Genomic DNA, 57,671 nt, shown 5'->3' on the forward strand with positions numbered 1-57,671 from the left:
CGTAGTGGTTAAGGCAGGCTGATTCGTCGAAGCATTCCACGTGCCCTTGAACTCCGTGGTTAAGGGACTCGAAAGCGAAGAGAAAAACCGCTTCCACCGTACTCCACCGACGCCGACCAGGGTAGTATTGTTATTATCAGGGGTAGCGTAATCAGAAAAGTCAGGTTTCCAAAATTCGATACGGTTACTTAACCAGGCTTGATAAAACATACCGGGCGTAGGCCCAGTAAACGCCCGTAGTTCGGCATAGGACTGAAACTTGCGGGTTTCCAGCACAAATGGATTACCATCATTGCCAAAAAATGTACCATTGCTGGCGGCAATGGTAGTGTAAGCAGGATTGCTGGGTGCCGCGTTCTTATCAGGAGTAAGTTCAGTGGGCTGAGCCAGCAGACTCAAACTAGAAAGAAAGGCAGCTAAGAAGAGCAGCTTTTTCATTAAATAGAAATTTTAAGGGTAAAAACGAGCGAAGATTTTTCCGGTGAATTGTACGCCAGGAGCTATGTAAAGTTTGAACTGGTATCGTCCGTCCGGTATGGCATAAATTGAACGATCTGGACGCTTATCTGAAGAAACGGCATCGATGACTACGTTTTCGGTTCCCATTCCATGCACGTAGCTTTTACCATTGCTGATATTATTGGCTTCAAAGGTTAGGAACTTTACCCCGCCACCCACTAGCGACGAAGTAAATAGGGTTTTCCAAGCCGCATCGGATTCATATGCGTACTTCCATTCGACTTTACCAGGGGATTCACGAGTCTCAAAAGGGAGAAACAAGCCCGTACTTTGTTTGACAAAATAGACCAGAATCGCATCCCCTTCATTAATGTCAAAACCCAGGTTTTTAAGCGTTAAGAGACCGTTTTCGTAGTCGTACTGGGTTTTCACTAAGGGTTTAGGGAGTTGCCCTTCCGGGAAGTAATTGTAGTAGGTGACAAAGAGGATCTTCCCCCCCTGTAAGTCAACATTGTATTCCATCTGGCCCGGCTCTTCTGCCATGATTACTTCATGATCAGGATCGAGTGATTGGATGGCCGCCTGTCCGGTTTTGGTCCGTTGCTGAATAACTTCCAAAGAATAATCAAGCGTGATTTTATCCTGATCAGTAAGGGGGAAGCCTGCTTTGGTGGGATTAAAGAAGAGTTCGGCTCCGGCCGGAACGTTACTATTTGGTAGAGCTGTAAGCCCACCATCGAAGGAAAAATATGCGTCCGCATCTTTCGTAGCATTGCCAACGTCAAGCCATATACGTTTTGAATTCAGGAATACCCGAACGGGACCAGTAGATGTTCCTGCTAGACCATTTTCAAGGGCGGGTTGTCCGTCCGAGACTACCGGCAAAGCCGTTTCTCTCTGGTTATCTGGCGAAGGAATGATCTTTCCGGTACTATCTAGGAGTTCCTGAATCTCACTGCGACGTGGATATTGTTCAGCCAGGTTTAGCTGAAGCGTGCTACCGTCCTGTGTATGCAGAATAACCTTGCCCTCTTGATCGAGAACAAGGTCTACGATGGCTTTTTTGATCAGCTCATTGACTTTGCGACGAAAGCCAGTCTTGAGCGTATCAAGTTCCTCAATAAGCGATATAATGAACCCCATGTGAGCGTTAGCTGAAGTCGTCGAATCGACATTCTTCCAGTTTTCTTACGTCGTCCGTGGCATTCTCGAAATCTTCGAAAGTCCAGTCGGCGTAATCGCTACACTCGGGCAAAAGAATTGGCGGTTGTGAAGGTACAAACTTTTTCAACAGTTTAAAATCAACCTGCTCAGAAAGAGGTTTGTACTTCATTTCCATCACATACCCCGAAACCCGCTCACCCAGATCATTCGTTACGGTCACATACCCGTAATTCGTTTCCGGAGTCGCCTTACCCCGTAGGGCCTGACGGATGAGCATAAACGTTTTACGCGACAGTCGTTTGCTGAAGTAGACAAATTCGGGAGAGTATTTGGCAATTTGCCCCCGAACCTGCTCTACTGTTACATCGGCCTTTTCGGTAACGGGTTCATATTCGGTCGCACACGCATCCGAAGCGGATAAAGCCGCTACCAAGTCCCCGTTTTGTTTGGCGTATCCGTTTTTCAGAATCTGATCAGGCTTTTTGTACGCAAGACCAATACTCACCAACGGACCATTCGCCAGCAGCATCCGTTTCGGAGTCAGTCGCAGATTGTAGGCCGTTTCAGGTGAAATAATACCTGCTACCGAAGTAAAGCTTTCGTTTCGCTCACTGGAAGCCGGGCTACTGGCAATCGTAATCATCATTTGCGTCTGACCCTCCGGGTTTGGAGTTCCATCGATCCAGTATACGTACTTATTTTCCCAGTTGAGATAGGTACCCACGGGAGCTGAGCGAACCGCCCCGTCGTTTAATACCTTGAACGTACCGCTATTCAAGGGGCTTTGCACTTTCACCAATGCACCGAGCCGAACGTTAGGAAGCTTAGTGACCGTTTTCAGGTAAAATCCGCCGAGGCTTCCGCCCGTGATTTCTGCGAGTACGGACATGGTAGCACCCGTGGGCGGGGTCGTACAAACCACGAACAGTTCATCATCTTCCGAGGTGGAATCCGTGGGGGTTTTCTCGAATTGTACCCGACGAACGGATTCGATGCCGTAACCATCCGCCCGGATGGGTGATAGCAGCTCCAGTTTATTAGGGTTGGCTTGGTAGGGATCGCCTCCGGCCAGCGTGGGCAACGTGTATTCGTGGTCGGTGTTGAACTCATCTAAACCGTTCAGACCTTCGTCAAAATACTTTTGGTACCCGACCTGTACCCGGTTATACAGCAACTCAGCTGCTGTTTCCTCGGAGTAATTTGAACATTCGCCCAGGTCGATGATTTCGACGTCGGCGTAGAACTGTTCACGGGGCAGTAAGCGTATAATCTGATTACCCTCTTCGTCATTTGTGTATTCGAATCCAATCCCGTCCCAGGCTTTACAGGCCGTAAGTAAGGTTTTTAGCGTAACTTCCACGCCGTGCTTATCCGGTTCGAATTGCCGAATCTGGAAACCGTTCGTGATCATCCGGTTGGCCCCGCAGCCGGCAACGGGTTGTTCAGATGAGGCAAAGGAGTAGTAAGGAGCCTCCAGTACCTTCGTTTGCCCGGTGATTTGGGTTAGGGTCCGCTCAATCGCATCTTTTAGCCAAACGGCCCGGCAAAGGCTTCCATCTGAATACGTTGAAGCAATTACCTCTACAGCTGATTTATCGCAACGAACCTTTACGGTCGTAGAGGCCAGCTCGTTCGCATTGTGCTCGAAATGCAGGATACCGTACAGGTAAGCCCGCCACCCGGCCTTCATGTGAACAATTTCGTCAATAGCTCCCTGCAGGCGAATACCCGTGACGCTGGTGCCGCCGCCGCCGCCACTTTGCCGGGTACCGATCCGGAGGAACTTCGTGGGTGAAGCCCCCCGCGGCGATTCCGTATCGAGTACTAGAAAAGCGTCCAAAAACCACGAAGTAATTTTCTTAGCACCAATCGATACTGCCCGTTTTTTGATTGAAAAATCAACCGTAAAGTCCAGGCTGATTTTGAACCGGTAGTCACCCTCGCTTTCGAACTTGAAAAGATACTCGTCAAAGTGCACCGGGCCTTCGGAATCGGATATGCCGAAGGGCTTACCCCCTACAGCCTCCTTGATTTCCGAAACGGAAGGCTCGGAGGTATCGAAAGAAATCCAGACATGCCCGTTGGTATCGCCCTGAAAGGTTTGCTCAGTCAGTTTTTGCGAGGTCACGACCGCTGAGAACTTTTGCTGTATGACTTTCCCGTGCAATGGCAAGTCATACACGGGCATCGGATCGATCGCCACCCCATCCAAGGTTTTCGCCTCGAAGAGATTGACCGTATTTTCCCAGCGGGCTTTAATTTTCTCGTGCAAGGTATCCCGTTCTATTTCACAAGTTACTATATAGTCCTTCCGAGCACGGGTAGCCAGGTTGAGGCGGTACCGGTATTCAACGACGTGAACGGTTTCACCGGGCGGTACCGTCGTTACTTCCAAAAAAATCTGACCGTCTGGACCATCGACCTTGTACACGTCTTCGATCAATCCCCGTCCAGCTGAACAGGTGAAAGCGAGTTCTGTTTCACCGTCCGTGTAATCGAAGTTGAAGCCGTGCCAATCTGTGTCGCGTTTCGCAGTCAGCTCTAACTCTTGCCAGTGAGCGGGTTCGTCGATATACACAATGTCATCGTTGTGTAACAAACGGAAGTATACCGGCAATTCCTCCCGAAGTGCCGGTATTTCAACGGTAGTGCCGTTATCAGCGTAGATTGAATCGGTCATTCAAATATCTGGTTCGGGTGTTTTTGCGGCGGATAAAGCGTTGTACCCCTCGCTCATCGAAGTGCGTTTCATGAATCGGCAGGTCTGCGATTTGCTCACCCACGGCCGCACCAATCGCACGTTCATCAATACGCGTAGAACTCTGCTGCTGGACGTAGATCGCTTCTCCAAGGCGGGCCTGATGAAGTCTACCCGCCATCGACCCGTTGACCTGGGCATCGTGTAGGATTCGTTGGGTTTCCGCTGCGGTGTAGATCGTATCCCCCCGGTTTAGGTGGGCAACGGTTGGACGGTCGTAGTAGAAGTACTTGCCCTGGGACTTGCGAAGCTCCGGACCTTTTTCGCCGACGAGGGCCGGACCTTCCGGAGCATTTTTCGTACCTACTGCGTACGCGGGTAGCGGTTTTGCCAGTACCAACGCCGCTTGGATGGCTCCCTGAGCAATCGCGTACCCGGCGAAAGGTTGACCGCCCGTAATCGGAAACTGGGCGATGGCCTTTGATACGGCGATGGCGGTATTGGCTACAATCTGGAGCAACGCAGCGGCCCGGTCCGCTCGGGCCTGTTTCATCCGAATTTCAGATTGTTGCTTAGAAAACTCCTCCTCAATACGCTTCTGAGCGTCTTTGTTGTCACCTGCCAGTTCCAACTCCCGCGATTTCTGTTTGTCCAGGTTAGCCAGATCCCGATCGCGATACGCATTATTGATTTCGAAAATGGCACTACCGAACTCCGCGGCGAGTTGAATCCCCTGCTCCAAAGATTCCTGACGTCTACGGGCCTCCTCTTCGATCAGATGTTTCTTGTACTCGTACTCATCTCGTGCCAGTTTTGCCCGATCGTTTTTGCCAGCTAATTCCCACTGATAAACTTGCTTGAGGTGGCTTTGAAGTTCATTCCGCTCCGCTTCTTTTAGGAAAATGTAGGAATCGAGCTCCCGGTTAAGTTGGCCTGATTCCTGCTGATATTCCATGTAGGTCGTCGCCTGTTGCTCCGACCGTTTGGAAAGCCGATTCGACAAACCGCCCCCGGGCAGAATCGTCGTTTTCGCGTTTTCTTCAAACGTCTTGTAATCGCCGAGAAGATCCTTCTGAATTTTCCGCACGGCGGCCAGAAACCCGCCGCTTTGGATGAATTTGCGAAACTTCTCCCCGTCCTTCAGAGCCTGCCCCAGTACGGTATCAGTATCGTACTGCATGGGTTTTAACCAGGGTATTTTGTTACGAAACGTCTCCTCGATTTTCTTCAGTAGGGATTTGGCCTTCTGATTTCCTTTCGTTAGCTCCGCTTCAATACCCGGAATGCTTTTCTTCAGGCGTTCCCGGAGCGATTCCAGCAGGTCGTCATTGTCCGCACCGAGAATGTTCTTCTGTAGCTCCTCCTGAGCATCTTTTACGTACCCTTCGATGAGTTTGAACTGATCCCGGATTTCCTTCTGACGGGCGGCGGCGGCTTTCTTACCGGAGTTGTCCGTTTTTTTACCGTACAGTAACTCATTAAGCTCCGTTTTTAACGACGAAAGGTTGAGCCGGGCCACGTCGCCTTTGGAAAGGGTATTATACAGTTGTAATACCTCTTCCCGTGCTCCCCTTAAGGCTTTAGCTTGGTCTTTGGTGAGTTCAGCCTTGCCGTTTTTGCCAATAAGAGCATTAGGAATGGCGTCGATCTGGTCACGAATGGAGGATACCAGTTTATCCGGTGTCGTTTTATCCAGGGGCTTGCCAAGGGCCGGAATCTTGCTGAGCATTTCCTTATGTATCCGGTTGGCTTTAATCAGACCATTCGAGTATGAATCCAAGGTAGACTTTGCCTCAGCCAAATCCTTTCGAGCCTTATTGATATTCTCGCTCCAAATCCGGTACGACTTCCCACCATCATTCCAGGTATCCTTATACCCCTTCTGGAGCTTGTCAACCGTTTTCTGCAAATCCGCAACTCTGGTTCGTTGAACCTCAATCGCACGGGTTTGGGTTTTGATAAACTTTTCCTGATCCTGGGCTGAGGAGCCGGCAAAGTCCGTAACGCGTTGCTCCCGGGCTTCCCTACTGGCCAGTTGCTGATAGGAAGTGTTAGCCAGACCAAACGTATTGAAGGTCATCATATCGACCGTAGCCCGCCCAGCCATTTCAAGAATGCCCTTGGTTCCCCCGTATTTGTTAGCCAGCCGGAAAACCTCGAAAGTTTTAGCGATGTTACCATTCAGCACGGCGAAGAAATTACTGACAGCCCCGGTTTTGTTGAACTCCGCTAGAAAGAGTTGAAAATTAGTCTTCACTACCTGCCAGGATCCGGAGATAGTTTTCAAGTTCTCCTGAGCCTTGTTTCCGGTGATCTTCTCCAGCTCGGCCGCAACCTTGGGTAGTACGTCCTCAGCCAGCAGCTCCCCGTTCTCCATCATCTTCATCAGTTCCCGCTGAGAAACACCCATAGCATCCGCGAAAGTCTTCATGGCCCCAGGCATGGCATCACCTAACTGACCTTTCAGCTCTTCGGCCTGGATGGTACCCTTACTCATCATGTCTCCCAAAGCCTTCATGGCCCGGGAGAGCTCCTCGGCACTGGCTCCGTTGGCAGCAAAGTTGGCAGTGAAGGCCGTGAACACGCGTCGAGCCTTATCACCTTCGATGGCTGTTCCCCGCGTGGCTCCGGTGAATTTGCGAATCGCATCGGTCGTTTCGTTCAGGTTTACCCCGTACGACTTAGCTAATTGACGGGCCGTAGAAAGGTTTTTATTCAGCTCAACCGTGGATGATGAAGCATTTTTAAGGGCAACTTCCTGCCGGTGCATGGTATCGATTATCTCGATACCGCCCGCAATACCTCTGATAACTGCATCGACAGAAAGATATCCAGCCGCTGCCCCAACGAGCTGACTGCGAATACCTTCCAGGGCGGATTTGTAATTCCCTACGTTACGCGTATGAACGCCCATTGTGGCGTCCATTGCTTTCAGAGCTTTATCGTTCTTCTGAATTTGCTCCTGAAGTAGTACCGCCTGTCGGTTATTGAGATTAATCGCACCGGTAGCGGCATTGAACGCGTCGGGAAGGTTCCGAAGGTTCTTGCGGAGTTCGTTGGTTTGTTGGGAAAGCTTGGTGTAACTGCGATCAGCAGAATCGAGCTGCGTTTTCGCCGCTTTGAGAACCGTGCTTTGCAGGGTGATGGCTCCGGCCGTAGCTTTAACTTGGTCAGCTATACGTTTCTGATCACTGGCAAAGTTTTCACTCTTCGGGTCGAGTTGGTTATACTGCTTTTCCAACTCCTTCATCACGCCTTTGAGCTGGTCGATACTATGCTTATTGGCATTGTACGTACTGGTCAGCAATTCGGCGTACTGGGAGTTTTGCTTGATTCTCGTACCAGTACGATCCAGTTCACTACCTAGCTCTTTTAGCTTTGTGACGGAATCACCGGGCATGACGTCGAGACCACGAAGGGCGTTCGTGGTCTGAATGGCGTTCTTTCGTAGCTGATCGTTTGAATTCTTAAGACGATCGAGCCACTTTTCTTGCGACTGACCAAAACGGTCTAACAGTCGCTCCAGACTATTGAGCTGTTTTTCGTAACCAGGGAAATCAAAGAAATCCCCGTGGTTCAAAATGGACATATTCGCCTAAAGGATTTTAGGCGGGCAAGTGTTGGCAGACGTGAAGTTAAGGATTATTTCTTATCGGAACTCAGGGCGATTCCTTCGGGTAAGTCATTCAGGGAGATAGCGGCCAGTAGCGGCTCGGAAAGTTCTCTGTAATCTTCGGGGCTAATCTCCCCGGCATTGTACATTTCTTCGATCTGACGCAAATGATCGGCCATTTGTGTCTTGATAATCTCACGCTTTGCCATGGCATTGAGTTCAATGCTACGGTTGATAATTTCCTGATTGCTCCGAACGATTTCCTCGTTGGAAGGAGCCTTTTTCTTCAGGTAAATGGCAAAGAGAACAAAGGCGACGAATACTCCTAATGCAAAGGCTGTGAACATGCCCCGAAGATACAAAAAATTAGCAGTAATTCAGAGCCGTAAAGTCATCATCGTACACTTCACATTCAGAATTTACATAAGTGGTAGTCAGGCTGGTATTCAGTTTCAAACCGGACTTGAAACTAACCCGTTTGCCAGCGATGTAAAGTTCATCACATTCCAGCATAACAGCCAACGCCCGACAGTTATCGGGTTCGGTTTCCAGAAAATTAATCTTGTAAAACCAACGGGGAAAACTCTTGAAATTACGCGTACGGCCCGTAGTAGCTTCCCGGTACACCTCCTTGTCGTGTTCGGGTTGCTGATCGGTCAGGTTACACTTCAACCGAAAGGCCTGCCGATAATCGACAGGCAAGTATGGCCAGTAGAAATCAAGCAATTTGTTTGGGCTCTTGAAGGAAAATACCCGACTGTAGCGTTCGGCGTCGGCCGTAGCCATAACCTCGACTACATTACTGTACAAATTCCCGGATTTGATACGGTAAACGCCCGGCTTAACATTGCCCGAAAGGGAAAAAGAGCCATACCCGTGCTTACCCGCCAAAAACGTTATTTCTGAAAGTGTGTGATTAACTCCGCTTACTTCCACCCCTGCCCCATTGAGAAGTTTCCAATCACCTGTAGGCATGGTTGCCGCGTTTACATAGTAGGAGTACGTTTCGCCCGGGATAAGTACGACTAACGCGGGTCCTTCCTTGGACTTACCATCCCCAATGAACGGGCGAGGCAAAAGACCGCTTTCGGTACCTGGTTGATTGAACCAGCGGAGAAAATTATTCTGATTTAGCATGAGGCTTGCGTTGTTCGAATTGTTGGATTCGGGCGTAAAACTCGAAAATGCTCAGTTCCTTGGGTTCTTTACACCCGGACTCTTCCAAGGCGGCACAGGTACGAGCAAATGACTTTTCCAGATCAATGATGAAGTTATCCGGATTGCGAGGGTCGAAGCTTGGCGGTTCGGTCAGTTCAGAATAAGCCAGCATAGCCGCTTTGTGCCGCTTTTCGTTATCGGGCGAAGGGTCGGCATAAAACTCGCCCTGACAAATCAGCGAATACCGCAGGGCATCACGGCTGACGGCATCCCCTATTCCGAACCATCCGGGGAAGGCTCGGTCCAGCTCAGTTTGAAGTTTTTTTTTAAATCCGTCGCCAGTTTATCAGCGTCGGCGGCGGTAAACCCCCACTCTGACATCTTATCCCGGAGCTTCATAAGTGTTTCTTCATCCCGCTTGCGAAAGGGCATCCCGTCTACCTCAGCGACTAAGCACAAAAGGGCCATACTGCTCATATCCATTCCTCCCAGGAACTGATATAAGCCGAAATACATATTCCGTAGCTCGGTTTCAACCGCCTCCGGATTGTTTGATGCGAGGTGATTCAAAGCCGAAGCAATGCGATCACCGTAATTGCCCAGATTGTCAACCGTGAAGGCCGCCGCCGCTGCGTACCGTTCGTGAAGCTTGTAGATGGCGATCGGCGTTTCAAAGATCGAGTCGTAGAATGCTACGCTGTGACCGCCCATAGGAATCGTTTTCATAAGCCGCGTTTTAGAATCATGAGAAAAGGGGTTCCGAAAGCGGCTCCGGCCAGAGCTCCAGGCAGGATAAGAAGCGGCGGGATCACAAAAAGCAAAATCAAGCAATTAAGCCAGAAACTCTGACAGTACAGACAGCGAAACACCTGCCAGCCTGTTTGATGATAGGCCCATTCGCTAATCTCCCACTTTCCGGAAACGAATAAAACCCCGACGACTACGAGGCTTACAAAGATGACGTCGTTTAACATGGTTTTTGGTAGTAAACGGTGAGTGATATCCGAAAGCCGCAGTACGGAAACTTCAGCCGTTCGGGTTTGATTGTTTCCAGATCGTACCCGCGAAAGATATCCGCGGCATGATCATCGTAGTATTCATCAATTTTCATGACGAACTCGCAGGCCCGAAGTTGCTCTTCTACCTCATACTTGAGTGTTTCGAGGTAGATATCATCACGCCGGCTCGGGTGATCGAGTTCGTGAAAGTTGACCCAAACGATCAGGCTCAGGTCGCGATTAGCTAGGTATCCACCTGTCGAAAGCAACGCATCGCCGTACCGCTCCGGTCCTTCCGTTCGAAAGAAGGACTGAGCCGCAACAAAGTCGTTCGGAAGAACGCTTCTGTATTCGTTTTGTCCTGCGTATACAGCGGGTTCGGCCTCCGTTTCTTTCAACTTCGAGACGGTAAACGCCCGGCCATAGATGACTTTCAGCCAGGAAAGCATAGATAACCTCAGCTGGAGCTGTAAAATCACGTGTTCCAGGCCAGCCGCCCCGGACGTGTCATTGAGGGTATGAATAATAGCAGGATTCATAAGTGCCGTAACAGGGATTTGAATTGTTTCTGGGCATCAGGCTTCATTCGGTTACAGAGAATGCCTTTGTTGCGATCATTCAGACCAAAGATGTCTACGCTGTATTTGCGGGAAAGCGAAAGCGTTTTCCAGTCAAAGGCCGTGATTTCATTGCCGCCCCTTACCCGCTTCATGTACATGCTATCCTGAAAGTCACCCGTATCCTTAAGCGTAACACGGTCGTAAGGTTGCCCCTTGGCTTTCTTGATAGCAACCGTCACCTGAGTATACGGGGGATTAATGGCTTTTCCCGTATCGAGCTGCCCTACCTTCAGCTGGCGTTTGTTGAGTTCTAGAGCGTACGCAGAATGGCGGTTAACGGCCCAGTCAATCAAACCCTTCATATCGATGGCTTTGAGCGGCCCCATAAAGAACTCTTTGATTTGATCGGCTTTCGTTCCCATGTTACCAGGCTCCTATCTCGATTCCCGTGTTCGCGTCTTTGCAGGGCAGGCAGGTTTCGTTCAAATCTGAAAGATCCAGATTCAAGCTTTTCATGGCCTGTTTAAGAAGCGTATGCGGGTTTTGGGGGTTTTGAAACTCGTACAGATAGTTATAGGCTTTCACCTCAGCTACGTTCCCGGCCTGATTCACTCGGGTAGATGCGGCCATGATTTCGAGCAGGCCTATTGCCCACTGGAGCTGAATAGCTCTGGCGAATACGTTTCTCTGCTGGATTACCCGCTCGGTAACATCGCACACCACGTCGAAAACCAGATTCAGGCCGAAATTGGTATCAGTGTGGTACGTATAACTCTCCTCATCACCCAAAGCATTGGCCGGAGCGGAGATGGCCTTTATTTCCACGTAGGGACTCCACTTGCCGACGATCGTAGCGTAAGCCGGGTTACACCCCCAGCAATTACCCTTACCAATTGTGCGAGCCACGCGAACAGCTCGGGCCTCTTCGGGCAAGTCGTTTTCATCATACCCCACCAGGTACGTTTCACCCATTACATTCTCCGACCAATACGGTAGAGATACCGGCGACGAAAGCGAGTCATAAAAGAACTTGCCTTGATGTTGATAATTGACAGGGATCGATTGCAAAGGTTCATCAGACGTGATTCGGTAAATTTTTATGGGGATAGCACCGTTACCAGAAAACTGTACACCTACGCGGCGAAGGACTACAGCCAGATCCGTTTCTTTAGGCCGAATAAGAAAACCGACAAATCGGCCTTTCTTTTCGATCTGATCAGGCAGGCGGCCATTCTCGTTCAAAAGCATTCCGCTGCTGAGTAGCTCCTTGCCGGCTCCCGCTTCTTTCTTCGTATCGAGGAATGAATTCAGTACCGTTGTAACCGCGTCCCGGTACGTACGGCGAAGAACCTGAGATAGCAGGCTGGTAGGTTTCCACCATGTAACATCGCTAACCGGGTGATCCTGATTGTTGTCCTGCAGGCTGGTGTAAAGCTTATCGCCCGACTTGACAATGGTACCCTTTGCAAAGGTCGTTTGAAGGTCATAGGCCGTGAATGCGATAAAATTCTGCGGGCCATCTGCTAGCGTAGCAAGGAGATTGCCGGAATTAATCAACGCGTGAACCCCATTAACCAGTAATCCAGACTCGGAAGCCTGGATATCGGTGTCGATGAAATCCTCCTTATCAAAGCTGGATCGGTATCCCACCAGCCCGGCCAATTCTGAAAATATACGTTCGCTTAAAATCATTGCCGTTTGAAAGAAATAGCCCCGCCCGTTTGCTGGGCGGGGCTACGATGTTCAGGGGTGAGAGTAACCTATGCCGCCTGTGAAGCCGTCGATGGGGCTTTCACGTTTACCTTAATCGTTTCGGACTTTCCAGCCTCAGACGAGTAAGATTTTACGAATGCCGTGTCTTTGAAAAAGTCCATCTGCATGGCGTACGAACGTTCAAGGCCAGGGATGGTAGACTCATTCGGGCCCATCGTCACCAATACCCCCCATAGTGCTCCATACGGATCTTCCCAAGTGGTGTATTTGTAGGTACCATCCCAGCTACCTTTTCCGTCATATCCACCGTTCGAGCGGCAGTCGTATTCGATCCAATCCAGCACACCGTAACTACCTTTACCGAACATGTAATGCGATTCTAAGGTATTGGCCGGAACGGTGATATGCGGAGAATAACCGAAATCGTACTGACTTGAAAGCAGTTTTTCAAGGTTCTGCTGGTTAGCTGAACCCATCGTGCTCATGTACGTACGCATGGCCATAGCGTCGTAATTGGCTACATCGTGGAATGGCCCTTGAAGTTCATTTTTCATGAACAGTGTAGGCATGTAGATGTACAGCTTATCTTGAGGGATTTCGTAAGCTCCACCCGCAATCGTTACACCCGCCAAAGTCGTAGTGGCCAGAGCCGTAGTCTTTGAAGCGTTCAGGTAATCCGTAGCCATCTTGTCAAAAGACTCTTTACCAGCTACCAAATTGTTTTGGTACACGGCACGCAAACCATTTTGGATTTGGTGAGCAATGTATTCCGCTTCGCTGATGTAGTTGCCCTGGTGAACCGCTTCGCGAGTTTTTACCGTGAAACCACGCGTAAACCAGTTCAGTGTCACCAGGTCAGATTCGGGTTCATCCCCTGGTAAATTAAGCCCCCGCTGGTTATGAACCGTTGCGTTATAGCGTTTCAATACGGGAATAGTAACCTGACGTTCTTGGGAGGTACGTGCCTTCTCCAATGCAGTCTTGGTTACTAACTGGTTTGTTCCTTCCCGTAACGCCATATACGAACCCATAAGCGAGTTCCGATTTTCAAACTCGGTGAATTTGTCTTTGGCCATGATGACGGCCTTGTCAAAAACGGTTGCAGCTATACCTGCCATTTTCTGAAGAATTTAGCGTGAAACAATGTTACACCGCTCGGGACAAAGGTTTGTTAGCTGCTGAAAGCCCGGTTCTGGCTGAGGGAACCGGGCCTAGTGTTTACTGCTGTTCGGTCGTATCGTAGGTCTTCATAACCTCCACGTACTTGTCAGAACCGCGGGCATGACCATCTTTATTCAGCTGGTCACGGGCCTGATCTTGCGTCAAACCCGCGTACTTATTCGCTTCTCCACTGTTGCCGTTGTTACCACCCGTTCCAGTACCCTGCTGCTGTTGCTTTTCAGGAGCCAGGAAGGTTTTGTAACGCTCCTTGATGATATCGGTAGGATTGAGAGCCTTACCGTCCTTCAAAAGAGCGGTTTCACCTTCGAAGAATACGGTACCACGTTCGGCATCGGGTTTTGCCTCCAACTCACTCGTGAATACTGCTCGGAGAGCCTTACGTTGGTGATTTACGTAAGCGTTCTTTTCCTCGTCCGTTTTCAGATGGGGAGGAATGAAAATATTCACGTTTTGAACGGCCCCGTCGATAAGGCCGTTCACCTCTTTTTTGTAGGCTTCGGCGTCCTTCGTCTTCAGCTCACTTTTCAACGTATTGAGTTCGGTACGAAGCTGAGTGAGTTCTGACTTATCAGTTGCTGATGATGACGCACTGGTTTTTAATGCAGTGAATTCCTCCGCCGCCCAGTCAAGCCCTTTTTTGCCTTCGGGTTTCTGCTTTCCAGTCAGTTCGACCATTTTAGTTTCCCAGGCATTGTGGGCATCGCGAGTCGCTTCGCTTTTGGCGGCGGTAATTGCCTGATCAATATCCGATTGTTTTTTAACGACACTACCGGCACTGGTCAGAGCGGCAATTACTTCGGGTTCGATTCCTTTGAGGAGTTCGGATTTCAATGCGGCATCGCTGTCGATAGCGGTCCGGATTTCTGCAAAAGTTAAACTCATTGTGTTGGCTGATAATTGGTTTTAAGGGGAAATCAGCCGAGTTGCCCCGGCTGATTTAATTAATTAGGCTTTAGGACCTGCTAAGGTTTGAGCCTCTTTCTGGGCTCGCTTAACAGCTTCTTTTGCGGCCTCCTCAGTCTTTTTCGCGTCTTCGTTGACGATAGCTTCTTTGGATTTCAAATCCGCCTGAGACTGTTTAAGTTGTTCCTTCGTGTCGGCCAGTTGCTGACGAAGGTCTTCCAGCTCCTGTTCCTTTTTCTCCGCGATTTCCTGTTTTTTCAGGTCTAGTTCAGAAGGAACGTCGGCCCCCTTGCTAGGCTCATGGAGGACCGTTACCTGAAAATTCAAGGAGCGGTGGGAAATAACCCCATCCTTTTCGACAAAGGTGTCTTCAAACTCTTCCGGCGTGTAGCACTGCACTTCCGCAATACCTTTGGCCGCTACGGTAACGTTCTGACCCTCCATCTTACGGGTTACGGTCTGCCGTACCCAGAAACACTTCTTATCGAAGTTATTAGGCAGTTTGTGGAGTTTCTCGCTGTCTTTGTTCCCAAAGTTTTCTTCTTGCTTCGACATAATTGTAAAGTTCAGTTTCGATGGTTTCGAGCTTCTTTGCTATGTTTCCGTTTGACCCGAAGCTCACTAGGTCACCGTTGTCGCGTTCGAATTGCCCCACGTAACGCGGAAAATTGGCTTTCAACTCATAATCCACGGTGCCTTGCGGAACGCTTTGCAAAGGCACGTCAGGGTAAGGTTCAAGCAGCTCAAGGAAGGTGAGACGCTGTAATTCGTGATCATTGTTCCGGGCTAGCAGATGTACGACGCGTCTGCGAAGTACTTCCAGCAGGAACATAGGCAGGCCTTTTGAACGGGCATCCTGATACGCCGTTAACGCGTCCTGAAGGGTTTCAAGGTAGAATTCACGGCCATAGTTTACGGTGACCTTAACAAACTCAACCCCGTAGCGTAAGCGGCCAATTGTTTCCAGAATCCAGCGGTGCGTACGCTCCAGGTGTTCGGCCCAATAGATCAGTTTGTTGATACGGGCTTCGAACTGGCTTTGCACCTGGTCTTCGTTCAGGGCCTTGGTTTTATCCGGCTCCTGATCGTACCCCGTCAAAAAGTGAAACAACTCCTTTTTCAAAGAGTCGACCTTTTCGGTAATGTAGTCCAGCGTATCTCTCGGAAGCGTTACAAACCCGGCTGGAGTAGGAAGGGGATGCTCACCGGCACCGGGTTGGTTGATCTTAAACGCGGTACCAGGCCCAGCAAAACTATTCTGACAATCATTCGGGCACTTTTTAGACTTCGGCTGATTGTTGTCATCGATCCAAGCAATGGTACCGCCCATACAAGCCCCATCATTGTCTCTGTAAGTACATTTTTCCTTCAGGTACCACAGATAAGGATATGCGGCGTGCAGGTCTACGTCTTCCTTGAAAACATCGGCCATCACCAACCGATCCATGTCCGCTAGGGCATCGTAAAGTGGGGAGAGGCGGCGGATTCCTGCATCCCCGAATTGATCGTGCCAAATGAAGCTTACCGGGCAGTAACCCAGTGAATGTTCTACCTCACGTAATAGCGTATACGTTTCCTTACCTTCGCCGTTCTTCTCTTTCGAGAATATACGGAAGTACCCTTCATCAAAAGCCGCGAACCTGTCCTTAGCAATGCTGAAAATGCAGTACTCGATGCTTTTGTCAGCATTTAAACCAAGGTCAAAAACGTTGGCAATGGGCAGTAAGTAAGCGTACGGTTCCGGATACTCACCAAACATCTGTGTTTCGGGTAAGTCAACGACTACCAGCGAATTGCAACGTTCAAAAATCGCGTTGAAGACATCTTCCCTTACGAACGTTTCGATCTTCTTACTTCGAACGTATTCCCGGAAGTCTTCGTCGGTTTCGGGCGTAGTAAACTCCCAGCCAATAAATCGGTCCTGAGCCTCAAAAACCCGGTTCAAATCATCCGAGGCACGGCTGATCTGACGACGGGTAGGAAGGGGAAACTGTAAAAGCTTGAAGAAAGCGGCTCGTTTACGCTTTTGGGTTAGAATACCTTCAACGAGGCTTTTGAACTTAGGAGCATAAGACCCAGCCTCTTCAATGTTAGAGGCTGGGCGTGCATGAAATACGGTTCGCTCGTCATCACTCCCCGCTAGAAGAATCGCCGTTCTGTTCCTCGGCTTCTCCAGATACGTTTGCAGTTCTTGTGCTGAGCGTCTCACCGTCAAAATGAAGTTTCGATTTCTTGGGTAGCGACCAACCGCTTAGCCCAGTAATTGTTTGATACCGTAGGATAGCCTGTGCGTGATCGTGGCTAAACTCCTGCTCCTCCCCCTCGGGGTCTAAAGCAAGCTTTACCCCGCCCTTTGCCATTACGCATTGATGAGAGCGTTCAGGGAAAAGTTAGCCTTATGGAAGGTTAAGCCCTTTGACCACAACGCAGGAAAGTTGAACCGCAGCGGATAGTTAACGGCCTTCCCACGACCACCTAAGGTTGGATCACTGATAGTGACATTGTACACGGGAATAGGCTTACCGCCGATAGATCCAATTTTATCCCCTTCACAGAAGAGATAAGTTCCCAGGCGAGTAGGTCCGGAAAGGGCAATTGATGCTCCTGTTAGCGAACGGAGAGCATCAATCTGAGCGGATGAAGCTCCCATGATCTGGAACAGGCCCGAGCTGAATCCGTAGGACTCAACCACTGGAAGGCCCATTGCCGTTGTTCCGTCATTACCACCCGTTTGGTTAGGCTCACCTGGAGTGATCGGGTCGCCCGCGTCCGACAGGAAAGGGGTTAGTACGATCTTCTTGGCATCCGCAGCAGTTAGAGCCGCCGTCCAAGCCGCTTCGGTAATGATGTTTGCTTCGGTAAAATCACTACCCGAAAGCAACTGGTAACCCATTCGCATAACCTTACCAGGAATGACTTCGCAAGCGTTGGCTGGTACAGATTTGAGGGCAGCTAATCCGGGGCAATCGATTAAAGATGACATGCCAGCTATGGTTAGAAAAGTGAAAATGCGACGTTGGTAGGCTGGCTGCTGAAAAGAAGCGTTGACAGAACAATTTTCCCGGAGTTTCGGGCAGACGTCGCTACCCGCCCTATGCCCCAGTGTTCAGCCAACCTTTTGCCCGCGTGAGCGTGCAGAGGACAAAAGTAAAAAATTGGACATTATTTCCAATATCCACCCAAAAAAATTTATGCTTGCGTTGCTCCACCCTGTAAAACCCGTTTCCGGTACATGCTGGTGTAGCGAATTGCGTCCAAAAGGTGATTGTATTTATCGACCGGGGTTTTCGTTACGTATTCGCCCTGAGTTACGTAAACGTACTTATCCAGTTCATAACCAATGTGGAGGGATTCTTCCGTGTAGTAGTTATCCAAATCGTTCACGTCCGAAATCCCGGTTTCGATACTGCCCTGAAACTTAGGCACCCCCACGATGTTAAAGCCGTAATCATCTCGCAATTCTTTGATCTTATCCGGACGGGCCGAATCAGCAACAATCAACTCGCTGGTGATTCCAATAGCTCGCATACGTTCGGCCAATTGAGGCGTAGTCAGCTCAGGATCGTAAATGTGCTCTTTATGATGAGCCCGGTTCCCCCAGAAACGGGATTGAACTAATGCCATCGGGTTATCTGTATTCCACCCAAAGTCAAGCCCGTAGATTTCGACCTGGTACATATCCATGAGCCGGGGAACAGTAGGCCATTTCGGGTAGATTGCCGTTTGTTCGTTACGCCCAGGGTTCTGTTGGTATACGGCTAGGAAAGACGTCTTAGAATTGCTTTCGGTTTCTTTGAGCTTTTCTAGCGAGTGCTTTTTCGGGTAAAGCGGCTCCCCTACTTCACGCTTATCATACTCCCGGATGTCCTCAGTCTTAACAGCTGGGAAAATAATCCACTCCCAGTTCTTCTCTTTTTTCATTAGCATACCGGGCAAGTCGTTCTCGGCCCAGCGGGTATTCACGAGTAGTACCTGGGAGTCGTTATGCAGACGGGCTTTGGCTACTTCGTTCCACCATTCCCAATTTCCGGAAAGGACTGCATCCGAACGGGCCTCGTCTGAGCCCTTAATTAAGTCGTCAATGATCAGGATATCCACCGGGTTCCCGGTAATGCCCCCACCGCGGGGAATGGTGCGAATAACGCCTTTGTGGCCGACGATTGATAGAGTCTTCGTGTTCTTCTCCTCTGCTGAGTCCATCCGTCGCCCGGTTGCCAGCAAATTACCGTACACGGCCCGGTAAGGCTTGGAGAGCATTACATTTTGTATGTAGCGGTTGAATTGGGTTACCAGGTCTTTTCCGTACGCGGTAAGCAGAATATTCAAATTAGGATTTAGCCCAACCAAGTGAGGAGGAAAATGGCGGGTGGATAATTCAGACTTCCCATGCTGGGGGGGCATTAACACACCCAATCGCTTGATCTTACCTTCAGCAAACAACTGCAAGCGGCTGGCGATGTAAACGTGAAAATCCTCAGGTACGTACCGAGGATTCATGTCCATTACGAAACGTAGGTAGTCTTTCGACCACTGACGTCGCTTCAATTCCGCTAAAACCCTATTCGGGTCAATTCCCTTCAACGCCTCCAACTGCCGAGGCGAGAGCTTCGAGCTGCTCATCTGTCAATTTGCTTAGATCAATATTCAGGCCCACTTTCCCGCCCGACTCGTCAATGATTCGTTTCGGGGCATCCACACCCAGCAGGTTCGCTTCCCGCTCCATCAGCTTGGTATACACCATCAAGAACCTAGGATCGCCGTTTGTTTCTTCGATGGTCAGTGACTGCTCACTGTCGGAAGGCAAAACCATGTTCTCACCCGTAGCTTTTCCTTTCGCATCCGTTAGCGGCACTTTCTTACCCTTGGTTTTGGAATGTTTCTTGGTTTTGGCTTCCAAGGACTTTTCCCACCCCTTCATGGACTTTCTCTTCAAGTCCACTATTTCGGCAGCCTGACGAGCCTGCAATTCGGTTACATCGCGGTTTATCTGCTCTTTCCAATCATCCCTGAGTTTGATAATGATCTTACGAATCATCGAACCTGAAAGTCCCAACTCCTTCCCGATTTCTTCCGAGGTCATCCCCATTCGGGCCATCTTTGCGATCTCTGCTTCCCGGGCCAATTTCGTTGTCGCATTCAGTTTATTCGCCATTGCCAGTGTGAATTTTCATGAGGTGTGAGAATCAAACGTCTTTGGCCAGTTGACTGCTGTCTACCTTACCTGCCGCCCGATTGCGTTCCCGCTGCGTATGAATCTTGCGAATGCGGGCGATCTCATCACCAATCGGAAGACACTGCCACATCTGTAAAAGCGTGTAGTAGACCACGCTATACCGGAAAGCGTTCGGTGAGGTTTTGTGAATGGGCGTAACGCCGTGGAGGATCTGTTGCCCGTCGAAAAGCATAACTGTGTTATTGGCACACTCGAAGAAAAGATCAAATTCAGGGCAAGCCAGACCGCCGCCCTGAACATCTTTTTTCAATACCACCATGTTTGAAAGCACATTCTTGACGTTTCCCGCGTCGAAATGATACTTCAAGGGGTTATTTCGATTCACAATCCCGCTAGTAAACGGAGTGTCTTTGATCTTCCAATCCGGACTGATCTTCTCATCAACGAAACCGGCATGCGTATTGAAGATATCGGGGAAGTACTCCTGATAGAGGCGAGAGAGCTCCCTTCCAAAGTCCGCAATGAGTGCATGTTCGGAGGGATGATTATAGGCCATACTCGTAGCTGAGCAGAAGTCCTTCCGGATAACGTTACGGGGATTGTACCCAAAGATGGCTGACTCTGTAACCAGTCCCGTTGTGCGGGTATTCTTCTCATACTTGATTTTCCGTACAGCATGCAGTAAGGCCGCCGTATCAATATCCAGTTTTTTGTAGAGAATGCGAGGGACTCCGTTTTCGGTAACGAGTAGGTCGTGATTGATAAAAGTCGAACAATCCGATTCCAGTGCGGAACGCTTCTTGAACTGGGATAGCTCCAGTGGCTTTCTAAGTAGTTCCAGGGTTTTCATTTCCAAGCGAATTGAGGTACTGCCAGAACTCAGCCCTTACAACGTCCAAAGGCCGGTCATTATCCATAACCAGCCGGGTGATACGCTTACGGGTGCATAAGTCGAAAAGCTTTAAAAGTGAATTGTGATTTTCCGCCCAGGTCTGTTCGTTCCACTTCCCGCCCCGACTCTTGATGCGAAGGCGATTGTTTGCTTTAGAGGTGCGGAGGAAAACCACGTGCAAGTGATGGTACTTCGAGTAAATATCCAGATCCTTGAAGCTTTGAAAATAAACCCCGGTAATGATGAGATTACCAGGGTAGTTTCTTAACCCACTCAGCAGGTCGGCTTTCGAGATGTTCTTTAACGCAACATCGGCCCCATTCCTATCGCCCAACACCTGCCAGCCATTGTTTTGTACGTAAAACCTTCCTTCCTGCCTTCCCTCACCCTGAATGATGCTACTCTTGCCAATACCAAAATTGCCAGTCAGCAAAATGATATTACCTATCTTCATTTCCCTTCTCCCGGTAAAGCTCGATGAGTTTTAAAACGGTTGCACTGTTGTCCTCTTCAATCCCGTACCGCTCGCCTATCTCCGCTAAATCAGCTAAGACTTGCTTATGTTGCTCCACGTCGAAGTACAGGACAATCTGGCGAATAGCACCATTGAGGTAAGAATCGGCCGACTGGCTTAAATCCCCTTTGTCGGTTTCTTTAGCTTCCGGGTGCGGAACCGTTGGTAATTCGATGGCCGCCCAATCAAAAAGCAGGTCCGCTTCCCATCCATCCGTCCGTAACGCTTCAAAATCCCACTCTCCAGCTGAGGCATTGTCCTTAACGATGAACTCCTTTTGCTGGGCCTCGGATAATCCTTCGGCGATAATGATTGGAATTTCCTTCCATCCTGCCTCAATAGCGGCTTTAAAACGCTGATTCCCACCAATAATCATCATTTTTTTGTTCACAACGATAGGGCGAAGGTTCATCATTTCAGGAAACTGGTTCAGTGATTTCACCAGGTGATGAAACGCTACGTCCTTAATAATTCTTGGATTTTCAGGATTTGGATGAACCGTACCGATAGGGACACAAGAAATATTTATGTTTGAAATCATACTCATGAGTGAAACTTTGACAAAATTCTAACGTACATAAATATACGTACAAATTATTTATATGCCAACTTTTACATATTTTCACAAGCCTTGTTTTAGGTTTGCAAAATTGTAGTCTCGAATTCTGATTGACAGAATAGGTGTAGGTACATAAATCTGGCACTTGAAAAAAGAACTTATGGAAAATTTAATTGAAAAAGGTATATATTTTGATAAGCTTCTAATTAGGAACATAGCTCCTTTTAAAGGTGAAAAAGTATTTTCATTTAAGAACGAAAACAATACTTCCTCAAGATGGACTGTAATACTAGGGAATAATAATACTGGAAAAACTACTTTATTAAAAATTTTAGGTGACTGCCAAACAACTTCGAATGAACCTGATGATATTCATACTAAGCCTCGTTTGTCTATAACTAGAATGTTTATTGAAAAAAAATTCAGTACTGAATTTGATAGGTTTATAGATTATACACAAAAAAATAACATCAAAGAATTAAGTTCTACATTTGGCAAGACTATGTATTTACAAGGTTTTAATAATATAGAATTCTCATATAATCTTAATAATCAAAATATAAGTTATGATGAATATATGAATCATGATGATTTACCTTCAATCTATTTAGCAGATGGGTGGGGAGGATTAAGTTACGAGACCGGAATCACTTATGAAGATATTGGAGAATTATTTGTGATAGGATATGGAATAAACCGCAGAATGTCGGAAACCACCATCTCTAATTCAGTGGAAGAAAAGAATAATTTTTATTGTGAATCATTAGGAAATCTATACAATAACAAAAAAAATTTATTAAATGTAGAAGAGTGGCTTATTCAAATTGATTATGCAACAAAATACGATAATGAGAAAGCTAAAAAGCGTTTAGAATTAATTAAAAAGATATTCATTGGAAGTAAGATATTACCTAACATCTCTGACATTAATTTCAAAACTAATGACAAGCTTACTCCATATGTAGAAGTAAAATTAGATTCAGGCTGGGCAGCTTTAAAAGACATTGGCTATGGTTATCAGGCAACTATTGGATGGCTTTTTGATCTTGTAAAAAGGATGCTTGAAAAATATGAAGATTTAGAAAATCCTCTAACAGGCCCAGCTATTGTTCTCATTGATGAAATAGATTTACACTTACATCCAGAGTGGCAAAGAAAACTAATTAAATATCTTTCAGATCTATTTCCTAACACTCAATTTATTGCTACTGCACATAGCCCATTAATAGTTCAATCGGCTGACAAAATTAATCTCATAATTTTAGAGAAAGATGAAGTTGAAAGTAGCATTAATGTTCGCCAAAAATTCGGTAATTTTCAAGGGTGGACTGTTGAAGAAATTTTGAGTGAGATAATGGATCTCGGAGATAAAACCAGGTCTGATGTATTTCTAAAACTTATTGAGGACTTTGAAAAAGCTCTTGATAATGAGTCATACGAAGATGCTAAAATAGCATTTGATAAACTTGACACTATACTCCATCCCACAAGTACTCAAAGGAAACTTTTAAGCATTCAATTATCTTCTATAACACCTTATGATTCGCTTAAAAAATGACCCACCACCCGCTCAACTAGATCTTTCTAAACAAACAGAATTAACAGATCGTTTCCTAACAACAAATACTGATGTTTGGAAAGCTAAGTTTATTACCGAAGCTGTTTATAAGCTATCTTATAACAAATGTTGTTTTACTGAATGTAAATTATTAGAAGAAGGAAAATATCCTGAAGTTGAACATTTTTACCCTAAAAGTTTATATCCCCTTAAAGTCGTAGAATGGGATAACCTATTACCAATTAATGGTGCAGTAAATAAAAAAAGGGTGATCATGATATAGAAATTGAGCCGTTAATTAATCCAAGATTTGATGACCCTAAAGACCACATATATCTTCGCAATTTTCGTCTTTATGGCAAAACGGATAAAGGTAAATCAACAATAGATATTCTTGACTTGAACAATAGAACTCAATGGCAAGAAAAACGATTAGATATAGGCACTAAAATCTGCGATGAACTTTCAAGCATTTTGCAATCATCTAAAGATTATATTGAAATGTCTGTGAAAAATCCACGAAGTAAGACTAAATTAGTTAATAGGATGCTTGCTTTAATGAACACAGGAACTAAGACCCAAGAGTACAGTGCACTTTGCTCTACTGTAATTTTGTACGACTGTCACTATTTAGACATAAAAACAATATTTAATCAAGAAAATTTATGGGATGCTGATTTTCAACAAATGGAACAGGATCTTATTGAATGTTGCCTAGACATAAAAGCTTGATTAGTGAGCCACAACTACTATTATGTGGCTCACTAATATAGTGAAATTATCTCTCAATAAGATTTCCGATTTTGGTAAGGTTTTGTGTGATAAGCTTAACAACCTGCTCATGATAGGCTGAAGGAAGATTATCCCAACCCCGCGCTTGGATCACTTTCAGTGTCTTAAGGTTAATTTCGATGGTTTCGACGGGTTCATCTCCCACACGTGCAGACAGCACTAACGATTCGGGCCTGAGATAATATTCTCTCTCGAAAACACAGTGATTAAGTAATTCCCCTTCGGCCTTAAACTCGTCTATTGATTCCAAAACCTTAATGCTCAAGTCGCCTTCCGAGAAAACCAGACCAAAAAACTGCCCCTTTTCTTCTTGGTATGACTCCTGATTAAAATTCAGTCTTCTTGCATCGTTGAACTCTTCATTCCGGACCTCTACTTGTGCGTACCGGGCTGCACGGGCTCGTTTTCTACGCAAGAGTATATTATGAGACTCTCTGAGGTTCACTGGACACACAAAATGGCTGTTAGTAAGATCCTTGTTGAACTCCTTCAGGAGATTCACGTAATCGATCCACATCGAAGCATCCTTGACAATGTAGCGGTTACGGATGCAAATTTTAATACTATTCCACAGGCCCATTTCGGTATAGTTACGCTGATAGCCACTACCGAAAAGGTGATCCAACAAACTAAATTGACCCGACTTCAAAAGCGTCTCAACCTGAGGGTTGTTCAAAAGGCCCAGAAATAAATCTGATGGAGAAATACCGTGATTCCTGCCATCAAATCCATTTCGTTTCAATGCAGGAATGATTCGCTGACGGGGATAAATTTTCTCCGGACATAGGGAGCTACGAAGCTTATTATTGTGATTGCGAATGTCCCGGAGTTCAAGCTTTTCCGTATTCAGCCAAAGATCAAAATACCAGCTCATAGTCTGAGTAGCGACCGCAAGCATGCAATGTTTCCCTTCCGGGGTAATCCAGTGCTGCATGACTTCCTTGATCGAAAGCTCTATCGGATGTCCTATTTTACCGTACTTTTTTAGGTAAAACGTTCTTACAACTTGAATTCCCTCTACTGTGGTTAGCATGGCATAATAGGAAATATCGGCCTTCGTACGATCCTTAGTCTTGACCTTTTTGAGCTTGCAACCACAGCTGGGGCAGGCTACAGGTGAAAGTATATCGATCAGGAACATTGAATCCTTATGGTTCCAACTTGCTCCACACTCCAGACAGTTAGCCTTGTTTTTTGTAACGAAACCTACTTTTTCAAAGCAGTTCTCAAACCCCCACTTTTGCTGAGTAGGGGTTATGGGCTTTAATTTCTTCGATAAAGCCACAATACGTTTTTCGAATTTCGTAGTTGGTTTCATGGCTTAGAAAAGGGATAATTCGGTAGATACAGGTTTCTTCTGAGCGGCGGTTTCGGCCCGTTTTTTCAACTGGGCCTGCTTTTCGGCAACGGCCTTATCAAACGCGGCCTGCTTCGCCTTTTCCTTCTCCTCTTCCGTCAGCTCTACCACGTGATTGACGACTACCCTGGCATTGATCGGCTTACTTACTTCGATTTTGTCTTCATCGTAGTAGTGCATCGCCATTCCGAAAATCTCATCATCTGTAAAGCCTACACAACCTGATGCTTTCACTTGATTGAGAATGTAGGTGCAACAGTCGTCGATGTTCTTCCCTGGCTTTGCGAAGGCTACCGCGAAAAGAGGATCCTTTTTGGCCTGACTTTCCAGGAAATTGCGGATGGCAACTTTGAAGGGGTCGGAAACTTTTGCCGTTTCCTTTTTTGTAGAAGCAACTTTAGTGGAACTCATTTTGAACCTCCTTCCGGCAGAACCTGCCCTTTGATTTTTGCATAGGTTCGGTTGAGAAGTTCCCAAACCTTATCGTCTTTGAACCTGAAATGACCCGTACCCCTTTTGAAAACTTTGACCTCGAAGAATCCCCAATCGTACCAGTGATTCGTCATGAAGTTATTGAAGCTAGGTACCTCTTTCCCGGTCATTTTTAGGTACGGAAAGGATACCGGCCAGGGCTTATCGTGTTTGGGGCAACCCTTTTCCTTCCATTCCCGCAAATGTTTCTCATCATCAGCTGTGACCTTTGCCAAATCTGCTGCAGAAAGCGAAGCCCGGCGTATGTTGGGGATATCATCGAAGTTGGTCCCAGTGATAAAACAGAGGGCTTTGACCAGGTCCGTAATTTCCTTGTAGTTCCGCCGATCGGTTTCAATTTCAATCTTACCGGATATCCAATTAACCGACGTCAATCCATTAATGATGAACTTTTTATTAAGCAAATGGCCTTCGTTGGTTTTCCACCCTTCCACCCCGTAGCGGTTTTCGTGGGTGTGTTGAGTGAAGTTATCGACCGCCTCGACGATGGCCTTTTGCATCGTCTGACCCCGTGTGGCGATGATGATTTCAAACATCCGGTAGATGTTCTTAATTGTGAAGGGAAGCTTCTTTTGGGAGTCGATGAACTTATTCAAATCCTTCAAGACCCCTTCCGTCACATACTTTCCTACCTCCAGTTTGGCAAACACATGCTGCCAGGACTGCATCTGTAGACGCTTCAAGAAAAGCTCTTTCGACAGGTCGGTACCGTCTTCGGAGTTTAAACGAATGCTAGCGGAAACACGACCTCCGGACGTACCTACGAGTTCATTCAATTCCCGCCGTACCGTCTCGAATCGATCAAAGCATTTCGCTGCAGCGACGTATCGCTGAACCGTTGCCCGGATTTCATCGTAACGCATCAGGCCGTTTTCCTGCGGCTCCTCATCTGCATCGAGGTAAAACCCTTCAAAATCGGTTGATTCACTGACAACGGGTTTATACAACTTGATCAGGCCGATGTCAATGCCAGTAGTACGGTCAGCTCGGGTAAACACATCGCCCAGATTTGAAGCCATCCCGTAGTTGTCAATCAGCTTTCCTACCTGACCACGGTACATATTGTATGTATTACTGATCGTCTGGTAGTTACACAGGGCGATGATTTCACATCCTTCCGGGGCAATCTCCCAGGCGTGAAGAATATGCCGGTCAGCGTTGCTAAAAGGCGGATTCATGACAATCATGTCGATGTGACTCACGTCTATAGCTTTCACCGTAAAGAAATCCCCTGCGATCACGTCACATTTTAAACTCACCATCCGACGCAGATCAGGATCTTTCTCGCAGGCCAGAACCGCTTCCGCCCCATGCTTTTTCAGATAGCCAACGATGTGACCAACACCAGCGGAAGGTTCGAGGACAATCTTTCCGTGACAGCCTACTTCCATGCTGTCAAAAACGCCCTCGGGAGTAGGGTAATACTCAATATCAAACAGATTCACAGCCCACCCCCTTCCTGTACTAAGTATTCAATCTTGATTTTAACCAGGTGCTCACCCTTCCGTACCGCATTGGGTAACTGTTCCCGGCGTAGTAAGGCTTCGGCCTGGGTGGTCCCGATCGTATCGAGCAGAACGGTTTGCCCTTTCGGGTGAGTGGCGTCCGTAACCACGGCCCACCCCTCAGCTGAGTGCGTTTTCATTGCTCACCCCCTTCCACTTCTACGGCCATGAAGCGAACCACTCCATCCGGGCCGACTGATACCGGCATATCGTATTTGATGAAAAGACTATTCATATCCAGCCAGAACATACCGTGTTTAGCTTCATGGGTATAATCCAGCGAAAGGCACGTAGTCAGCAGATTATGGAACATTTTCAGGATTTCTTCCTGCTGATCCATCGCCCGTAGGCGGCTTTGCTCATCATCTGGAACATCCCCCCAGGCTACTTTATCCAAGTGACCTTTCAAGGCTTCCTGCAGGCGAACAGAGAAGTTGCGAACAGTTTGACTGAACAAAGACGTATCCTTCAGTTCGTCCATTTTCTCGATGAGGTACTGCATCGAAGTCGTCGTGGCCAGAGCCAACATTAACTCGTGAAAGTTGAGTTTTTCCGTATACACGGGCTGAGCGACCTGCTTTTTAGGCTTTGGCTTGATAAAATTGGCTTTTCTCATTTCGCACCTCCCTTTCCAAAACCGTTGGTGAGAACGGTGTAATACGAGCGAATAAGCCACACGCCGCCGAATCCGGTTACGGATTGCAGGGCAAGAACAACTACTGATTTCATAGATTGATTATGTATTAATTGATTAAAAAGGGTACTCTACTTATTCCGCGTCGATGATCATCAGCTGAGTCATTTGACGTTTTGAATCTTTTGGGGAAAGCTTCACCGAGCGGTATTCCCGACTGACGATAATTTGCTGGGAATCGTCTTTAATAATACCAGCCGTCTTTAACGCATCAAGGATCGGCTTACCCGTAGCCACCAGATTATCGTAATCCATTTCAACGCCTGTACTGTACCGGGTGAGAATGATTCTGACTTTACCGGGATGACAGTTCCGCGTCTGGCTAATGGCTGTGTACTGGTAGCGATCGCGGCGTTTTTTGTAGGCGGCCCAGTGTTCCCGCTTCAAACCGCCCTTTCCGTTCAGGCCTGGGACTTTTTCGGGAATGGTGATGGTAGTCGTCATTTGCGTAAATCCCCGATTTTGTCAGGAAATACTAACTGGTTAAACATTTCCCGTAACCGGCTTCTGACCCTAGGCCCGTACATCGTTTCAATCTGATCAGCGTCAAGGTTGGTAGTGATGTGAATACGGCCTTTCAGATCAGGACGATTGTAGGCTTTCTGAATCACCTCAGCCATTACGTTTCGTCGGTTCCCGTAGTTGGAAGAGGTTTCTTCCGTTCCTAGGTCATCGTAACACCACCCGTACTGCGTTTCCCCGTTGAATGGGTTTGGTCTGCCTTTCGCTGGAGTAGCGTACTTTTCCAAAGCCTCAACCCCGTCTTGCGTGTAAGCGTCTGAGATATCCGAGCAGGGAACCAGTAGGAAAGCCGCTGATGGATTCGTACGAACAGCCTTCATGGTGTAGGTCTTTCCGCAACCAATGCCCCCGAAAACGATTAGCCCTTTTTCCAGATCCAACCCGTACCCCTCTGCCCGGTAATCTTTACTGAAATACAAGGCCAGTGCTTTGATGATTTCTTTGTTGGCCTCATTGATCTGAAGCGGGAACCCGCATGCTCTGGCGTTTTGCTGTATCCACCGGAAATACTCTTCAGCGGTAACTTTGGGATAGTGAATGTCCCGAAAACAATACGCTGCGTAATTCTGGCGATTAATCAGAGCGGCTTTTTCCTTTCGGACTTCCTTGCGAACCTCATCCATCGCAGTCAGGTAAGGGAAGTTTTGAAAGAGGTCTTTCTGTTTGGCCTTCACCTTTAGGAAAATAGCCCGGTCTCCCTGATCTAATGTCACGTCCTTCGCTTCGATCGGATTATAACTTCTTATCGAAGCTTTTTGCAGTGGAGGGTGGGACACCGGGGGGCTTGAGCCCTGCGTATTTAGCTCCACCGAATTGTTTTTTTGAATAACCTGCTGAATCGTTTTCATTGCCTTTTCCGTCGATTTGGTCTCGTTTTTTGGGGAGGTAGGTTTTCAGCCAATCCCGAAAATTCGATTTCATGTCATTGTCGTCTTTCCAGCGGGGAACCTGACTTTTCAACCTTTCACCTTCGATGAATTCGTTAAGCACACTGGGAAATTCCGGATAAACGTCGAGTAGGTTGTTTGCCTTGATTCCCCGCATCGCCAACATCTGGCACATGTCGTTAGAACTGATTCCATCGTAAACCTTTTGCCATACTTCCGGCAAAAAGGGGGCCGCCGCAACCGGGGTTTGTGTTTGAATACCTTCCGCATTTTTTGAAAGATCACTTTCTGAAAAATCGCTTTCGCCCTCGCTTTGGTTGGTAGGTTGGTAGGGATGTTTTATTGTTTTATTTAAATGGGTTTCGTTGGCGGTTTCGGGTCCGGTTTCGTCTGCGGTTCTATATGGAACCTCATTCGGCACCGCATTTACACTCTTTGCGGTTCTACCTAATACCGCACCCGGCACCGCAGACCCCACAAAAAACTTAGCTTTAGCATAGTCGCCACGTCCCTCTTTAAGCGTAATAAAACGGTTCTCAACTAACCAACGGCGGCACTCTAGGTAGTTCTTTTTGCCCAAGCGTACCTTACTAATTAAGCGGTCGTATTCAATCTCAACCTCTCTCCACTTGTTACGATTGACGGAATCTAGGACGGCGAAAAACAGACTGGCATGGTCTCCTTTGTACCCTTCCAGGTATGGAGCTTCATCCCAAAAACTGTTGATGATTTCGATATAATTAAACCCCGCCATGCCTTTAATTGCTCACTAACGATTATTGATACACGTCCCCTACTTTTTAAGCATTACGGCATTCTCACCATCCGTAGACGACAATTCACCTGCCTTTTCCAGTTGCCGTTTTACCCGCTCCGGATTAGTCTGAATAAGTTTGGTAAGCACAGCCTCAGCCTCGTAGATGTGGACAGGCCGCTCTTTGAGGAGCTCTGCCGCATTGCGAGCAAAGTCCTCTGAAACCGGATTTATACAATAAATCGCTGAAGGGTTAAAAATGCGTGTAAAGGACGGGTCAGTAGGGGTTTCTGGAACGTCTACCCGAATCATTCCGCCAGAGGCTTCGCTTACTTCTCCAGCGATTTTGGCATGCCCCATGAGTTCGACAACTGCCCAGTAGTTTGGAGTGCTCATACATGATTTGTTTAAAAGTGAAAAAATGGGCGGGTTTGAGTAGGGACATAGTACACGTTTGTAGTACGTACCGCCCTCCGGGGCTTTCAACTAATTGACCAGTATCAAAGCCGTGGGCCAGACGGGTTTCGAACCCGTTACCTGCTAATTATGAGTTAGACGCTCTACCGATTGAGCTACTGGCCCGGAAAAAGAAACACTCCCTATCAGCAGGGCTAAAAGCGAGTGTGTAACTACTCTGAATATTTGAAGCGGGGCCAGCCGCCACCGGCCACCGCTTCAGCAACCCTCCGCCAAGGATTGCTATTTTTTACGAGGCTTACGAGGCCGCTTCGGCTTCTGCTCAGGTTCCTCTTCGTCGAGCGGGTCCGGATCTTCCTCTGGCTGTTCGCCCGGCTTCTCTTCGTTCACGTCTTCGTGGTCAATATCCTCGACAACCCCTGAGTCGTCTTTCGGCTGATCACCGGAGCCTAACAGGTAGGGACCTTTCGAGTCATCGTCGATGGGCTCGTTTTGCATCCGCTGCTGTTCTTCGTAGGCCCGTTGTTCTTCGATGGAAAGCTGCATATCCTTACCCGACAGCCGCTCCGTTTTTATGACCTCACCCGTTTCCTCATCCACCCACTCCCAAATACCCAGTAACAGGCTTTTACGCTTGCGGGCGTAAATCTTACGATGTTCCCACCCATCCTTAATTTGCCGCGACAGGATATTCATATTCGCCGCAAGCCCGTCGATTTTCGACTTATACTGGCTCCCGCTGGCTTTCTTTTCCTCTTCCAGTTCCGATTTTTCGACTGTCTTTTCAGCGAGCGAAATGGCCAGGTTGTTCTTTTCTTCCTGGGAGTAGAAATACTTGATTTCTACGTATTCCTTGAGTTCAGACATGGTGACAAGATTTGATATGTTCGTAAATCCAGATAAAAAACAAGTGGACGTAAGCGTAGGAGAACAAAGCAATGATGAGGTAGGTAGTGACATTCTCCCAATCCAAGCTTTTAAAGAATCCTTTACGCCTGCGGATGAATCGTTTAAGCGTTTTCATTTTCATAGAATTGGGGGAAGAGTTTGTCAAGTTCAGGAAGCTCAGGATTGATCATGTAATGCAAAACCTGATCGGGGACGTGCTCGGCTAGATGTTTTGCCAAGTGTTTCCAGGCCTCACCCCATTCGCGAACCCCTTCAATGGCTTTACGAATCTCTTCCATTTTGTCCGTTAGCCCCCAGGTGTGGTATTCCGCATCGCTGTTTGAACTCAGGGCATCTTCGACCCCTTCAAGGTACTTTAGCTCATTCTCGGTTTTACTTATCGCCCGTTCGATAGAGCGAATGGCCTCGATTACCTTATCTATTTTCCCACATTGCCAGGTGATTGGATCGGGAACGCTGAAAAGCCTTTCGCTCATGGCGACACCCGTGGCGGCTTTGATATCGTCGATCTTCATTACTCCTCCCCTCCTTCGATGTGCATGGCCGGAAGTTCCCGCAGGTACCATTCTGGTACGTCGCCCGAAATGATTCCTAAGTGTCCCTCTTCCGCGAAAGAGTCAAAGCCCGGGAAGTTCTTCGTATCGAGAATGTCCTTAAGGGTTTGCAGGGCCATCCGGTACCGATAGTGACCAGCGGCCAGTACCTCTTCCGGGTAGTAGACAACGATGGGCAGGTACGGCGGGCAGGTTTGCAGGGCGATACAGAAAACCCCAGTGAACTTCCGGCCCGTTACGTTCTGCATAACGTCCAGATACATTGCCTCAGCCATGGGATAATCAAACTTCGCGGCATCGTAGAGAAACTTCTTAACCGACTCAGCCGACGTGGTTTTGAGCGAAATCACCACGTTAGCCCCGATGTTTTCTTCCAGATTGAACGCGTCCGGACGAACCTTCACCTGAATGCCGGTTTCGGGATCAGTACCGTAGAAACTCGTTTCGTACATGGCCCCTTTCATAAGAGCGGGAAGAATGCCACCGCCGTAGGTTTCGTAATGTCGACGGATGAGTTTGGCCTTCAGGAAAGAATCGTTATCGACCGAGATTTTACCCGCCCGTTTCTTCAGCTCCTCGATGTACGCCTTCTTACCATCGATCTTTTTGGTAGTAAGGCCCAACCGCTTTAGAGACTTGCGAGCATAGGAAACCAGCGGCTTACCCTTGGCTTTACCCACTTTGCGGGTTTGCTCTTCCCAGAACGTGATCATTTTGTCGCAACCCTCGATAGAACTCATCGAGGCTTTCGGCTCGACTACCAGCTGATCAAACTTGTCTGGCTCCAGAAAGGCTTGATGAATGAACGTGCCGAGGTCAAACGCTTTCTTTTCGGGCCGTGTCACGGGCTCATTGAGGTAACACCAGTAATGTAGCGGCGTTTTCATCACCTGTTTGAGAGCCGAACTAGAGGTGGATGGTGTAGCCAGGTACGTTTCCATCGGGTCAGCGATGGCCCGGCCATTCATGCAGAGGTTCGCTGGGTCTAATACCAGTGGCTTTTTATTCGCAGTAGTTTTTAAACCAATAATAAAATCGGTAAGGTCGGTAAACTCACCAGCCGCCATGCGGTACGGGTTAAGTTCCTTATTAGAAAGCTCAGCCGTAGCCAGATTATTGAGGATGTCGGAGAAATCAGGAGAAGCATTCATCAGAGTAGTAAGTAATGGCCCCGACTCCTTCCGGCTAGCATAGCCTACCGAAAGAGGGAAATCCTAACCTTTAACTCTCCTTCCATGTCCGTATAAGAAGGAGTCGGGGCCGAATGGCTTAGATATGAACGATCAGTGGCTTGATTGACCAGATGTCAGAAAGATTGGAATTCGTCTTATTGCGACGTTTGCCGAGGTACTTAATTTCGAGCGGCGTTCCCTGTTTTACAAGGCCATTATTGATGGCGTTTTCCAATGCCGCCACTAGTCGTTTGGAGCCGTTACGAACCTGTTTCGCACCATCAGCCGTAGGCTCAATAAAGTGTACACAGGGTAACGGCAGGACATTACCGGGATTTTGCTGATCAGGCACGTAATCAACTTCCTGTTTAAGAAAAACCACCCGCTTTGTTTCACCCTCCTTTTCTGGCGTCCAGTATTCTGAACTTAAATCGAAAGGAAGAGCTGTATGACCTCCAAGGTCAGGCACCTCGCCGCCAAGCAAATCAATTGCTGGAATGGAAATGCCCAGCCCATTGTTCACTGGGGCAAGCCCCGTTTCGGTTTCAACCGTTTCTACTTCTGCAATACCGTCGTTTACTGAATCAGTTTTCATGTGTTTTATGTATTAATTGATTGAGAAAAAATGCGAGAGGGAGTAAGCACCACCACGACCCCGATATGGCAAGGATTCCGGACAAAACCGCAGTACCGAATTTCAGATTGTCATTCATCGAATTCGACGCTTTTGACGGTGGACGTTTTTTAAAAACTCATCAAATCCGGGAGGGTCATTTCTCCGTTTTGGGACGGAAAACCAGAAGTAAAGAACCGCCGCCAAAAGCCCTATGAGCGTGAGAATTTTAGCTAGTTCCATCGGTGGAAGTCGTTATGGGCTTGCAGGTTCATCCAGTCATTCTCGATACCTTTGATAGCCTTTGCTACTTTATCTTCCAGATTGTCGTAGCAATTTTCCAACTGAGCGGAAGCACTAACAACCAGTTCGAACATATCCGAAGGGTCTTCTGTAGCGTTTTGGGCGGTGACAAAGATTTTAATCCAGTCTGCTTCGGTTTGCTGCGGGTGATTTTCATCGGTGAGATACACGAAAAGATTCACGTCAGCCCGGCATAATTTTTCGTCGAGATTAACCGCGAAGCCGCCCACCTCAGCAGTAATTCCTTTTTCCTGCCAGTATTCCCGAAGTCCCTCAGCCCAAGCCTGGGGGGAAACCTGCAAACTATTCAGCAGTTTGGTTCTTACAGTAGAGTTCATACATTTGTGTATTAGTATTAATTGATTATTTTCTCGAAACCCGCTGGCTACTGGTAAGCGGGTTTTTTATTGGTTCACCGCCACGGAGGTAGGCTTGTAATTGCTCCAGCGTATAGCGAATCGTCCCGCCATTCTGTATTCCCTCCAGTTCCCCGCTTTTTCTGAGACTATTGATAGCTCTTGCGTTGGGCTTACCATCATGGGTCAAAAACCGTAGGTACTCTGCCGCCTCTTCTGCCGTGAATACTTTTTGTTGGGGGCTATCCGGGAATGTGGATTTGTACTCCCGAATGGCTTCATGGGCCGCCAGCTTGAGCATATCTTGAAGCTCGTGAGGCTGTAAGACAATGATCTGCGTGTTCATACATTCAGGCGTTAAGAATGGAATCAATTCGCTGTTGGTGAGCCATTTCCGCTTTGCGGTGACGATCCACCAACACTTCAATACTATCAAGCAACCGTTGTTCCTGTTTCAGCGACATCGGCTTACTGCCCCCCAAGACAGAATTGATGTAAGCGGGCGAAGTGGACATTATTTCCGCTAGCTTATTCTGGCCGCCGCAACTCTCTACCTTCAATTTCAGAGCAGTAAGACTTTTCTGATCCATGATTTTCGTTACTTTAGCAGTTAATTAAACCGTTCATCTATTTGTTAATTCAAAGGTTGGAATTTATTTCCAAATCGCAAAGCATTTAAGGAAATTATTTCCAATTTTTTCCCCGAATTATGAATCCATTCGAAAAAACAGGCAAGAGAATTGAAGAGGCACGATTAAAAATGGGTCTTAATAAAGTCCAGTTTTCAACGGTATCCGGCATAGATAACTCACTATTAGGCAAATACGAAAGAGGGACAAAAGAGCCGTCTAAAAATGATTTAAAGAAGATAGCGTCTGTGACTGGCCTGCCGATGGCTTATTTCCTTGAAGAATCGGAAATAAATTCCAATAACGGAATCTCTCACGCTACACCCAGTCAGGTTGCTGCTCAGTTCGGCCCAGGCTACGTACCCTATTATGATATTGAAGCGACGATGGGGAAAGTAGAGATGTTCGAAGATTTTCCGGAGGTACCCACGGGCTACATCTATGCTCCAGAGTTCACCGGTTGCAAAGCATTACGGGCCTGGGGAGATAGCATGTATACCCGCATCATGCCTGGGGCTGTACTCTTCCTTTATTATATGGAAAGTAAAAAGTACATCGACTACGGGCAGATCTATCTGATCGTAGCGGATGGGCTACGGATGGTGAAGTATATTCAGAAGAACGATAATAACGAGCTGGTTACTTTGGTATCTGAAAACAAAACCTATCCCGCTTTCGAGATTGAGAAAAAAGACATTCAGCATCTTTTTCTCGTAAAAGGCTACTGGAATCAGCTCACCAACTAATATCAATGAAATTGGACATTATTTCCATATTAGAAATAATGTCCAAAATTCCGCCTTTATGATAAGACTATTTACTCTGCTTACGTGCATCGTTATTTTTAGCTTCACGGGGCCAGAACCCGAGAAAGGATCTAATACGATTTCAGTAACAACCAATCTTTCCGAAGAGGACAACTACAAAGCAGTTGGTAGGTACTTACAGGGACACGGCTACGAGCTTGCCAAGACCGAGAAGGATTTCGGTATCATCGAAACGAAGGGCAAGCAGGTCAAAACCGGATCGTTCCCTTATTTCCTTTCCATCCATGTTACAGTCGTAAAAAATGTGGTTCAGTTCGTAGGTTACGGATGGGGAAGTGACCCGCGTATGGCCGTGAAGGTAAGTAACAGCAAACGGGCTCCCGAATTTTTTGAAGCATTGAACCAAGCGGCTACGGAGTTTAGCCAAGTGGCAGAAGGTGAAGTGTCTTATTCGACGAAGTAAAGCAAAGAGGGCATTTTTTAGGAATGTTTCTGCAATGTTACAATAAGCCCCTGCCTATGCTCATATAAAGTCTTAATTATTAATGATTTACAGATCAAGTCGCCTTTCCACTCTGCAAAAAGTGCCGTTATTTTGTTGCATTGAACCTAAATCTATCGGCTTGAAATCCATTTACGTTATTCGTCTGATTGCCTTTTGGGCCCTGCTGACTAGCTGCGTTCATTCCGCTTTTTCCCAGAACTGTCCGGCTCCCGCCTTTCAGCCTTCCACGCAAAATGGAGTTATCAACTGGCAGCAATTCCCGGATTTCACCTTGCCTTTCACGCTGATTTATAGTGGACCGCGGTTAAACGATACCCAACAAACGCCCTTGCGAAAAGGGTTTACGCACCTGGCGGCTTTTACCGGAGCGGACGGCAATCTGCCCAGGGCCAATCGGGCTTTGTTGTGGTACGGAACCGCTACGGGGATTGGGCAACCCTGGGATGTACTCGAATCGCCCTGGGCCAATGACCTCAACCGATACCGCGATAAATGGGCCACCGAGATGCGAGCCTTTGCCAATTTGTTTAACGACTCGCGGGGGAAAGCTTTTCCGGAAGCAGACATTCTCATGGCTGATATTGAGCGGCATTACAATACGAATGATAGTATACTGAGTCTTAAACGTCGCAAGCTGGTTCCGCCTCCGTATAGTCAACTCAACGATGCGGCCTTTCTGACACGGTACCAGCGGGATATGCAGAATTTGTACGCGGCTCCCCTGAACTACCTGCGGGAAAATGGCCTCAGTACGTCGACGAAACTTACCGCCTACGCCGATACGCCCATCCGAAATACGTTTCTGAATATTGACGGAAATAGCTGGCAGGACTGGACCAGCAACGTCGAACGCGTCCATTACCTGACCAAAGATACCCTGACCAACACAGTGGGTGGTTCGTTCTATAACCGGCAGGATTTCCTGCTGCCGTCGGCGTACTACCTCTACGAGTATCCGAATCCGTACGCGGGAAATTATCTGGCGTATCTGCTTTTTCAGGTGGAAGCCAATAAAGCCTGGTCTTCGAAAGACATTATCCCCATTGTCTGGTTACGCTACACGGGGAACTGGATCAACCAGCCCATCCGTCCGTGGATGGCCGAAGCTACCGCTATTTTTCCGTTTTTTGCCGGGGCAAAAGGCTTATGGCTTTGGGAAAGTCCGGGTAACTCAGGCGTAAATGAAAACCTGGCGAATTACGAATATTTCGTTCAGGGCCTGTACCGCATTTCCCAGTTCAAGGATTTTTTCACGGGCGGAATGGCCTACACCCCCAAATCCGCCCGCGATCACTTTGCGGATCAGGACCCCATCTGGCGGGGTATCATTAAAAACAATCAGATCCTGATTGCGGCTCACAATCCCTACGCGGCAGAAAATGAGCCCACTACGATTACGGCAGAGGTTGGCAACTGGAAACAAACGCTCACCTTACGCGGTCGGGAAACGCTCCTGTGTACGTATGATCTGCCCGAATCGGCATTGAGTCTGCTGGATTTTAAACCCACTCCCAATCCGGCTTCAAACCAACTTACGCTCGATATTTTCTCCTCCCAGAATCGCAGCGTCCGCGTACAACTGGTGGCCTTGTCGGGTCAAACCGTACACGAGCAGTCGGTCAGCCTTGGGAGTGGTTCCACTACCCTATCACTTTCTGTACAAAATCTGGCTCCTGGCATGTATTTAGTACGGCTCTGGGATGGAACGCATTCCGTTAGCAAGCGGATTATCGTCCGTTAATTTCCGAGGAATCGTCAGCGGAACGCTGTCACTTCTCGATTTTTCATACGCTTTCATCTACCTTCTATTGCCATGAATCGCCTTGTCCACGAAAGTTCTCCCTACCTCCGCCAGCACGCCCATAACCCCGTCGATTGGTATCCCTGGGGGGAAGACGCCCTGCGAAAAGCCCGTGAAGAAGATAAACCCATCCTGGTCTCGATTGGCTACTCGGCCTGCCACTGGTGCCACGTCATGGAGCGGGAATCCTTCGAGCAGGAGAGCGTAGCCCGGCTTATGAACGAACATTTTGTTTGTATCAAAGTAGACCGGGAGGAACGCCCGGACGTGGACGCCATTTACATGGACGCAGTACAGGCCATGGGGATTCGGGGCGGCTGGCCGCTCAATGTGTTTCTCATGCCGGACGCCAAGCCTTTTTACGGCGGAACGTACTTTCCGGCCCGTAACTGGATGAGCATCTGCCAGCAAATTGGGGAAGCATTCCAGACGCAGCGTCAAGCTCTCCAGGATTCAGCGGAAGGATTTACCAAGAACATGCATTATTCGGAAACGGAAAAATACGGACTGCCCGTACCCACAGGTCTGCCCGTTGACTTCACCCCGGAAGAACTCAAAACAACGTATACCAAACTGGCCGCTTCCTTTGACGTCGAACGCGGCGGTACAAAGGGAGCCCCCAAGTTTCCGATGCCCGTCATCTGGCTATTTGCCCTCCGGTATTTCCAGCAGACGTACGAACCGGAAACCATACAAGCCGTACGCCATACGCTCGATCGCATGGCCCTGGGCGGCATTTACGATCAGATTGGCGGCGGATTTGCCCGGTACTCCACGGATGGCGAATGGTTTCTGCCCCACTTCGAGAAAATGTTATACGACAACGCCCAGCTCATGAGCCTGTATTCGGAAGCCTGGCTGGCGACGAAGGAGCCGTTGTACAAACGGGTCGTGTACCAGACCGTCGAGTGGCTTCAGCGGGAAATGACTCATCCCGAGGGTGGTTTCTATTCGGCACTGGATGCGGACAGCGAAGGAGAAGAAGGCAAGTTTTATACCTGGACGAAAACGGAGATTCTGGAAATTCTGGGGCCGGTCTGGGGTGAACTGGTATGTGACTATTTTCAGGTGACCGGAGAAGGCAACTACCACGAAGAGTCGAGTGGACACGCTACGGGCAAGAATATTCTCTTTCCCCAGCGTACGCTCGAATCCTTTGAGCAGGAGCACGAATTGATTTCCGGACAAATGGATGGACTTTTTGAGAAGTTACGGCAGGTTCGTGATTCCCGTATTCATCCAGGACTTGATGATAAGATTCTGACTTCCTGGAACGGGCTTATGCTGAAAGGACTCGTCGATGCGTACCGGACCTTTGGCGAAGGGGAATTTCTGGCTCTGGCTTTACAGAATGCTCAGTTCATCAAGGATCGTCTGCTGCAGGACGGACAGCTTTTTCATTCCTACAAAGAAGGTCAGGCCCGCATTCCGGGTTTTCTGGAAGATTACGCCGCCGTATCGGATGCCTTTACCCATTTATACCAGGCCACCTTTGATGAAAGCTGGTTACGACTAGCCGAACAACTGGCTGATTATGCCATTTCGCATTTCTGGGACGAAGCCGACGGTCTGTTTTTCTTTACCGATCGTACCGTTTCAGATGCGTTGATTGCTCGTAAGAAGGAGTTGTTCGACAACGTCATTCCTTCCTCCAACAGTATCATGGCGACGGCTTTGTACACGCTCAGTCTGCTGCTCGATCGGCCCGATTTTGGCGAGCGTTCCCATCAGATGTTACAAAAGGTCAAAGGGTTGTTAGCGAGTAATCCGGAGTTTTTACCCCATTGGGCCAGTCTGGCGAGTTATCACAGTACCCCCACCGTTGAAATCGCGATTGTGGGTCCACTCGTACAGGAATACCGTCGGCAACTGGAATCGAAATACTTACCCAACAAGGTGCTTACGGGGGCTGAAGAATCCGGTACCCTCCCACTGTTACTGCACCGCGACTCAACAGAGGGTCGTACCATGGTGTATGTGTGCTACAACCGGGCCTGTCAGCTTCCCGTGGATTCGGTAGCGGCGGCCTGGGAGCTGGTGGGATAGCTGCTGGTTTTTAGTTGATAGTTGTTGCCTGTAAAAAGGTAGTAGAGGCCTATCTTATGAGGTCTTTACTACTTTTTACAGGCATCTTACTTATTTTGAAACCTTCCTCTAGGTACCCAGCGGATTTTTGTCGGGTTTGGATTCGCCGTCACTTTCCGTGTCGGCGTTAATTTTTTCCGTAATCAACTCTTTTTCTTCCGAGCTGGCTTCCAGTTCGTTTTGCTCCTGCTCCTGTTCGGCTTTCGGATTATACGTCAGTTTTATGAACATCGGGAAGTGATCCGAGCCAATACCGGGTAACCGCTGGAGCTGTAGCAGTTTAAAGTCCGAGGAACAGAACACGTGATCGAGCGGGAAACGCAAAAAAGGAATCTTGGCGTGAAACGTACTGTAGAATCCCCTGCCCCGCCGGGGGTCTAGCAAGCCACTGGTTTTTAAGAACAGATCCGTCGTATAGCTCCAGGCCACGTCGTTCATATCTCCTGCCACAATCACTGGGATATCCGATTGCTTGGCTTCCCGTCCTACCATCAGTATTTCTTTGTCCCGTTCGGTTGATCGTGGGTTTTCCTGTGGTACGGGCGGCGTGGGGTGCAGGCAATACAACTGAATGGGCTCGTCGGAACGCAACCAGACTTTGGCGTGAATGGACGGGATGTCCTCTTCCACCAGAAACTTCACCGACGCATCCGTCAGTTTCAACCGCGAGTACAGCAACATACCGTACGTGTTGTCAATCGGCTTGAGCACCCGGTGCGGGTAGGATTTGTGCAAGGGCCGCATTTGTTCGGCCCACCACTGGTCCGTTTCAGCCAGCAATACAATATCGGGCTCCATCTGATCAATCAAACGCAGTAGTTTTTCCGATACTCGATTATACTGATAGACATTCGAAATCAGCAGACTGAGGCTACGGTCGGGCTGGGTATCCCGCTGACTTAGCAACTGCTTCCGGGCCAGGAATGTATACGGAAAGAGTTGATAAAAGAGATAAATCAGATTCAGGCCCAGTATGCCCAGGGTAATCCAGGTCAGGGGCTGTGAAGTTTCCCCCCAGAAGGCCCAAAGCACAATGAAGAGTAAATTCAGCACAAATTTCTGGCTGCGGGGATACTCGAAAACGCGAAAAGTCCAATGATCGCTTCGAATCAGGGGGATTAGCGAAAAAAGAACAATTACGTAAGAACCAATGGTTAAGGCAATTGACATATACTTAGAAAATACGAGCACGGCAGTTTGCTCTTGGGGTTAATCGTTCTTCTTTAAAAAAGTTTAAAAATTCGTTAGATAACTCTTTCTATGTCAGAGCAGAGTTGTATTTTACCCATGTTTTAGTTACTCTTCACGCTACCTCATTTACCTCAGTCTTTATGAAAAACTCCCGGCGTACCTTTCTTCGCACCATGGGCGGCTCGGCGGCGGCACTCTCGATGGCCTCCTGGATGCCCCTTAAGGCTCTAGGCTCGGCTTTCTCCCCGAATGATACGATTCAGGTCGGACTCATCGGAGCCGGCATCATTGGTCACTTTGACGTGGACACCATTCTTCAAGTGCCCGGCGTAGAGCTGGTAGCCGCTTGCGACTTGTACGATCCCCGCCTGGTACGAGCCAAGGAAAAATGGGGTAACCACCTATATACGACTCGTGACTACCGCGAGATTTTATCCCGTCCGGATATCGACGCCGTCATTGTAGCCGTTCCTGACCACTGGCACGATCACATTTCCATCGCTGCTCTGGAGGCTGGCAAGCACGTCTATTGCGAAAAACCGATGGTTCATCACATCGAGGAAGGTGCTGCCGTAATCGCCGCCCAGAAAAAATCGGGAAAGGTATTTCAGGTGGGCAGTCAGGCTGCCAGTTCGGTAGGTGTGCTCGAGGCTCAAAAGTACATAAAAGACGGAGCTTTAGGAGAAATTTCTTTTGTCGAAGCCACCAATGATCGCGTGGACGCTCTGGGAGCCTGGCAATATACCATTCCTTTTGACCTGGACCCGAAACAGGTGGACTGGGACCGTTACCTGGGGGATGCTCCGAAACGGCCTTTTGAGGCCCATCGCTTTTTCCGCTGGCGAAACTATAAGGAATATGGCACGGGTGTGGCGGGCGATTTATTCGTACACCTGCTCACCACGCTGCACACCATTACGGGCTCGACAGGACCCAATCGAATTTTTGCTTTGGGTGATTTAAATTACTGGAAAGATGGCCGCGACGCCTACGATCTCGTAACCGGTGTAATGGATTATCCGAAAACGGATCAGCACCCCTCCTTTCAGTTTTTCACGCGGGTGAATCTGGCCGACGGCGGAGGTGGTTCCCACCGCAGCCGGATTGTAGGAACGGAAGGTTCGCTGGAATTAAATGGGGATGGCTTTGTGCTGCGTCGCTTCAAACGCCCGCAAGCTCCGCCTTTCAGTCTGAACTACGACGCCCTGATCACCTACCCCAAGGCGATGCAGGAAGCCTTTTTGAAGGAATACGACGCCAAATACCCCAAGGATAAGTTTAGTCGTGGAGTCGAAAAACAAACCGATATTGTCTTCAACGCTCCCGAGAAGTACAACGCCCGGCTGTCTCACATGGAAGTCTTCGTGAAAGCCATTCGGGAAAATAAACCGGCCCTGGTTAAAGAAGATGCGACGTTTGGCTTGCGGGCGGCGGCTCCATCACTGGCCTGTAATTTGTCGGTAGAAAAGAAAAAGCCCATTGCCTGGGATCCTGATCAAATGAAAATTGTTGGATAAACCGAAAAGCCACTCCTTTGGGCGTGGCTTTTCTTTGTTATTATGAAAGATCGAATATTAGTCCTGGTTCGGCACGGTCAATCCGAATGGAACCTTGAAAATAGATTTACCGGGGAAGTAGACGTGGAGCTTACCACGCATGGTCGGGACGAAGCCCGCCTCACGGCGTTAAAACTCAAAACCATTTCTTTTCAGGTCGCCTTCACTTCAGCCTTGAAGCGAGCTCAGGAAACACTGGCTATTATCCTCGAAGATATTCAGCAAACGTCCATTCCCGTGCATCAATCGGCTGCATTGAACGAACGTAACTACGGGGATTTGCAGGGACTCAACAAAGCCGAAACTGCCGAAAAATACGGTATCGAACAGGTAGCCTTATGGCGAAGAAGTTACGACGTAGCCCCGCCCGGCGGCGAAAGTCTGAAAATGACGCAGGAGCGGGTGCTACCTTACTACCAGCAAAAAATTGTACCCTGTTTGCAGCAGGGGCAGAATGTGCTGATCGTGGCTCACGGCAATAGCCTTCGGTCGTTGGTGATGGATCTCGAACACTTAAGCGAGCAGGCCATCTCGCAGGTAGACATCCCGACGGGAGCCCCCCGCTTCTACCATTTCGATGAACACATGCAACTGCTCAAGGCCGATTACCTGACCGAATCGCACTAAGCCGTCACGGTACTTAATACTTTGTTGAGAAGGGCTTTGAGGTCTTTCTCAACAAAGGGCTTATTCAGAAAATCGTTCATTCCCAGCTTGTGGTACCGTTCCTGTTCTTCCGCCGTAATCTGGGCGGTGAAACCGATAATGGGAACTGAGGATTTTTTATTATCCCCGTGCGTACGGATTTGCCGCGTTAATTCGACCCCGTCCATGACCGGCATCTGAATGTCTGTAATGACCAGATCAAAGGGATGGGCATCGAACATCTCGTACGCAATCTGTCCGTTTGTAGCCTGTTGGAAGGTTACGTTTTTCTTCTTCAAAATGGTACCAAGCAGTAACAGATTCATCTTGTTGTCATCCACAATGAGTACCTGTTTTTCCTGCAACAATTCATGAATTTCCCGTTCTATACTGGAGCTATGCGTATTCATTTCTGATTGGGTGGTTAATTCCATTGGAATGTCAACTGAAAAAGTGGACCCTACCCCTAACTCACTCGTTACTTTGATGGTACCCCCGGCTAATTCAACAATGCGTTTGCAAATCGCTAATCCCAGGCCTGTACCGACCGACCGTTCCACTTTTGAATCGTGTTCCAATTGCTGGAAATCATTGAAAATAATTCCTAAATTCTCTTTCGAAATGCCGATTCCTGTATCCTTTATTTGAAAACTCCAGAGTACCTGATTTCCCATAATCGGAGCCAGCGAAGAACTTAACGTTACTTTACCGCCCACAGGCGTAAATTTAATAGCATTGCTTAATAAATTCATCAATACCTGTTTCATTCGGAAACCATCGCCTAGCAAGGTTGCTTCCGCCTCATACTTTAGTTCGCTACGTAAGGTAATGTTTTTTTTATCAGCCTGTATACCAAGCATTGCCACCATTTCCTGACAAATCAGATAGGGTTGAAACGGTTTCTGACTCAGTTCAATCTTTCCACTTTCTAGTTTTGAAAAGTCCAGAATATCGTTGACCAGCGTCATTAATATGCCCGAAGATGAGCGAATGGCTTCCAGTTTAGGCTGTTGTTCTTTCGGTAAATCTGTCTTAACAATCTGTTCCGAAAATCCAATAATTGAATTCAGTGGCGTGCGGATTTCATGACTAATAGTAGCCAGAAAGTCGCCTTTCATTTTAGCGTACTTCGTTACCTGCCGGCTGTATTGTAATAAAGAAATTTCATTTCTGTACAATCGCCAGATCGTGTATAATATACTGCAGGTTAGAAAGAAAATGATGGCGATGCTGCCCTGAGAAAGGAGGTTTAACTCCTGCACATCGGTAAGAGTACCGGCTAGCAACTGCTTTCGCTGCAATTCTGCTTCTTCCGCTTCGCTCTGTTTTAGTCCGGTCAGTGACCCTTGTAGTTTTGAAAAAATCAGGCCGTTTAGCCGTAGTAATTCTTTTTCCGTTGCATTTAGCTCTTTTCGGTACGCCAGTAAATCCTTGTAATAATTATCCATTGCCCGCAGATTCGTTTCGTATAGGGCGGCAGTTTCCTCAAGCAGCGAATCTGATTTATTACGGGTCGAAGAAACCTGAATCTGGTTATTATACGAACTTTTATTACTGATTGCTTCCGCCAGGCGACCCCACAACTTTTTACGGGAACGTTGTTGCGTAACTTTTACTGAATCAACTTTAACAACTTGCTCTGAACGTCTGACTTTTACTTTAGGCTTAGGTACAACCATCGGTTGTCGTTCTTCGCGAATAGCAATTTCTTTCGTTGAAAGAATCAATAAACTATCGGTAAGTGTTTTAAGATACGAAAACTCTTTATTCTTATCTTTTTTCTGAGTTAGCAGCTGATTTACGTCTGTTGGTAATGTCCTTTCATTTTTCTGATTTTTAAATTCTTCCAGTATCTTCGACACCGTGGCAAGTTGCGATACAAACTGCCGGTGATAGACCGTATCCCCTGTAACCGTAAATAATCGACTATTATTTTCAGCGATGTACAGAATAGAGATACACGTATCTATTTTCTGATAGTTATTTTTGATATTACTCAGGCCCTCAATGTTGTGTTTAACTACGTTCGCTTTATTCTTACGCACCAGCACAATGAGGGCGAAAGTCGATAAGATAAGCAGTAGAAAAGCTAGCCAAAGAAAACGTTTACCAACGGTTGTTTTTGTATCTTTCTTCATCTCCCGTCAAACTAATACTACAAGCATAGTATTTTATACTTATTTATTTAAACTCAGTTAGACCCAAAATTAACGTAATTCAAAAGTAGTAAGTTTTTAATCATACTTTACAGCAATTACAAAAAAACAGCACTTTTTCAAGTGCTGTTTCCCTAACGAGTTATAACTAGACTATTACTTAATACGATCCTGATTTTCAGATAGAAAAGCGGCCCAACTTCCTTTTTTAGCCTGTTTTATACCTAGAGCTTTTTTACCCTTATTAGAGGCTAAAGTGTTTTCGTGATAATAATGACAAATGGCTACACCCAGAGCATCCGTAGCATCGAGTCGCTCGCCTTCAAGCTTCATTTTCAGAATACTCTCCAGCATATACGATACCTGCTCTTTGGAAGCGTTTCCATTACCCGTCACCGATTGTTTTACCGTTTTGGGTGAATATTCTACAATCGGTATTTGCCGGGCCAGAGCAGCAGCCATGGCTACCCCCTGAGCACGACCGAGCTTTAACATGGACTGTACATTTTTTCCAAAGAAAGGAGCTTCCAGAGCCATCTCATCCGGCGAAAATTCGTCGATGATGCCCGTAATCCGCTCAAAAATTTTACCCAGTTTTAACTCATGATTGTCATACTTGGTGAGATTGATAACGCCGTACTGTAATAGCGTAATGTTCCCCTTCTCCACTAAAATCAGCCCGTAGCCCATATACCTTGTGCCGGGGTCCACGCCTAAAATGATCTTTTCTGCCATAGCTTTGCAAAGGCTTTCCCAAAGAATATACGGAGCACTCTGCCCTTCGTATGCTTTTTGTCAGCCTTATTCCTATGCAAAATAACGTCAATTACCCGGCATTTCGCCGATTTTTTCTCTTTCTGCTCCGGTGGGTATTACCTGTGGTGATTATCTGGCTGGTGATTCGAACGCTTCAGCAAAAACAACAGGACCTGGGTAGCGTGTGGGAAGCCATTCAGGGGGCTTTTACCGGGCAAAATGGCTGGTGGCTGGGCCTGACCATACTCCTCACGGCGTTGAACTGGTCCATTGAAGCCTGGAAGTGGCAGGTACTCGCCCGAAAACTGGAATCCCTCAGTTTTTATACCGCGTTGCGGGGCGTACTGGCCGGTCAGTCCCTGGGTTTTATTTCGCAGGCCAATGTGGGCGACCTGACTGGTAAAATGGGTTTCTTACAGGCGAAAAACCGCCTTAATAGTATTGGAGCTTTTCTGCTCGGTAGTACGCTGCAGTTTCTGGTGACGTTATTCGCGGGTACGCTGGCCTATACTTATTTCCTGTACCGCATGCCCGAACGTCCCGGGGTGGGGCACTTCATTGCTCTGGGCTTGCTCTGGTTAACGACGTTGTTAACCGTCTATGTGCTTTCGTTAAAACACAAGGCGGCCCCTACCCTTGAACGCATCTCCTGGCTGGCGTCCTCGGCCCGGTTTTTCCGCGTACTGGAGACGTATTCTTCCGGTGACGTTCGCTTTCTGGTTTTTTTGGCTTCCTTCCGTTTTCTAACGTATAGCATCCAGTTTCTGCTCGTGCTGTATGGCTTTGGCGTATCGCTTCCGGTGCTCGATCAGCTCACGGTGGTTTGGCTGTTGTTTCTGACCAAGAGTGTGATTCCGGCTTTCAGTTTCCTGAGCGACCTGGGTATCCGAACGTTTAGTACGCTTTATTTTTTCAGCTTCTACCGCGTTGATCCGGCCCTGGTAACCTCAGCCTCACTCACGATCTGGCTACTGAATATCCTGCTGCCCGTTTTGGTCGGCATTGTATTTGTAGCTCAACTTCGGTATTTAAAAAATCAACCGGCATGAGTATCGTATGGATCGGCTTGCTGCTGTTTGGCCCCGTGTTATGGTTTGTGTTCAATGCCTTTCTGCTGAATGGCTGGTGGAAAATGCCCGTATACGTGCCGCTGCACGCCAATCAGCAACTCACCATCAGTGTATTGATTCCGGTTCGCAACGAAGCCGAAAACATCATTGCTCTACTGGAGGATCTGGATCGGCAAAGCTATCCCGCTGATCGGTACGAAGTCATCGTCGCCGATGATCATTCTACCGATCGTACAGCCGAATTGGTACGGGCGTTTCAGTCGAAAGCCCGCTACGCTCTTACGTTGTTGACCCTAACGGAAGAAAACCATTCTTCGCCCAAGAAAAGGGCCATTTCACAGGCCATTCAACGGGCGAAGCACGCGTGGATCGTCACAACGGATGGCGACTGCCGCGTAGGTCCGCAGTGGCTACAGATCCTGGCTTCGTACCAGCAAACGACCCAGGCCCAATTGATTTCGGGACCGGTCACGTTTCACGACGAAGGTTCGCTCAGGAGTCGAATTCAAATTGTTGAGTTTGCCAGTCTGGTTGGTTCAGCGGCGGTTGCCATGTTCTGGAAGAAACCCAATATGTGTAACGGAGCCAATTTATCGTACGCCCGTTCGGCCTTTCTGGCGGTCGATGGATTCCAGGGAAACGAAAACCTGGCCTCGGGTGATGATGAGTTTCTGATGCATAAAATGGCCGCCCGTTTTCCCGGCGAAGTCCATTTCCTGAAAAACTCGCTGGCACTGGTTCATACCGGAGCCCACCAGAGTTTCCGTTCGTTTTACCACCAGCGTCGCCGCTGGGCCAGTAAGTGGAGACATTATACCGACTGGAAAGTGTCCGCCCTGGCAATTTTCGTTTTTATGGCCAATGCCAGTACTATCGTTGGCCTGGGAGCCTACCTCGCGGGCAGTATTTCGGGCTTTGTATTGGCTAGTATTTTAGGTTTTAAGTTCTCACTGGAATTTCTGTTTCTGGCGGGCGTACTCCACTTTCTCAGGCAGTCAAAAAGTATTGCGTATATTCCCTTCGTGCAATTGATTTACCCGTTTTACGTTTGCTTTTTTGGATTGTTGGCTCAGGGTAAAGGGTACCAGTGGAAGGGGCGGAAGTTACAGTAATCAGGGTCTGGTAATTTGTACAAAATTGCCTTTCATTCGTTTTCCGGCTATTTCGTAAGCTACTATGGCCTGATACGTACTCTTCCAAGTAACACACGTGTTACACGTTCGTTTATCGAATATCAGTTCAATTGTTAACGTATCCACGGGTGTTACAACATGTATCTGATTTTCAAGCTTGTCTGAAATACTGGCGATTCCGTTGTCGCCAAAACGTACGGAGTCCAGTCCAGGTCCAGGTAGTTGCGTTTTACCTAACACGTAACTTTGGGCTATTTCTTCCGGCGTATAGTTCTGTAGTTGAATTTGTAAATAAGATACGCAAAGCTCTTTCGTGCAACAGGCGGTTAGTACTACTGAGCACAGAGCCAGAAGGTACCACTGACTAAATCTTTTCATAGCAGTAGAGGTTGTTTTACGATATTTGACACCAAATCTGATTAATCCGTTGCACTGTGGCTTTCTTCTTCCATAAAGTTACTCCGATCCTGCGATCCATTTACCCGGAAATGACCTGGCGGATCCCGTCATCGGAGCCTACGATTTATCTCACCTTTGATGATGGACCGATTCCTGAAGCAACGGAATTTGTCCTGCAAGAGCTGGCCAGGTATCAGGCAAAAGCTACGTTTTTCTGTATTGGCGATAATATACGTAAACATCCTTCCATTTTTCAGCAACTACTAGAACAGGGCCACTCCGTAGGAAATCATACGTTCAACCACTTGAAAGGCTGGAATACAGACGATGAAACGTATTTTGCCAACGTAGCTCAATGTCAGGATTTACTGCCACCTACGCGGCTGTTTCGCCCCCCCTACGGTCGCATTCGGAAACGGCAGGCGGCGTACCTGAAGCAGCACCATCAACTCATCATGTGGGATGTTCTGACGGGCGATTACTCCCCTTCTCTCAAACCCGAGCAGGTTTTACGGGGTACGACCAAAGCCTGCGAATCGGGGAGTCTGGTCGTTTTTCACGACAGTATTAAAGCCTGGAAGAATATGAGCTATGCTCTTCCCCGTACGCTGGACTACCTGGCGGAACGAAATTTCAAGTTTGCGGCGTTACCCATGGGCAACGCCGAAGGCGGTAGTCGCTAAAAATGAACCGTTTTGTACTTAATCGGGACGAATCGTAGATTTCTTCCGCTAGAGTAAAATGGTTTTTGCATTTTCCCATTTGAACTACATACCTCTTGACCCAAGGTCAAGAGTGTACGGATGAGCCCTGAAAACAATGAATAAATGGTACCTGGCAATTTTGTTGCTTTCGCTGGCCTGCGTTACGCAGGCTCAACACGTCATTAAAGGTCGCATTACCGACGCCACTACGGGCGATCCAATTCCCTTCGCAGCAGTCGGATTAAAAGGCGGTTCAGCCGGTGGCAATACTGATTTTGACGGAAACTACAGCTTTGCGGCCCGACAACTCAGCGATTCCATTTTTGTCAGCTACATTGGTTACCAACGGGCGACCAAATCCGTACAACCCGGTCTGGCTGAACAAACCATCGATTTTCAACTCACAGCGGGCTCTTCGCAGCTACGGGAAGTGCGGGTATACGCCAAGGGAGAAAATCCGGCGTTCCGCATTATTCGCAACGCCGTGGCGGCCAAAGCCACACACGACTGGCGGAATCTGAAAGCGTATGAATACGAGAGTTACGTCAAAAATGAGTTTGACGTCAACAAGATTTCGGACCAGTTTCGCAAAGGCCCCGTTGGTAAAAAAATCACCGGACCGCTCGAAAAACTACAGAAAATTGCCGGAGACGACGGCAAACCCATCATTCCCATTTTCCTCTCGGAAAGCTTTTCGGATTATTACCACCGCCGCAATCCCGAGCTGACCAAAGAACGCATCAACAAAACCAAGATTACGGGTGTGGGTATTACGGATGGCAGTACCTTTTCGCAGTTCATTGGTAGTGCTTTCCAGCAGTATAACTTTTACGAAAACTGGCTTCCCATTCTTCGGAAAGAGTTCATATCCCCCATTGCCGACGGCTGGCGGGGTAGTTACGATTATTTCCTCGGCGATACGATTCAGATTGATAATTCCCCCTGTTACGAAATAGAAGTGACGCCCCGTCGGGCTCAGGATCTGGCTTTTGTGGGCAAAATCTGGATTGATACGGCCGATTACGCCCTGCGTCAGGTGGATTTACGGATTTCGGGGGATGCCAATATCAACTACGTGGAAAGCATCGCAATTCAGCAGCAACTGACGGCCGTTGAAGATTCGACCACGAAACAACGAGCCTGGCTTCCCAAGCAGACTCGCGTATTAATTGATGTGAAGGAGTTTACGAAGAATTCCGTGGGTTTTCTGGCGAAATTTTTCGTCTCCAATCGCAACTTTAAGATTAATCAACCCCGGGAAGCGACTTTCTACAATCCAGCGGTTGAACTGGCGGATCATTACCGGGAACAGAAAGATAATTACTGGCAACAGGTTAGACCAGATTCATTAACGGCCGAGGAAAGAACGGCGTATTCACTCATTGACTCCGTCAAGAATATTCCCATTGTTCGGTCGTATACCCAGATTTTATCCATCATTGCAAATGGGTATCAGCGAATTTATAACGGCATTGAACTAGGTCCCTTTTTAAGTACGGGAGCCTTCAACACCATCGAAGGACTACGCTTACGGGCGGGGTTCCGAACGAACGCCGAGTTCAGTAAGGTATGGGTATTGAGTGGGTATCTGGCCTACGGCTTCAAGGATAATGTCATGAAGTACGGTGCTGACGCTAAATACATCATCAGTCGTAAACCCTGGGCTGAGATAGGAGCCAGTACCAGCTATGATCTGGAACAGATTGGTCTGACGACTGAAGCTGTAGGGAACAATAGCCTCTTTGCCACCTATTCCCGCTTTGGCCGCTATCGGCGGGGGTATTACCAACGCGAGTACATGTCCTACATTCGGGCTGAACTTATCAAAGGCCTGACACCCATGATCGGGATTCGCCGACGGAGCTTCGAACCACTGTATAATTTCGCTTACGTGAACAATGGTGATCCGTCCGGTCAATCGGGTACGTACCAGAATACGGAGCTCATAACGGAGTTACGGATTGCGAAGAACGAACTCTTCATTTACAACGACAACGACCGGGTCAGCTTGGGTACGGCTCAGTCGCCCATCTATACGCTCCGGTATTCCCTCGGTCTTCAAAACACGCTGGGTGGGGATTTCAATTACCATCGGTTTACGCTTACGATGGCGGACAATTTTCGGGTGGGCATCCTGGGACGAAGCTTTTACACGCTTTCGGCGGGCTATACGCCTTCCACCCTGCCCTATCCCCTGCTCTTTCCGCATTTAGGAAACCAGTCCCTTTTTTACGTAGGCAACGCCTTCAACATGATGAACTACTTCGAGTTCCTCTCCGATCGGTACGCTTCTCTGAAATATGAACATAACTTTGAAGGTCTCCTCTTCAACCGACTTCCGGCCATCAAACGTTTGAAATGGCGGACCTTACTGAACGTCAATGTACTGTATGGTGGAGCCCGACAGGCTAATCGGGATATTATTCCAGACTACGATTTGCAGGGGAACCCGATTCCGGGCTTTGGATCGCTGAATTCGAATACGCCTTACGTGGAAGTGGGCTATGGAATCGATAACATTTTCAAGTTTTTCCGGATCGAAGCCATTCACCGACTAACGTACCTGAATCAGCCCACGACCATCGACGGTGTTAAAATCAATCGTTTTGCGGTGAAAGCTTCGGCGTATTTCACGCTATAAAAGAATCGCCTAATTGCTGCTGAATTTCCCGGATGATGGACAGTCCACTGGCCAGAAACTCCCGCACGTAACCCGTAGCCGGTTGCTGAAGCAATTCGGCAGGCGTACCCGTTTGCAGGAGTTTACCTTCCTGCATTACACCCATCCGCTGAGCGATGGTGAGGGCATCGAGTAAATCATGGGTTACAAACAGACAGGCCAGTCCCGTTTCCTGAATAATCCGTTTGAGTTCCTGCTTTAGCTTCTGACGATTGAGCGTATCCAGATTCGAAAAAGGCTCATCCAGCAGAAGTACTTTGGGTTCATCGGCAATGGCCCGGGCAATGGCTGTACGCTGTTTTTCCCCACCCGACACTTCCCGGGGAAGCTTGTGCTGGACTGCCTCCAGTCCGGTTAACGCCAGCAGCTCATCGAGCCGTTCGCGTTGGTATTCTTTGGTATACTCCCGCAGGGCGTAAGCAATATTTTCCCGGATGGTATGATTGGGCAGCAGCTTGTACTCCTGCGGTACGAGTTTAATCTCCGCATGACCGGGAATGAGGTACCTAGCCGAAGACGAAATTTCCTTGCCTTCCAGCCATAATTCGCCCGCATCCGCCGGAGTCAGGCAGGCTAACACGTTCAGGAGCGTGCTTTTACCGGCCCCGCTGGCCCCGATCATGGCAAAAATTTCACCCGCCCGCAAGTCCAGCGAAAGGTCTTCAATAATGAGGTGCTCGCCTACGCTTTTCTGCAAGTGCTGGGCCTGTAAAAGTGAATTCATCCCACAAAAATGGGGAAATTACTCGAACTGGCTCCAGCGAAGTCGCCGATAACTTTTCAGCGTACTCCACAACAATACGCCGTAGAGTAAGACCATGAACAAGCCACCACCGGGCACTTTCGTTGCTCCCCAGTGGATCAGACCGCATACAGGCAGTACCAGCATGATCATAATCAACATCAGGGTCGTACGTCCAGCCTCCGCTTTCACTTTGGGTTCCTGCGAAAACGGCACTTTCCAATTCGAGTTCTTTACCCAGGCTTCCAGGCTGGTCACAAAAAGAGCAAACAGATAGCCCGCCAGCAGATCATCGATGATGTGCCAGCCCCAGATGCTCAGCAGCAACACGGAAGAAACCAGATAGAACGGCGTATAAAATTTCAATATAGCGGCCTTGAAATTTCCCAGAATCAGCTCGCTCGGGTCGGCAACGGGGGCCGCGTCGTATACCCAGGAGGCCTTGTAATCGTCGGACTGATAGGTATTGGCATAGAAGGTTCCGGCGACCACCTGTAATACATAAATGCCCACCAGATAAAGAGCCCCTTCCCGAATTTGATCGAATGACTGGCGACCATTCAGCACCGGTCCGATGATCACAAACAGTAGTGGAACGATGGAGCCCATAGCCGGATACGTACGCATCTTAAAGCGGCGATCGCGACCCGTAATGTTCCAGGATAACTCGAAGGTGGCTCGCTCGGCGGGACTGTTCGTAACTGCTTGTGCCAGCCAGGGTAGCAAGCCCCGCCGGGATTTTTCAACAACCACTTTATCCTCTTCTGATCCCGTAGAGGCCAGACCCGCCAGTTTTTTGGTAAATGAAGGAGCCAGGTATTTGCTGTTTACGTAGATCAATGCCGGTGGTACCAAAATGGCCAGAGCCGACAGAATCAGGTGAGGCGTATCGTACTGTCGCTGATAAAACATATCCACCAAACCCGCCAGCCAGGCGGAGGGTACAGCGTAGTACCACGTTCGAATGCTATGCTCCGCTTCCATCACTTCGCCGAAACGAATCATGCGGGGCATAATCTGATAGCCCGCCGTGAAGAAAATCGACATGGCAATCTGGATGTAACTGATGATGTCTTTGACCCGTTCCTGACTCGAAAAACGCACCACCAGCATATAGAGTAAGGTCGTTAGAAAAACGGCAATCAGAACGGCCTGCAGACTTAGTAACACAAAAACGGGTACGATTACCCATCCATATTTAATGCCTACGAATACAGTCGGTAATAAAATAATGCTTAGCGTCAGCAGGGTAATATAACCCGTTAGGTGTACCAGTCGGGCCATCCAGACGGTACGGTCGCTTACGGGTCGAGGTAATAAAATCAGATTATCCGTTGTATCGAGTAACAATTCCGAATAGTCGGTAATGAGGGTAAGGGCCACCCAGGCAATGACGTAGCCCAGTACGATGGTCAGAGCCAGCAGTAATGAAGGAGCGATGAATAGAAAAGAACCGATGAGCCCGCCCAGTAAAGCATTGATGCCGTACACCATCAGCAGACGCTGACTGGACTCTTTTTCCTGGTAGCGTTTGCCCAGTGAAGCGTGATTGCGACGGTTATCCATCGTAAACTTGACTTCCACGATGTTTCGCATCATAGCATAATCCACGCCAAGCATACGGAACAGCCCCTGGAGTCGATCCAGTAACCAAAGTATAGAAGAGGTCATAAGGGATCGGGTTATTGTAAAGCCTGTAAGAATTCTGAAGCCTTGCTCTGCGTGGTATCGTCGCCGGTAAGTCCCTGGAAAATGCGTTCGAGCGAACCCGAATGAGCCTGAGCTTTCAATTCTTCAAAACTGCCGTTGGCAATCACCTGCCCCTGATTGATGATGACGATGCGATCGGAAATCTTTTCGACCACGTCCATGATGTGCGAGGAGTAGAAGATCGTTTTCCCAGCCGTTTTGAGCTGAGCCAGAATTTCCTTAACCAGGATCACGGCGTTGGCATCCAGTCCGGACAAGGGTTCATCCAAAAAGATGATTTCGGGATTATGGATGAGGCCGGAGATGAGCAGTACCTTCTGCCGCATGCCTTTGGAAAAGGTATTCATGCGACTGTTGATATGGTTGGACAGGCCGACCAGATGCAGTAAATCTTCCGCTTTCCGTTGAATCACGGCGTCGCTCATGCTGTACAGACGGCCAATGAAGGTGAGGTATTCCACGGGAGTCAGTACTTCGTAGAGAGCCGCATTTTCGGGGACGTATCCAACTTGCTTCTTGATTTCCATCGCCTCTGTACGGATGTCCTGTCCGAGCACCCGTACTTCGCCGGTAAAGCTGGGAATCATCCCCAGCAAGATTTTGATGGTGGTAGATTTTCCCGCTCCGTTGGGGCCAATGTAGCCGATAATTTCTCCGGCCTGTACTTCCAGATTAATGCCTTTCAGTACGAGCTGGCCGTCGCCGTAGGAATTTTGCAGGTTTTCAATCGAGATAACGGTAGACATAAGGGTGGGTTTGGTTAGGTACTCGTTCGTTAAGCGTTTGTTCTCTATTTCGTTTCACTTGAGGGATGAGCCTTTGATCACAGTCGATGGCTACAAACAGAATACCTTTCGTCTTCCAATCCATCAGTCCCTACGGTACTACCTTTCGCCCACCCACTTTTTCATACCTGAAACTACATCAAACTTCAAACCCGAAACAGCCCTTTTTACAACAACCGGCGTTTCCGTAGTAGGGACGGTCATTCCGTAGTTCGAGCGTTTTTTCTTCCCGCTTATGGTTACCAGAACAAAGACTAGCATCAGGAAAGCCAGTATCGCCAGCAATACTTTCCAGAACGATACGGGCCGTTTACCGTCAATGCTTCCTGTTTGGCCATTGATTAGAAACTGGTACGTTTTGCCATTGTATTGGTAAGCACAAATCCAGAGCGGGAGAATCAGGTGTTTGAAGGTTTGGTTGGAATACTGCGTACGCACGCTCAGGTTTCGGTACGTATCATCGGATAACAAATCCGCACAAGCCGATTCAATGCGTTGATCCACTTGTTCTTTCGCCACTGCAAAGCCTTCTTGCGGATCGACTTTATATACCTCCGATTCCCAACCCAGCAGTACTTTAGGTTCGTAATTGACGACCTGATCCAGTAGAAAAGGATACACGCCCTGGATGGTTTGCTGGGGTAACTGCCGCGAAGCCAGAATCAGGACATCGTCAAAAAACTGGTCGTAGGTGCCATTGCGGTACCACCAGCGGGTGCGGCGTACCTGCTGCGTTCGAACATTTCCGTTCGGATCGCGTACGCGTTCGGTTTCGTAGTAGTACGTACCCGCGTCTCCCTCCCACTCCGAATGCGTCTGCACATCGTAAGTCCAGAAGGGAATGTAGATGCCGTGCAACGTATCGAGTCGGGCCAGATTTTTCAAATCATTCGGTGCCCAGATGCTCTTACCAATCCATTTTTTAAAGGATTCCGAAGCCTGATTCCGGGAGATTCGAAAGGGAACAATACCCTGCGGCTCGAACAGCCGGGTTTTCGTGGCTTCGGGATTAACGTTCTGCGAACCACAAAAGCCGCAGCTAATCGTTGGCGTATCATAATTGACTACCGTTTTAGCCCCGCACCGCTGGCAGGAAAACAACCGCCGTTCCACTGTATGTTCTGTATCCGTACGGGCCCGGTTGAAGTCCAGTTCTTCAATCCGATCGTTGCCCAGGGTCAGTTTTTCAGTATAGCCGCAGTGCTTGCAGGCCATGGCTTCTTTTTCGGCACTATACTGTAACTGGGCACCGCAACTGGGGCAAGGGCAATGAAGAATATCGTCAAGTTCGCGTTCCATAGGGGAAATAAGTGTTTCGTGCACGTTTCAGACGTTTCTAACCCGTCGCCGATCCGAACACTCAACGTATTTATCTTCCCGAAAAAACGCATTTTTTTGAAATCCTTTCAACAGTCAACCTAATTTTCCCGGATTCTGTCAAGTCCTGCATCCGTTCGTATGAATGCATGAGGTACAAAAAGGCAGGATTGTGGACCTTTGAAAGCAAGAAGCAGCACTGAAAAGCGTAGCAAGCGTGCAGGATCAAAATTTTAAGTAGAAAAACGGCTGAGATTGCTCAGGAATACTACCTTGCCAGTCAAGCTTCATAATTATACTAACTGGAAATGCTATGTCAGAAAATAAAGGGTTAGGCCGTAAGATTTTAAACATCTTTTTTGAGGAAGCTCCCGAAGCGGCGAAAGGGACACCCGTTGCCCCGGCTACGCCTTCGCAACCCGTTCCGGCTCCGATTCCGAGATCCGTGGCAGCCAGTGGCACTACCGATGCTAAGTTTGTCGATCACTTTGCTTCCGTACTGGAAAAGAATAATCTGCCCGGCCCCGATTATTTCGAATTCCGGGCTACGCTGAAAAATCTTACTAACC

The 57,671-nt window shown here is 48.1% G+C and carries 59 protein-coding genes and 1 tRNA gene (1 of these 60 running past the window's edge); 14 read left to right on the forward strand and 46 right to left on the reverse strand.

Annotated elements, in window-relative coordinates; translation table 11 throughout:
- The 22 genes from BWI93_RS00945 to BWI93_RS01055 form a co-directional block, all read right to left on the reverse strand.
- The coding region (locus BWI93_RS00945; protein ID WP_141217303.1) for a hypothetical protein at positions 1-438 on the reverse strand (438 nt) is incomplete at its 3' end.
- A 12-nt stretch (positions 439-450) separates the two neighbouring features.
- Positions 451-1,602, reverse strand: coding sequence for a hypothetical protein (locus BWI93_RS00950; RefSeq protein ID WP_094808306.1), 1,152 nt, complete (start codon positions 1,600-1,602; stop codon positions 451-453).
- Positions 1,603-1,609: 7 nt separating this feature from the next.
- Positions 1,610-4,303 carry a hypothetical protein gene (locus BWI93_RS00955; RefSeq protein ID WP_094808307.1) on the reverse strand — a complete coding sequence of 898 codons (2,694 nt, stop codon included), beginning with the start codon at positions 4,301-4,303 and terminating at the stop codon, positions 1,610-1,612.
- Entirely contained in the window at positions 4,281-7,910 is a 3,630-nt protein-coding gene (locus tag BWI93_RS00960) for a tape measure protein (protein WP_094808308.1), read from the reverse strand. The genes BWI93_RS00955 and BWI93_RS00960 overlap by 23 nt, the downstream gene beginning before the upstream one ends.
- Before the next feature lie 53 nt (positions 7,911-7,963).
- Positions 7,964-8,281 carry a hypothetical protein gene (locus BWI93_RS00965; RefSeq protein WP_094808309.1) on the reverse strand — a complete coding sequence of 106 codons (318 nt, stop codon included), beginning with the start codon at positions 8,279-8,281 and terminating at the stop codon, positions 7,964-7,966.
- Positions 8,282-8,300: 19 nt separating this feature from the next.
- On the reverse strand, positions 8,301-9,071 hold the full coding sequence (locus BWI93_RS00970; protein WP_094808310.1) for a hypothetical protein: 771 nt from the start codon (positions 9,069-9,071) through the stop codon (positions 8,301-8,303).
- The gene (locus BWI93_RS00975) at positions 9,055-9,264 is read right to left on the reverse strand and encodes a hypothetical protein (protein ID WP_094808311.1); all 210 of its coding nucleotides are present in this window, start codon (positions 9,262-9,264) and stop codon (positions 9,055-9,057) included. The genes BWI93_RS00970 and BWI93_RS00975 overlap by 17 nt, the downstream gene beginning before the upstream one ends.
- Before the next feature lie 101 nt (positions 9,265-9,365).
- On the reverse strand, positions 9,366-9,818 hold the full coding sequence (locus BWI93_RS00980) for a hypothetical protein (RefSeq protein ID WP_094808312.1): 453 nt from the start codon (positions 9,816-9,818) through the stop codon (positions 9,366-9,368).
- A complete protein-coding gene (locus BWI93_RS00985) occupies positions 9,815-10,066 on the reverse strand; it encodes a hypothetical protein (RefSeq protein ID WP_094808313.1) in 252 nt (83 codons plus the stop codon). The genes BWI93_RS00980 and BWI93_RS00985 overlap by 4 nt, the downstream gene beginning before the upstream one ends.
- Positions 10,060-10,629 (reverse strand): hypothetical protein, encoded by a 570-nt coding sequence (locus tag BWI93_RS00990; RefSeq protein WP_094808314.1) that lies wholly within the window; start codon positions 10,627-10,629, stop codon positions 10,060-10,062. Before BWI93_RS00990 ends, BWI93_RS00985 begins: the two co-directional genes overlap by 7 nt.
- Complete coding sequence (locus tag BWI93_RS00995) at positions 10,626-11,072, reverse strand: hypothetical protein (RefSeq protein WP_094808315.1); 447 nt, start codon at positions 11,070-11,072, stop codon at positions 10,626-10,628. Before BWI93_RS00995 ends, BWI93_RS00990 begins: the two co-directional genes overlap by 4 nt.
- A 1-nt stretch (position 11,073) precedes the next feature.
- Entirely contained in the window at positions 11,074-12,342 is a 1,269-nt protein-coding gene (locus tag BWI93_RS01000) for a hypothetical protein (protein ID WP_094808316.1), read from the reverse strand.
- Positions 12,343-12,410: 68 nt separating this feature from the next.
- Positions 12,411-13,481, reverse strand: a complete 1,071-nt coding sequence (locus tag BWI93_RS01005; protein ID WP_094808317.1) for a hypothetical protein — start codon at positions 13,479-13,481, stop codon at positions 12,411-12,413.
- A 100-nt stretch (positions 13,482-13,581) separates the two neighbouring features.
- Complete coding sequence (locus BWI93_RS01010; RefSeq protein WP_094808318.1) at positions 13,582-14,427, reverse strand: hypothetical protein; 846 nt, start codon at positions 14,425-14,427, stop codon at positions 13,582-13,584.
- Between the two features lie 63 nt (positions 14,428-14,490).
- A complete protein-coding gene (locus tag BWI93_RS01015; RefSeq protein WP_094808319.1) occupies positions 14,491-15,003 on the reverse strand; it encodes a hypothetical protein in 513 nt (170 codons plus the stop codon).
- On the reverse strand, positions 14,942-16,657 hold the full coding sequence (locus BWI93_RS01020; RefSeq protein WP_141217304.1) for a hypothetical protein: 1,716 nt from the start codon (positions 16,655-16,657) through the stop codon (positions 14,942-14,944). Before BWI93_RS01020 ends, BWI93_RS01015 begins: the two co-directional genes overlap by 62 nt.
- A gap of 150 nt (positions 16,658-16,807) precedes the next feature.
- Entirely contained in the window at positions 16,808-17,431 is a 624-nt protein-coding gene (locus BWI93_RS01030; protein ID WP_094808322.1) for a hypothetical protein, read from the reverse strand.
- 206 nt (positions 17,432-17,637) lie between these two features.
- Entirely contained in the window at positions 17,638-19,068 is a 1,431-nt protein-coding gene (locus tag BWI93_RS01035) for a terminase large subunit (protein WP_141217305.1), read from the reverse strand.
- Positions 19,016-19,600, reverse strand: a complete 585-nt coding sequence (locus BWI93_RS01040) for a hypothetical protein (RefSeq protein WP_094808324.1) — start codon at positions 19,598-19,600, stop codon at positions 19,016-19,018. Before BWI93_RS01040 ends, BWI93_RS01035 begins: the two co-directional genes overlap by 53 nt.
- 31 nt (positions 19,601-19,631) lie before the next feature.
- Positions 19,632-20,471 (reverse strand): hypothetical protein, encoded by an 840-nt coding sequence (locus BWI93_RS01045; RefSeq protein WP_094808325.1) that lies wholly within the window; start codon positions 20,469-20,471, stop codon positions 19,632-19,634.
- On the reverse strand, positions 20,449-20,967 hold the full coding sequence (locus BWI93_RS01050) for a hypothetical protein (protein WP_094808326.1): 519 nt from the start codon (positions 20,965-20,967) through the stop codon (positions 20,449-20,451). Before BWI93_RS01050 ends, BWI93_RS01045 begins: the two co-directional genes overlap by 23 nt.
- Entirely contained in the window at positions 20,954-21,574 is a 621-nt protein-coding gene (locus tag BWI93_RS01055; protein ID WP_094808327.1) for a ParB N-terminal domain-containing protein, read from the reverse strand. The genes BWI93_RS01050 and BWI93_RS01055 overlap by 14 nt, the downstream gene beginning before the upstream one ends.
- Before the next feature lie 157 nt (positions 21,575-21,731).
- Between BWI93_RS01055 and BWI93_RS01060 the strand changes: the two genes are divergently transcribed.
- From BWI93_RS01060 to BWI93_RS01070, 3 genes are all read left to right on the forward strand, one after another.
- Positions 21,732-23,144 (forward strand): AAA family ATPase, encoded by a 1,413-nt coding sequence (locus BWI93_RS01060; RefSeq protein ID WP_141217306.1) that lies wholly within the window; start codon positions 21,732-21,734, stop codon positions 23,142-23,144.
- On the forward strand, positions 23,125-23,427 hold the full coding sequence (locus BWI93_RS01065) for a hypothetical protein (protein ID WP_094808329.1): 303 nt from the start codon (positions 23,125-23,127) through the stop codon (positions 23,425-23,427). Before BWI93_RS01060 ends, BWI93_RS01065 begins: the two co-directional genes overlap by 20 nt.
- Positions 23,428-23,543: 116 nt before the next feature.
- Positions 23,544-23,876, forward strand: a complete 333-nt coding sequence (locus tag BWI93_RS01070) for a hypothetical protein (RefSeq protein WP_094808330.1) — start codon at positions 23,544-23,546, stop codon at positions 23,874-23,876.
- Positions 23,877-23,922: 46 nt separating this feature from the next.
- Here the strand turns inward: BWI93_RS01070 and BWI93_RS01075 are convergent, their stop codons facing one another.
- The 17 genes from BWI93_RS01075 to BWI93_RS01155 form a co-directional block, all read right to left on the reverse strand.
- Positions 23,923-25,254, reverse strand: coding sequence for a PcfJ domain-containing protein (locus BWI93_RS01075; RefSeq protein ID WP_094808331.1), 1,332 nt, complete (start codon positions 25,252-25,254; stop codon positions 23,923-23,925).
- A gap of 3 nt (positions 25,255-25,257) precedes the next feature.
- A complete protein-coding gene (locus BWI93_RS01080; protein WP_094808332.1) occupies positions 25,258-25,704 on the reverse strand; it encodes a PcfK-like family protein in 447 nt (148 codons plus the stop codon).
- Positions 25,701-27,230, reverse strand: a complete 1,530-nt coding sequence (locus BWI93_RS01085) for a DUF4942 domain-containing protein (protein ID WP_094808333.1) — start codon at positions 27,228-27,230, stop codon at positions 25,701-25,703. The genes BWI93_RS01080 and BWI93_RS01085 overlap by 4 nt, the downstream gene beginning before the upstream one ends.
- Positions 27,227-27,430 (reverse strand): hypothetical protein, encoded by a 204-nt coding sequence (locus tag BWI93_RS01090; protein WP_094808334.1) that lies wholly within the window; start codon positions 27,428-27,430, stop codon positions 27,227-27,229. Before BWI93_RS01090 ends, BWI93_RS01085 begins: the two co-directional genes overlap by 4 nt.
- Positions 27,427-27,906 (reverse strand): hypothetical protein, encoded by a 480-nt coding sequence (locus BWI93_RS01095; RefSeq protein ID WP_094808335.1) that lies wholly within the window; start codon positions 27,904-27,906, stop codon positions 27,427-27,429. Before BWI93_RS01095 ends, BWI93_RS01090 begins: the two co-directional genes overlap by 4 nt.
- A 153-nt stretch (positions 27,907-28,059) precedes the next feature.
- Positions 28,060-28,428 carry a hypothetical protein gene (locus BWI93_RS01100; protein WP_094808336.1) on the reverse strand — a complete coding sequence of 123 codons (369 nt, stop codon included), beginning with the start codon at positions 28,426-28,428 and terminating at the stop codon, positions 28,060-28,062.
- Positions 28,425-29,219: an AAA family ATPase gene (locus BWI93_RS01105; RefSeq protein WP_094808337.1), complete on the reverse strand. Its 795-nt coding sequence runs from the start codon at positions 29,217-29,219 to the stop codon at positions 28,425-28,427. The genes BWI93_RS01100 and BWI93_RS01105 overlap by 4 nt, the downstream gene beginning before the upstream one ends.
- Before the next feature lie 19 nt (positions 29,220-29,238).
- Positions 29,239-30,147, reverse strand: coding sequence for a hypothetical protein (locus BWI93_RS01110; RefSeq protein ID WP_094808338.1), 909 nt, complete (start codon positions 30,145-30,147; stop codon positions 29,239-29,241).
- 39 nt (positions 30,148-30,186) lie between these two features.
- The gene (locus BWI93_RS01115) at positions 30,187-30,543 is read right to left on the reverse strand and encodes a hypothetical protein (protein WP_094808339.1); all 357 of its coding nucleotides are present in this window, start codon (positions 30,541-30,543) and stop codon (positions 30,187-30,189) included.
- A gap of 113 nt (positions 30,544-30,656) precedes the next feature.
- Positions 30,657-30,729: transfer RNA gene (locus tag BWI93_RS01120), tRNA-Met, on the reverse strand.
- Positions 30,730-30,846: 117 nt separating this feature from the next.
- Positions 30,847-31,431: a hypothetical protein gene (locus BWI93_RS01125; RefSeq protein WP_094808340.1), complete on the reverse strand. Its 585-nt coding sequence runs from the start codon at positions 31,429-31,431 to the stop codon at positions 30,847-30,849.
- A 143-nt stretch (positions 31,432-31,574) separates the two neighbouring features.
- A complete protein-coding gene (locus BWI93_RS01130) occupies positions 31,575-31,988 on the reverse strand; it encodes a hypothetical protein (protein ID WP_094808341.1) in 414 nt (137 codons plus the stop codon).
- The gene (locus BWI93_RS01135) at positions 31,988-33,178 is read right to left on the reverse strand and encodes a PD-(D/E)XK nuclease-like domain-containing protein (RefSeq protein WP_094808342.1); all 1,191 of its coding nucleotides are present in this window, start codon (positions 33,176-33,178) and stop codon (positions 31,988-31,990) included. Before BWI93_RS01135 ends, BWI93_RS01130 begins: the two co-directional genes overlap by 1 nt.
- A gap of 118 nt (positions 33,179-33,296) precedes the next feature.
- A complete protein-coding gene (locus BWI93_RS01140; RefSeq protein ID WP_094808343.1) occupies positions 33,297-33,794 on the reverse strand; it encodes a hypothetical protein in 498 nt (165 codons plus the stop codon).
- A gap of 251 nt (positions 33,795-34,045) precedes the next feature.
- Positions 34,046-34,453 (reverse strand): hypothetical protein, encoded by a 408-nt coding sequence (locus BWI93_RS01145; protein WP_094808344.1) that lies wholly within the window; start codon positions 34,451-34,453, stop codon positions 34,046-34,048.
- A 25-nt stretch (positions 34,454-34,478) separates the two neighbouring features.
- Positions 34,479-34,817: a helix-turn-helix domain-containing protein gene (locus BWI93_RS01150; RefSeq protein WP_094808345.1), complete on the reverse strand. Its 339-nt coding sequence runs from the start codon at positions 34,815-34,817 to the stop codon at positions 34,479-34,481.
- Positions 34,818-34,821: 4 nt separating this feature from the next.
- On the reverse strand, positions 34,822-35,061 hold the full coding sequence (locus BWI93_RS01155) for a hypothetical protein (RefSeq protein ID WP_094808346.1): 240 nt from the start codon (positions 35,059-35,061) through the stop codon (positions 34,822-34,824).
- 119 nt (positions 35,062-35,180) lie between these two features.
- Here BWI93_RS01155 and BWI93_RS01160 point away from each other — a divergent pair, with 119 nt between their 5' ends.
- The 4 genes from BWI93_RS01160 (at position 35,181) to BWI93_RS01175 (ending at position 40,219) form a co-directional block, all read left to right on the forward strand.
- Positions 35,181-35,846, forward strand: a complete 666-nt coding sequence (locus tag BWI93_RS01160) for an XRE family transcriptional regulator (protein ID WP_094808347.1) — start codon at positions 35,181-35,183, stop codon at positions 35,844-35,846.
- Positions 35,847-35,904: 58 nt separating this feature from the next.
- Positions 35,905-36,330, forward strand: a complete 426-nt coding sequence (locus BWI93_RS01165) for a hypothetical protein (protein WP_094808348.1) — start codon at positions 35,905-35,907, stop codon at positions 36,328-36,330.
- A gap of 160 nt (positions 36,331-36,490) precedes the next feature.
- Entirely contained in the window at positions 36,491-38,113 is a 1,623-nt protein-coding gene (locus BWI93_RS01170; RefSeq protein ID WP_176454089.1) for a T9SS type A sorting domain-containing protein, read from the forward strand.
- Positions 38,114-38,185: 72 nt separating this feature from the next.
- On the forward strand, positions 38,186-40,219 hold the full coding sequence (locus tag BWI93_RS01175; RefSeq protein ID WP_094808350.1) for a thioredoxin domain-containing protein: 2,034 nt from the start codon (positions 38,186-38,188) through the stop codon (positions 40,217-40,219).
- 108 nt (positions 40,220-40,327) lie between these two features.
- Here the strand turns inward: BWI93_RS01175 and BWI93_RS01180 are convergent, their stop codons facing one another.
- Entirely contained in the window at positions 40,328-41,428 is a 1,101-nt protein-coding gene (locus BWI93_RS01180; protein ID WP_094808351.1) for an endonuclease/exonuclease/phosphatase family protein, read from the reverse strand.
- 161 nt (positions 41,429-41,589) lie between these two features.
- Here BWI93_RS01180 and BWI93_RS01185 point away from each other — a divergent pair, with 161 nt between their 5' ends.
- Both BWI93_RS01185 and BWI93_RS01190 read left to right on the forward strand, forming a co-directional pair.
- Positions 41,590-42,966: a Gfo/Idh/MocA family protein gene (locus BWI93_RS01185; RefSeq protein WP_094808352.1), complete on the forward strand. Its 1,377-nt coding sequence runs from the start codon at positions 41,590-41,592 to the stop codon at positions 42,964-42,966.
- Between the two features lie 42 nt (positions 42,967-43,008).
- Complete coding sequence (locus tag BWI93_RS01190; RefSeq protein ID WP_094808353.1) at positions 43,009-43,632, forward strand: 2,3-diphosphoglycerate-dependent phosphoglycerate mutase; 624 nt, start codon at positions 43,009-43,011, stop codon at positions 43,630-43,632.
- Here BWI93_RS01190 and BWI93_RS01195 read toward each other — a convergent pair.
- The gene (locus BWI93_RS01195; protein WP_094808354.1) at positions 43,629-45,788 is read right to left on the reverse strand and encodes a response regulator; all 2,160 of its coding nucleotides are present in this window, start codon (positions 45,786-45,788) and stop codon (positions 43,629-43,631) included. The two genes, BWI93_RS01190 and BWI93_RS01195, sit on opposite strands and share 4 nt — an antisense overlap.
- 174 nt (positions 45,789-45,962) lie before the next feature.
- Entirely contained in the window at positions 45,963-46,541 is a 579-nt protein-coding gene (gene ruvC / locus BWI93_RS01200; RefSeq protein ID WP_094808355.1) for a crossover junction endodeoxyribonuclease RuvC, read from the reverse strand.
- A 74-nt stretch (positions 46,542-46,615) separates the two neighbouring features.
- Between ruvC and BWI93_RS01205 the strand changes: the two genes are divergently transcribed.
- The 4 genes from BWI93_RS01205 (at position 46,616) to BWI93_RS01225 (ending at position 52,509) form a co-directional block, all read left to right on the forward strand.
- Positions 46,616-47,611: a lysylphosphatidylglycerol synthase domain-containing protein gene (locus tag BWI93_RS01205; RefSeq protein ID WP_176454090.1), complete on the forward strand. Its 996-nt coding sequence runs from the start codon at positions 46,616-46,618 to the stop codon at positions 47,609-47,611.
- The gene (locus tag BWI93_RS01210; protein ID WP_094808357.1) at positions 47,608-48,744 is read left to right on the forward strand and encodes a glycosyltransferase; all 1,137 of its coding nucleotides are present in this window, start codon (positions 47,608-47,610) and stop codon (positions 48,742-48,744) included. Before BWI93_RS01205 ends, BWI93_RS01210 begins: the two co-directional genes overlap by 4 nt.
- Before the next feature lie 455 nt (positions 48,745-49,199).
- A complete protein-coding gene (locus BWI93_RS01220; protein ID WP_233207870.1) occupies positions 49,200-49,847 on the forward strand; it encodes a polysaccharide deacetylase family protein in 648 nt (215 codons plus the stop codon).
- A 136-nt stretch (positions 49,848-49,983) separates the two neighbouring features.
- Positions 49,984-52,509: a DUF5686 and carboxypeptidase-like regulatory domain-containing protein gene (locus tag BWI93_RS01225; RefSeq protein ID WP_094808359.1), complete on the forward strand. Its 2,526-nt coding sequence runs from the start codon at positions 49,984-49,986 to the stop codon at positions 52,507-52,509.
- On the opposite strand, the gene BWI93_RS01230 is transcribed toward BWI93_RS01225, so the two are convergent.
- The 4 genes from BWI93_RS01230 to BWI93_RS01245 form a co-directional block, all read right to left on the reverse strand.
- Positions 52,499-53,272, reverse strand: coding sequence for an ABC transporter ATP-binding protein (locus tag BWI93_RS01230; RefSeq protein ID WP_094808360.1), 774 nt, complete (start codon positions 53,270-53,272; stop codon positions 52,499-52,501). The two genes, BWI93_RS01225 and BWI93_RS01230, sit on opposite strands and share 11 nt — an antisense overlap.
- A gap of 18 nt (positions 53,273-53,290) precedes the next feature.
- Positions 53,291-54,961, reverse strand: a complete 1,671-nt coding sequence (locus tag BWI93_RS01235; RefSeq protein ID WP_141217308.1) for a hypothetical protein — start codon at positions 54,959-54,961, stop codon at positions 53,291-53,293.
- A gap of 11 nt (positions 54,962-54,972) precedes the next feature.
- Positions 54,973-55,746, reverse strand: a complete 774-nt coding sequence (locus tag BWI93_RS01240) for an ABC transporter ATP-binding protein (protein ID WP_094808362.1) — start codon at positions 55,744-55,746, stop codon at positions 54,973-54,975.
- A 138-nt stretch (positions 55,747-55,884) separates the two neighbouring features.
- Positions 55,885-57,084: a hypothetical protein gene (locus tag BWI93_RS01245; RefSeq protein WP_094808363.1), complete on the reverse strand. Its 1,200-nt coding sequence runs from the start codon at positions 57,082-57,084 to the stop codon at positions 55,885-55,887.
- Between the two features lie 331 nt (positions 57,085-57,415).
- On the opposite strand from BWI93_RS01245, the gene BWI93_RS01250 reads away from it, so the two are divergent.
- Positions 57,416-57,671 carry the beginning of a hypothetical protein gene (locus BWI93_RS01250; protein WP_094808364.1) on the forward strand. 416 nt of this gene lie beyond the right edge of the window, so 256 of the gene's 672 nt are visible here — the first part of the coding sequence; its start codon is at positions 57,416-57,418; the stop codon falls past the right edge of the window.

It is taken from the genome of Siphonobacter sp. BAB-5385 (assembly GCF_002261125.1).
In the GTDB taxonomy this organism is placed as follows: Bacteria; Bacteroidota; Bacteroidia; order Cytophagales; family Spirosomataceae; genus Siphonobacter.

Bases quoted from the DNA above. Each gene is read 5' to 3' on its own strand.
- BWI93_RS01155 (WP_094808346.1), bottom strand. From the start codon at position 35,061: ATGGATCAGAAAAGTCTTACTGCTCTGAAATTGAAGGTAGAGAGTTGC.
- ruvC (WP_094808355.1), bottom strand. From the start codon at position 46,541: ATGGCAGAAAAGATCATTTTAGGCGTGGACCCCGGCACAAGGTATATG.
- BWI93_RS01130 (WP_094808341.1), bottom strand. From the start codon at position 31,988: ATGAAGATCGACGATATCAAAGCCGCCACGGGTGTCGCCATGAGCGAA.
- BWI93_RS00955 (WP_094808307.1), bottom strand. From the start codon at position 4,303: ATGACCGATTCAATCTACGCTGATAACGGCACTACCGTTGAAATACCG.
- BWI93_RS00970 (WP_094808310.1), bottom strand. From the start codon at position 9,071: ATGCTAAATCAGAATAATTTTCTCCGCTGGTTCAATCAACCAGGTACC.
- BWI93_RS00965 (WP_094808309.1), bottom strand. From the start codon at position 8,281: ATGTTCACAGCCTTTGCATTAGGAGTATTCGTCGCCTTTGTTCTCTTT.
- BWI93_RS01160 (WP_094808347.1), top strand. From the start codon at position 35,181: ATGAATCCATTCGAAAAAACAGGCAAGAGAATTGAAGAGGCACGATTA.
- BWI93_RS00995 (WP_094808315.1), bottom strand. From the start codon at position 11,072: ATGGGAACGAAAGCCGATCAAATCAAAGAGTTCTTTATGGGGCCGCTC.
- BWI93_RS01115 (WP_094808339.1), bottom strand. From the start codon at position 30,543: ATGAGCACTCCAAACTACTGGGCAGTTGTCGAACTCATGGGGCATGCC.
- BWI93_RS01190 (WP_094808353.1), top strand. From the start codon at position 43,009: ATGAAAGATCGAATATTAGTCCTGGTTCGGCACGGTCAATCCGAATGG.
- BWI93_RS00960 (WP_094808308.1), bottom strand. From the start codon at position 7,910: ATGTCCATTTTGAACCACGGGGATTTCTTTGATTTCCCTGGTTACGAA.
- BWI93_RS01110 (WP_094808338.1), bottom strand. From the start codon at position 30,147: ATGGCGGGGTTTAATTATATCGAAATCATCAACAGTTTTTGGGATGAA.
- BWI93_RS01240 (WP_094808362.1), bottom strand. From the start codon at position 55,746: ATGTCTACCGTTATCTCGATTGAAAACCTGCAAAATTCCTACGGCGAC.
- BWI93_RS01135 (WP_094808342.1), bottom strand. From the start codon at position 33,178: ATGAATGCTTCTCCTGATTTCTCCGACATCCTCAATAATCTGGCTACG.
- BWI93_RS01005 (WP_094808317.1), bottom strand. From the start codon at position 13,481: ATGGCAGGTATAGCTGCAACCGTTTTTGACAAGGCCGTCATCATGGCC.
- BWI93_RS01125 (WP_094808340.1), bottom strand. From the start codon at position 31,431: ATGTCTGAACTCAAGGAATACGTAGAAATCAAGTATTTCTACTCCCAG.
- BWI93_RS01030 (WP_094808322.1), bottom strand. From the start codon at position 17,431: ATGTCATCTTTAATCGATTGCCCCGGATTAGCTGCCCTCAAATCTGTA.
- BWI93_RS01150 (WP_094808345.1), bottom strand. From the start codon at position 34,817: ATGAACACGCAGATCATTGTCTTACAGCCTCACGAGCTTCAAGATATG.
- BWI93_RS01035 (WP_141217305.1), bottom strand. From the start codon at position 19,068: ATGAGCAGCTCGAAGCTCTCGCCTCGGCAGTTGGAGGCGTTGAAGGGA.
- BWI93_RS01235 (WP_141217308.1), bottom strand. From the start codon at position 54,961: ATGACCTCTTCTATACTTTGGTTACTGGATCGACTCCAGGGGCTGTTC.
- BWI93_RS01185 (WP_094808352.1), top strand. From the start codon at position 41,590: ATGAAAAACTCCCGGCGTACCTTTCTTCGCACCATGGGCGGCTCGGCG.
- BWI93_RS01065 (WP_094808329.1), top strand. From the start codon at position 23,125: ATGATTCGCTTAAAAAATGACCCACCACCCGCTCAACTAGATCTTTCT.
- BWI93_RS01230 (WP_094808360.1), bottom strand. From the start codon at position 53,272: ATGAATTCACTTTTACAGGCCCAGCACTTGCAGAAAAGCGTAGGCGAG.
- BWI93_RS01210 (WP_094808357.1), top strand. From the start codon at position 47,608: ATGAGTATCGTATGGATCGGCTTGCTGCTGTTTGGCCCCGTGTTATGG.
- BWI93_RS01165 (WP_094808348.1), top strand. From the start codon at position 35,905: ATGATAAGACTATTTACTCTGCTTACGTGCATCGTTATTTTTAGCTTC.
- BWI93_RS01075 (WP_094808331.1), bottom strand. From the start codon at position 25,254: ATGAAACCAACTACGAAATTCGAAAAACGTATTGTGGCTTTATCGAAG.
- BWI93_RS00985 (WP_094808313.1), bottom strand. From the start codon at position 10,066: ATGTTAAACGACGTCATCTTTGTAAGCCTCGTAGTCGTCGGGGTTTTA.
- BWI93_RS01055 (WP_094808327.1), bottom strand. From the start codon at position 21,574: ATGAGTATGATTTCAAACATAAATATTTCTTGTGTCCCTATCGGTACG.
- BWI93_RS01015 (WP_094808319.1), bottom strand. From the start codon at position 15,003: ATGTCGAAGCAAGAAGAAAACTTTGGGAACAAAGACAGCGAGAAACTC.
- BWI93_RS01225 (WP_094808359.1), top strand. From the start codon at position 49,984: ATGAATAAATGGTACCTGGCAATTTTGTTGCTTTCGCTGGCCTGCGTT.
- BWI93_RS01095 (WP_094808335.1), bottom strand. From the start codon at position 27,906: ATGAGAAAAGCCAATTTTATCAAGCCAAAGCCTAAAAAGCAGGTCGCT.
- BWI93_RS01205 (WP_176454090.1), top strand. From the start codon at position 46,616: ATGCAAAATAACGTCAATTACCCGGCATTTCGCCGATTTTTTCTCTTT.
- BWI93_RS00975 (WP_094808311.1), bottom strand. From the start codon at position 9,264: ATGCTGGCTTATTCTGAACTGACCGAACCGCCAAGCTTCGACCCTCGC.
- BWI93_RS01050 (WP_094808326.1), bottom strand. From the start codon at position 20,967: ATGAAGATAGGTAATATCATTTTGCTGACTGGCAATTTTGGTATTGGC.
- BWI93_RS01180 (WP_094808351.1), bottom strand. From the start codon at position 41,428: ATGTCAATTGCCTTAACCATTGGTTCTTACGTAATTGTTCTTTTTTCG.
- BWI93_RS01040 (WP_094808324.1), bottom strand. From the start codon at position 19,600: ATGGCGAATAAACTGAATGCGACAACGAAATTGGCCCGGGAAGCAGAG.
- BWI93_RS01175 (WP_094808350.1), top strand. From the start codon at position 38,186: ATGAATCGCCTTGTCCACGAAAGTTCTCCCTACCTCCGCCAGCACGCC.
- BWI93_RS01080 (WP_094808332.1), bottom strand. From the start codon at position 25,704: ATGAGTTCCACTAAAGTTGCTTCTACAAAAAAGGAAACGGCAAAAGTT.
- BWI93_RS01145 (WP_094808344.1), bottom strand. From the start codon at position 34,453: ATGAACTCTACTGTAAGAACCAAACTGCTGAATAGTTTGCAGGTTTCC.
- BWI93_RS01000 (WP_094808316.1), bottom strand. From the start codon at position 12,342: ATGATTTTAAGCGAACGTATATTTTCAGAATTGGCCGGGCTGGTGGGA.
- BWI93_RS00990 (WP_094808314.1), bottom strand. From the start codon at position 10,629: ATGAATCCTGCTATTATTCATACCCTCAATGACACGTCCGGGGCGGCT.
- BWI93_RS01010 (WP_094808318.1), bottom strand. From the start codon at position 14,427: ATGAGTTTAACTTTTGCAGAAATCCGGACCGCTATCGACAGCGATGCC.
- BWI93_RS00980 (WP_094808312.1), bottom strand. From the start codon at position 9,818: ATGAAAACGATTCCTATGGGCGGTCACAGCGTAGCATTCTACGACTCG.
- BWI93_RS01100 (WP_094808336.1), bottom strand. From the start codon at position 28,428: ATGACGACTACCATCACCATTCCCGAAAAAGTCCCAGGCCTGAACGGA.
- BWI93_RS01045 (WP_094808325.1), bottom strand. From the start codon at position 20,471: ATGAAAACCCTGGAACTACTTAGAAAGCCACTGGAGCTATCCCAGTTC.
- BWI93_RS01245 (WP_094808363.1), bottom strand. From the start codon at position 57,084: ATGGAACGCGAACTTGACGATATTCTTCATTGCCCTTGCCCCAGTTGC.
- BWI93_RS01140 (WP_094808343.1), bottom strand. From the start codon at position 33,794: ATGAAAACTGATTCAGTAAACGACGGTATTGCAGAAGTAGAAACGGTT.
- BWI93_RS00950 (WP_094808306.1), bottom strand. From the start codon at position 1,602: ATGGGGTTCATTATATCGCTTATTGAGGAACTTGATACGCTCAAGACT.
- BWI93_RS01195 (WP_094808354.1), bottom strand. From the start codon at position 45,788: ATGAAGAAAGATACAAAAACAACCGTTGGTAAACGTTTTCTTTGGCTA.
- BWI93_RS01090 (WP_094808334.1), bottom strand. From the start codon at position 27,430: ATGAAAACGCACTCAGCTGAGGGGTGGGCCGTGGTTACGGACGCCACT.